The organism is Clostridium sp. DL1XJH146 (genome assembly GCF_054819755.1).
The window spans coordinates 1-49,535 of the sequence record NZ_JBTVVN010000028.1; the positions used below are offsets into that span (position 1 = coordinate 1).

The 49,535-nt window shown below is 30.0% G+C and carries 46 protein-coding genes and 1 pseudogene; 6 read left to right on the top strand and 41 right to left on the bottom strand.

The genetic code is table 11. The features are described from left to right. Positions 1-110: 110 nt before the first annotated feature. From glgB to ACVHXK_RS12990, 4 genes are all read right to left on the bottom strand, one after another. Positions 111-2,048: a 1,4-alpha-glucan branching protein GlgB gene (glgB, locus tag ACVHXK_RS12975; RefSeq protein WP_461206829.1), complete on the bottom strand. Its 1,938-nt coding sequence runs from the start codon at positions 2,046-2,048 to the stop codon at positions 111-113. 102 nt (positions 2,049-2,150) lie between these two features. Continuing rightward, positions 2,151-2,339: a hypothetical protein gene (locus ACVHXK_RS12980; RefSeq protein WP_461206830.1), complete on the bottom strand. Its 189-nt coding sequence runs from the start codon at positions 2,337-2,339 to the stop codon at positions 2,151-2,153. Continuing rightward, on the bottom strand, positions 2,339-2,572 hold the full coding sequence (locus tag ACVHXK_RS12985) for a hypothetical protein (protein WP_461206831.1): 234 nt from the start codon (positions 2,570-2,572) through the stop codon (positions 2,339-2,341). Before ACVHXK_RS12985 ends, ACVHXK_RS12980 begins: the two co-directional genes overlap by 1 nt. 340 nt (positions 2,573-2,912) lie before the next feature. Then, positions 2,913-3,749: a CvfB family protein gene (locus ACVHXK_RS12990; RefSeq protein WP_461206832.1), complete on the bottom strand. Its 837-nt coding sequence runs from the start codon at positions 3,747-3,749 to the stop codon at positions 2,913-2,915. Between the two features lie 170 nt (positions 3,750-3,919). On the opposite strand from ACVHXK_RS12990, the gene ACVHXK_RS12995 reads away from it, so the two are divergent. Continuing rightward, the gene (locus tag ACVHXK_RS12995; protein ID WP_461206833.1) at positions 3,920-4,648 is read left to right on the top strand and encodes a lysophospholipid acyltransferase family protein; all 729 of its coding nucleotides are present in this window, start codon (positions 3,920-3,922) and stop codon (positions 4,646-4,648) included. 45 nt (positions 4,649-4,693) lie between these two features. Here ACVHXK_RS12995 and ACVHXK_RS13000 read toward each other — a convergent pair whose 3' ends face one another. The 14 genes from ACVHXK_RS13000 to ACVHXK_RS13065 all read right to left on the bottom strand — a co-directional run bounded on the left by ACVHXK_RS13000 (position 4,694) and on the right by ACVHXK_RS13065 (position 22,769). Continuing rightward, on the bottom strand, positions 4,694-5,404 hold the full coding sequence (locus tag ACVHXK_RS13000) for a DUF2161 family putative PD-(D/E)XK-type phosphodiesterase (protein WP_461206834.1): 711 nt from the start codon (positions 5,402-5,404) through the stop codon (positions 4,694-4,696). A gap of 29 nt (positions 5,405-5,433) precedes the next feature. After that, complete coding sequence (locus ACVHXK_RS13005) at positions 5,434-7,956, bottom strand: ABC transporter substrate binding protein (RefSeq protein WP_461206835.1); 2,523 nt, start codon at positions 7,954-7,956, stop codon at positions 5,434-5,436. A gap of 290 nt (positions 7,957-8,246) precedes the next feature. Continuing rightward, a complete protein-coding gene (locus ACVHXK_RS13010) occupies positions 8,247-9,407 on the bottom strand; it encodes an iron-containing alcohol dehydrogenase (protein ID WP_461206836.1) in 1,161 nt (386 codons plus the stop codon). Between the two features lie 79 nt (positions 9,408-9,486). Further along, the gene (locus ACVHXK_RS13015) at positions 9,487-10,284 is read right to left on the bottom strand and encodes an HAD-IIA family hydrolase (protein ID WP_461206837.1); all 798 of its coding nucleotides are present in this window, start codon (positions 10,282-10,284) and stop codon (positions 9,487-9,489) included. A 226-nt stretch (positions 10,285-10,510) separates the two neighbouring features. Further along, positions 10,511-12,688, bottom strand: coding sequence for a beta-galactosidase (locus ACVHXK_RS13020; RefSeq protein ID WP_461206838.1), 2,178 nt, complete (start codon positions 12,686-12,688; stop codon positions 10,511-10,513). Between the two features lie 47 nt (positions 12,689-12,735). Beyond that, positions 12,736-14,073, bottom strand: coding sequence for an L-fucose/L-arabinose isomerase family protein (locus ACVHXK_RS13025; RefSeq protein WP_461206839.1), 1,338 nt, complete (start codon positions 14,071-14,073; stop codon positions 12,736-12,738). Positions 14,074-14,299: 226 nt separating this feature from the next. Next, entirely contained in the window at positions 14,300-15,145 is an 846-nt protein-coding gene (locus ACVHXK_RS13030; RefSeq protein WP_461206840.1) for a class II fructose-bisphosphate aldolase, read from the bottom strand. A 102-nt stretch (positions 15,146-15,247) separates the two neighbouring features. Continuing rightward, positions 15,248-16,246, bottom strand: a complete 999-nt coding sequence (locus ACVHXK_RS13035; RefSeq protein WP_461206841.1) for a dihydroxyacetone kinase subunit DhaK — start codon at positions 16,244-16,246, stop codon at positions 15,248-15,250. Between the two features lie 55 nt (positions 16,247-16,301). Further along, positions 16,302-16,931, bottom strand: coding sequence for a dihydroxyacetone kinase subunit DhaL (gene dhaL / locus ACVHXK_RS13040; protein WP_461206842.1), 630 nt, complete (start codon positions 16,929-16,931; stop codon positions 16,302-16,304). Between the two features lies 1 nt (position 16,932). Next, positions 16,933-17,781: a sugar phosphate isomerase/epimerase family protein gene (locus tag ACVHXK_RS13045; RefSeq protein ID WP_461206843.1), complete on the bottom strand. Its 849-nt coding sequence runs from the start codon at positions 17,779-17,781 to the stop codon at positions 16,933-16,935. A gap of 68 nt (positions 17,782-17,849) precedes the next feature. Then, a complete protein-coding gene (locus tag ACVHXK_RS13050) occupies positions 17,850-19,157 on the bottom strand; it encodes a PTS ascorbate transporter subunit IIC (protein ID WP_461206844.1) in 1,308 nt (435 codons plus the stop codon). 160 nt (positions 19,158-19,317) lie between these two features. Beyond that, on the bottom strand, positions 19,318-19,617 hold the full coding sequence (locus tag ACVHXK_RS13055; RefSeq protein WP_461206845.1) for a PTS sugar transporter subunit IIB: 300 nt from the start codon (positions 19,615-19,617) through the stop codon (positions 19,318-19,320). Between the two features lie 37 nt (positions 19,618-19,654). Then, a complete protein-coding gene (locus tag ACVHXK_RS13060) occupies positions 19,655-21,673 on the bottom strand; it encodes a BglG family transcription antiterminator (RefSeq protein ID WP_461206846.1) in 2,019 nt (672 codons plus the stop codon). Between the two features lie 286 nt (positions 21,674-21,959). Then, entirely contained in the window at positions 21,960-22,769 is an 810-nt protein-coding gene (locus tag ACVHXK_RS13065) for a TIGR00266 family protein (RefSeq protein WP_461206847.1), read from the bottom strand. Between the two features lie 308 nt (positions 22,770-23,077). Here ACVHXK_RS13065 and ACVHXK_RS13070 point away from each other — a divergent pair, with 308 nt between their 5' ends. Next, positions 23,078-24,100, top strand: a complete 1,023-nt coding sequence (locus ACVHXK_RS13070; RefSeq protein ID WP_461206848.1) for a DUF2804 domain-containing protein — start codon at positions 23,078-23,080, stop codon at positions 24,098-24,100. A gap of 64 nt (positions 24,101-24,164) precedes the next feature. Here the strand turns inward: ACVHXK_RS13070 and ACVHXK_RS13075 are convergent, their stop codons facing one another. The 5 genes from ACVHXK_RS13075 to ACVHXK_RS13095 all read right to left on the bottom strand — a co-directional run bounded on the left by ACVHXK_RS13075 (position 24,165) and on the right by ACVHXK_RS13095 (position 29,634). Further along, the gene (locus tag ACVHXK_RS13075; RefSeq protein WP_461206849.1) at positions 24,165-24,509 is read right to left on the bottom strand and encodes a DUF4870 domain-containing protein; all 345 of its coding nucleotides are present in this window, start codon (positions 24,507-24,509) and stop codon (positions 24,165-24,167) included. A gap of 118 nt (positions 24,510-24,627) precedes the next feature. Continuing rightward, the gene (locus ACVHXK_RS13080; protein WP_461206850.1) at positions 24,628-26,367 is read right to left on the bottom strand and encodes a sensor histidine kinase; all 1,740 of its coding nucleotides are present in this window, start codon (positions 26,365-26,367) and stop codon (positions 24,628-24,630) included. 13 nt (positions 26,368-26,380) lie between these two features. Beyond that, positions 26,381-27,016, bottom strand: a complete 636-nt coding sequence (locus ACVHXK_RS13085) for a response regulator transcription factor (protein ID WP_461206851.1) — start codon at positions 27,014-27,016, stop codon at positions 26,381-26,383. Next, positions 27,013-28,386, bottom strand: coding sequence for a hypothetical protein (locus ACVHXK_RS13090; protein ID WP_461206852.1), 1,374 nt, complete (start codon positions 28,384-28,386; stop codon positions 27,013-27,015). Before ACVHXK_RS13090 ends, ACVHXK_RS13085 begins: the two co-directional genes overlap by 4 nt. A 354-nt stretch (positions 28,387-28,740) precedes the next feature. Further along, positions 28,741-29,634, bottom strand: a complete 894-nt coding sequence (locus ACVHXK_RS13095) for a patatin-like phospholipase family protein (RefSeq protein ID WP_461206853.1) — start codon at positions 29,632-29,634, stop codon at positions 28,741-28,743. Positions 29,635-29,957: 323 nt separating this feature from the next. On the opposite strand from ACVHXK_RS13095, the gene ACVHXK_RS13100 reads away from it, so the two are divergent. After that, entirely contained in the window at positions 29,958-31,805 is a 1,848-nt protein-coding gene (locus tag ACVHXK_RS13100; protein WP_461206854.1) for an aldehyde ferredoxin oxidoreductase family protein, read from the top strand. A 77-nt stretch (positions 31,806-31,882) separates the two neighbouring features. Here the strand turns inward: ACVHXK_RS13100 and ACVHXK_RS13105 are convergent, their stop codons facing one another. The 8 genes from ACVHXK_RS13105 to ACVHXK_RS13140 form a co-directional block, all read right to left on the bottom strand. Continuing rightward, a complete protein-coding gene (locus tag ACVHXK_RS13105) occupies positions 31,883-32,119 on the bottom strand; it encodes a MoaD/ThiS family protein (protein WP_461206855.1) in 237 nt (78 codons plus the stop codon). Between the two features lie 9 nt (positions 32,120-32,128). After that, positions 32,129-33,301 carry a DNA adenine methylase gene (locus ACVHXK_RS13110; RefSeq protein WP_461206856.1) on the bottom strand — a complete coding sequence of 391 codons (1,173 nt, stop codon included), beginning with the start codon at positions 33,299-33,301 and terminating at the stop codon, positions 32,129-32,131. Positions 33,302-33,377: 76 nt separating this feature from the next. Next, complete coding sequence (locus ACVHXK_RS13115; protein ID WP_461206857.1) at positions 33,378-35,156, bottom strand: AlwI family type II restriction endonuclease; 1,779 nt, start codon at positions 35,154-35,156, stop codon at positions 33,378-33,380. 135 nt (positions 35,157-35,291) lie between these two features. After that, on the bottom strand, positions 35,292-35,498 hold the full coding sequence (locus tag ACVHXK_RS13120) for a heavy-metal-associated domain-containing protein (protein WP_461206873.1): 207 nt from the start codon (positions 35,496-35,498) through the stop codon (positions 35,292-35,294). 45 nt (positions 35,499-35,543) lie between these two features. Then, the gene (locus ACVHXK_RS13125; protein ID WP_461206858.1) at positions 35,544-37,985 is read right to left on the bottom strand and encodes a heavy metal translocating P-type ATPase; all 2,442 of its coding nucleotides are present in this window, start codon (positions 37,983-37,985) and stop codon (positions 35,544-35,546) included. Between the two features lie 12 nt (positions 37,986-37,997). Continuing rightward, positions 37,998-38,261, bottom strand: a complete 264-nt coding sequence (locus ACVHXK_RS13130; protein WP_461206859.1) for a metal-sensing transcriptional repressor — start codon at positions 38,259-38,261, stop codon at positions 37,998-38,000. Between the two features lie 264 nt (positions 38,262-38,525). Continuing rightward, on the bottom strand, positions 38,526-39,731 hold the full coding sequence (gene dpaL / locus ACVHXK_RS13135) for a diaminopropionate ammonia-lyase (RefSeq protein WP_461206860.1): 1,206 nt from the start codon (positions 39,729-39,731) through the stop codon (positions 38,526-38,528). Positions 39,732-39,920: 189 nt separating this feature from the next. Continuing rightward, positions 39,921-41,084 carry a M20 aminoacylase family protein gene (locus ACVHXK_RS13140; RefSeq protein ID WP_461206861.1) on the bottom strand — a complete coding sequence of 388 codons (1,164 nt, stop codon included), beginning with the start codon at positions 41,082-41,084 and terminating at the stop codon, positions 39,921-39,923. 243 nt (positions 41,085-41,327) lie between these two features. On the opposite strand from ACVHXK_RS13140, the gene ACVHXK_RS13145 reads away from it, so the two are divergent. Then, positions 41,328-42,218, top strand: coding sequence for a radical SAM protein (locus tag ACVHXK_RS13145; RefSeq protein ID WP_461206874.1), 891 nt, complete (start codon positions 41,328-41,330; stop codon positions 42,216-42,218). An 85-nt stretch (positions 42,219-42,303) separates the two neighbouring features. Here ACVHXK_RS13145 and ACVHXK_RS13150 read toward each other — a convergent pair whose 3' ends face one another. Next, positions 42,304-42,513 carry a hypothetical protein gene (locus ACVHXK_RS13150; protein WP_461206862.1) on the bottom strand — a complete coding sequence of 70 codons (210 nt, stop codon included), beginning with the start codon at positions 42,511-42,513 and terminating at the stop codon, positions 42,304-42,306. A gap of 121 nt (positions 42,514-42,634) precedes the next feature. On the opposite strand from ACVHXK_RS13150, the gene ACVHXK_RS13155 reads away from it, so the two are divergent. Then, positions 42,635-44,110, top strand: coding sequence for a protein adenylyltransferase SelO (locus tag ACVHXK_RS13155; RefSeq protein WP_461206863.1), 1,476 nt, complete (start codon positions 42,635-42,637; stop codon positions 44,108-44,110). A gap of 27 nt (positions 44,111-44,137) precedes the next feature. Here the strand turns inward: ACVHXK_RS13155 and ACVHXK_RS13160 are convergent, their stop codons facing one another. The 8 genes and pseudogenes from ACVHXK_RS13160 to ACVHXK_RS13195 form a co-directional block, all read right to left on the bottom strand. Continuing rightward, the gene (locus ACVHXK_RS13160; protein ID WP_461206864.1) at positions 44,138-44,326 is read right to left on the bottom strand and encodes a hypothetical protein; all 189 of its coding nucleotides are present in this window, start codon (positions 44,324-44,326) and stop codon (positions 44,138-44,140) included. Next, positions 44,326-45,015, bottom strand: coding sequence for a TcaA NTF2-like domain-containing protein (locus ACVHXK_RS13165; RefSeq protein WP_461206865.1), 690 nt, complete (start codon positions 45,013-45,015; stop codon positions 44,326-44,328). The genes ACVHXK_RS13160 and ACVHXK_RS13165 overlap by 1 nt, the downstream gene beginning before the upstream one ends. Positions 45,016-45,059: 44 nt before the next feature. Further along, positions 45,060-45,338 (bottom strand): hypothetical protein, encoded by a 279-nt coding sequence (locus tag ACVHXK_RS13170; protein ID WP_461206866.1) that lies wholly within the window; start codon positions 45,336-45,338, stop codon positions 45,060-45,062. Further along, positions 45,319-45,486: a hypothetical protein gene (locus ACVHXK_RS13175; protein ID WP_461206867.1), complete on the bottom strand. Its 168-nt coding sequence runs from the start codon at positions 45,484-45,486 to the stop codon at positions 45,319-45,321. Before ACVHXK_RS13175 ends, ACVHXK_RS13170 begins: the two co-directional genes overlap by 20 nt. Beyond that, positions 45,464-45,649, bottom strand: coding sequence for a zinc-ribbon domain-containing protein (locus ACVHXK_RS13180; RefSeq protein WP_461206868.1), 186 nt, complete (start codon positions 45,647-45,649; stop codon positions 45,464-45,466). Before ACVHXK_RS13180 ends, ACVHXK_RS13175 begins: the two co-directional genes overlap by 23 nt. Positions 45,650-46,796: 1,147 nt before the next feature. Next, positions 46,797-47,096: a hypothetical protein gene (locus ACVHXK_RS13185; RefSeq protein WP_461206869.1), complete on the bottom strand. Its 300-nt coding sequence runs from the start codon at positions 47,094-47,096 to the stop codon at positions 46,797-46,799. A gap of 15 nt (positions 47,097-47,111) precedes the next feature. Further along, positions 47,112-47,468 carry a hypothetical protein gene (locus ACVHXK_RS13190; protein WP_461206870.1) on the bottom strand — a complete coding sequence of 119 codons (357 nt, stop codon included), beginning with the start codon at positions 47,466-47,468 and terminating at the stop codon, positions 47,112-47,114. A gap of 114 nt (positions 47,469-47,582) precedes the next feature. After that, positions 47,583-48,092 (bottom strand): annotated as a pseudogene (locus ACVHXK_RS13195) (terminase TerL endonuclease subunit); the annotation flags it as partial. A gap of 413 nt (positions 48,093-48,505) precedes the next feature. Here ACVHXK_RS13195 and ACVHXK_RS13200 point away from each other — a divergent pair. After that, the gene (locus tag ACVHXK_RS13200) at positions 48,506-48,772 is read left to right on the top strand and encodes a DUF3888 domain-containing protein (protein WP_461206871.1); all 267 of its coding nucleotides are present in this window, start codon (positions 48,506-48,508) and stop codon (positions 48,770-48,772) included. Between the two features lie 353 nt (positions 48,773-49,125). Here the strand turns inward: ACVHXK_RS13200 and ACVHXK_RS13205 are convergent, their stop codons facing one another. Then, complete coding sequence (locus ACVHXK_RS13205) at positions 49,126-49,365, bottom strand: hypothetical protein (RefSeq protein ID WP_461206872.1); 240 nt, start codon at positions 49,363-49,365, stop codon at positions 49,126-49,128. Positions 49,366-49,535: the final 170 nt, after the last annotated feature.

Sequence of the window (49,535 nt, forward strand, 5' to 3'; positions counted from 1 at the left end):
TAAATTTTAGTATGTTACGAAAGAAAAATATAATAAAAAAGGGGTATCTCAGAATTTATTCTGAGACAGCCCCTTTTCAAAACTTACTACTTTAAAGAGAATAAATATCATTATATGCTTCCTCTTATTTTTATTTTTTTCGATTGTTTTATAGGTTTATAATACGGTTTTAATACTACACAAGCTAATGGTGGAACCTTTATTTTTATACTATAGGGTTCATTATTACACTTTTCCTTATTTGCATAAAGTGTTTCTCCAATAATTTGATTTGACCCACCATATTTTTCTCTATCAGTATTAAAAATTTCTTTATAACATATTTTTTCAGAAACACCTACAGAATAATCATAATGAACTTCAGGAGTAAAATTGCATATAAAAATCAAATAATTATTTTTATTTTTTCCTATTCTTTTAAAAGAAACAATACTCTGGTCAATATTAGAATGATCAATCCAATTAAATCCTTCGTAGGAATGATCTACTTCCCAGAGTGCAGAATGCTTCCTATATAATATATTAAGTTCCTTTACATAATCTTGCATCTTTTTATGATTAGGATAATTTGTTAAGAACCAATCAAGTTCTTTTTTGAAATCCCATTCGATAAATTGTCCAAATTCACCACCCATAAAAAGGAGTTTTTTACCCGGATGACCCATCATATATGCATAAAAAACTCTAAGATTAGCAAATTTTCTCCAATAATCTCCTGGCATTTTATCTATAAGTGATTTTTTCCCATGCACAACTTCATCATGTGACAACGGCAACAAAAAATTTTCCGACCAAGTATACATTATAGAGAAGGTTATAAGATCATGATACCATTTTCTGTGAACAGGATCTTGACTCATATATTCTAACATATCATTCATCCAACCCATATTCCATTTATAACTAAAACCTACACCACCTACATAAGTTGGTTTTGTTAGCAATGGCCAAGTACTTGAATCTTCTGCTATCACTAGAGGATTTTTAAAATACTCAAATAAAACTTGATTCAACTTTTTTAAAAATTCTACAGCTTCAAGATTTTCAACACCACCAAACTCATTTCTTACTGTGGTATCAAACTTCTTTCCATAATTCAAGTGAAGCATATTTGCAACAGCATCTACTCTTATCCCATCAATATGATATAACTCAAACCAAAATACCGCATTAGAAATTAGAAAAGTACTTATTTCTTTCTTTTTAAAATCAAAGTTCGCAGTTCCCCAATCATAATTTTCTGCAACTAATGGATTATCATTCTCAAAAAGATGAGTATTATCAAATTTATAGAGTCCATGCTCATCTTTACAGAAATGACCTGGTACCCAATCTAAAATTACTCCTATACCATTTTCATGACATTTATTAACTAAATACATAAAATCTTTTGGTTTTCCATAACGAGCTGTAACAGAATAATATCCTGTAATTTGATATCCCCAAGAATCATCCAGAGGGTGTTCCATGATAGGCATTAATTCGATATGCGTATATCCCATTTCAGATACGTATTGTACCAATTCATCCGCTGTTTCTTTGTATGTAAAAAAGCTTCCATCATTATGCTGTTTCCATGATCCTAGATGAACTTCGTAGATATTTATAGGACTATTTATTATGTCAATTTGTTCTTTATTTTTTCTCCATTCTAGGTCCGTCCAAATAAAGCCTTCTATTTTTTTAACAACTGATGCATTTTTAGGTCTTAATTGTGAGGAAAAAGCATAAGGGTCTGCTTTTAATACAGATATATCTTCACTTGAAAAAATTTGATACATATAGGCAGCTCCATCAAGCACTTCTTCAACAAATATTGTCCAAATTTCTTCATTGCACTCCATCTTAAAATTCGTACCATCCCAATTATTAAAATCACCAACTACTCTTACTTCTATTGCATTAGGTGCCCATACCGCAAATTTTACACCTTTAATTCCATCAACGACATCTACATGGCTACCCATAAATTCATAACTTTTAAAATTAGTCCCTTCGTGAAAAGAATGTTTATTAAAAGATGACAATTCTATTTTTTTTTCAATCATTTAAATCACCTACTTTTCTTAATAATGTGCTTTATCATTTTAATCTCTTTTTTTAAGTATGTTTATTTTATCATGTTTTACATATTATTGAAATAAACAAGCCTAATTTTTCTTTTCAACAATCTTTTTGATATCTTTAGAAGGGATATATTCACTTCTACTAAAACCTTTTTTAAAAAACCTTATTTGTTTGTAAATAGTTTTTTCTCTTTCAAAATCTAGTATATCAATTCTATCTCCTATATAGATTAATGGTTCTTTTCTATTTTTAAGATATATTTTTACAATCATTATTTTTCCTCTTCATTCTTTAATTTTTTTTCTATAAAATAAGTTCCAATGAAATACGTTACTAGCAACCCTATACTCAAATACATCAAAGGTCTATTATTATCTACAGGACAAACCCCTTCTGGCAATCCTATTCTATCAAAATAGTAAGTTTTAAGTAAAGCATATGCTGATACTAAGATTGCTACTAAAAAATAAATATTAGTTATAAATTTCACTTTTTTCAAACCCATAAGTTCTCACCTCTATAATATTATTATAAAAATTAGTGCAACTGTAAATTCCCAATCTCTACACATAAAAATCATAATACTACTTACAATTCAAAAGAAAAATAATTTAAGACTTTGCAATTTTCAATTACTATTGACGTAATTATACCATAATGTAAAAAAACTTCATAAACAAATCATCCTTTAAGAACTTAAACTAGCCAAAAAGACAACTCTAAAATGATACGCTCCTTATTGAAATAAACAGTTTTTATTATTCAAACTATCTACCATAAGATGAACATCTCAAAATCTAAAGTTGTCCTTTATATAAGTATAACTATCTGCACAAAATTATCTATTAAATTAACTTTATACCATTTTCAGTAATAGTTATTCTTTTACCTTTTAAAAGTCTGCCAACAGCTCTTTTAAAAGCATTTTTGCTCATATTCATTCTGATCTTTATTTCATCTGGTGAACTTTTATCATTTAAAGATAATTCACCATCATTTTCATTAAGTGCTTTAAGTATAGCCTCAGAATCTATGTCCATTTGAATATAAGCTTTCTCCCTCATACTTAAATCTAATTTCCCATCTTCCTTAACATTTGTTACCCTAGCGTTAATCTTATCTCCTCTTTTTAACTCTCCAAACATTTCTCTTGCTGGAATCATACCATCATACATATTATCAACCGCTACAAATATTCCTATGCCTTCTTTAACACTGTAAATTGTACCTTCTACCCTGTCATCGACTTTATACGGAGAATCATCCGACAATAGACTATGTATCCTCATAGTAGCGCATAATCTATCAGTTTTATCAATATATAAAGATACTAAGTATTCTTCTCTTTCTTTAACTGTTAAAATTTGTTCTTTATATGGTAACAACAAATCTTTTTCTAGTCCCCAATTTAAAAAAGCGCCGATTTCTGTTATTTCTATTACTTTTAATAGAGCAAATTCTCCCAAAGTTATATAAGGTGTTCTTGTAGTAGCAACTAAACGATCCTCAGAATCTCTATATATAAATACCTGAATTTCATCTCCTACTTTTATATCTTCCGGTACTTGTCTCCTAGGTAATAATACAGCTTCCTCACTAGGATTTTCTTCTGTATTAAGATACACTCCAATAGATACTTCTCTAATAACTACTAACTTTTGTACTTTTCCTAATTCAATCATTTTTTTCTCCTTTATTGCACGTTATACTACAATTTTAAACTTAAATCAACATGTGTCAATAGTAAATTCATAAAAGTATTATTTTATTGTTTGTATTCTTGAATTAAAATAATATATAATATAAATATCTACTATAATAAATATTAAAGCTAAACTAAAGGAGAAATTAAATGATTAAAATTTTATGGTATACCTACTTTGCTTTTTTTGTACTATTTCAAACCATTATAATGAAAACTAAAATATTCTTTACAATGAAAAAATCGCCAGAATTAGCTGAAGAGTATATTTTTAATAAAGCTAAAAAAGCTTGTGTTTTTATACTGAAAAAAACAAAAACAAAAACAAATGTCATAGGTTCAGAAAATATTCCGGATGGTCCATGTCTTTTTGTATCTAATCATCAAGCAATTTTTGATGGATTCTTGATTTACGCAAACATCAACAAACCAGCAGGTTTTATTGTAAAAAAAGAAGCTCGCAAAATACCTGTATTAAGAAATTGGTTTGATCATATTCATTCTGTTTTTATAGATAGAAGCAATATAAGAGAAGGTGTTAAAGCTATAAACCAAGGTATAGAGAACTTAAAAAATGGTTACTCTATGATAATTTTCCCAGAAGGCACAAGAAGTTTAAAATCAGAAATGATTGATTTCAAAAAAGGTAGTATGAAACTCGCTCTAAAAGCTAAAGTACCTATTGTTCCAATAACCGTTAATGGAACTTATAACGTTTTAGAAGTTGGTAATAATGTAACAGGAAATTCAACTACGATGGTTGTTCACAAGCCAATTTACACAGATACTCTAAGTACTGATGAAAAAAAGAATTTAAGCACCTACGTTCATAATATAATTGAAGCATCCCTTGAAGAAATAGTTCACAGTTCTAATTAAATATAAAGGCTGCACCAAATGTTGCTTGGTACAGCCTTTATGTTTTTATTTATTCTCTATTCCTTCAATTAACATATTTATTATTTCACTATATTCTTCTATTTCTTTTACACCTGTTTCACTTAATTTATACTTCCCTCTACTTACTCTTTCAAACCATCTATAATAATTACTGTTCAAAATTGATAAAGCTTTTTCCCCAGCTCCAAGCTCTCTAATCTCTTTCACTGTCATTTCACTATGTTTTTTCAAAAGACCTGCTATTAATAAAGCTTTTTCTCTATAAGCAGTTACTAGTTTTCTACCTGTACTGCCCCCAATATTATAATCTCCATGTCTCTCACTAATCTCTTTCATAACAATTCTCTTTTTACTCTTACTTCTAGAGATACTTTTCTTTCTATCAAAAGGCTTAGGCGTAAAAACTATTTGGGCATACGGTTTTTGTATATCCATTGCCACATAAATAAGACCTATTTCTAATCTTCTTAACAGATATTCTTTATCTTTTATAGATTTTAAATTCTTTTTTTGATGCTTTGGTCTTGGTATAGCTACATAGACTTCTGAAGATAGTCTTTGTCCTTTTGCAGCTTGTATCAGAAGTTTTACATTATACATAATTTTCATTTCAATAATAACTAACTCTTCATCTTTTACAGCTGTTATATCCATACTATTAACTTCACTATTGACTTTATATCCCAAACCCTCAAATAGTTCTTTTACTGGCAAATACATATCCGATTCTTTCACTACTTTTTCCTCTTTCAAAATAAATTATACTAAATATATTTTTTACTAAGTAATTCTATAGCTTGATTTTCATAAACTGGCTTACTAAAAATATAACCTTGTACATAGTCACACCTATATTTATTAAGCGTAGCAAGTTGCAAACTTTCTTCAACACCCTCTGCCACTACATTAAGTCCTATATTATGAGCTATTAAAATTATAGCTTCTGTTAAATTATTCTTATCTTGAATTAATATATCATCTATAAAGGATTTATCTATCTTCAATGTATCAATATTTAATTTACTCAAATAATAAAGAGATGAGTACCCTGTACCAAAATCATCAAGCGCAATCCTAAAACCCATTACTTTTAAACTCAAAAGCTTTTCTGCATTATACTCAAAGTTCTCTATTAAACTTGTTTCTGTAATTTCCAATTCTATTAGTTCAGTATTAACATTATATTTATCTAAAGTATTTTGTACAATTGATACAAAATCATCTTGCATCAATTGCTTTGATGATATATTTACTGAAACAACTATATTTTCTTCAACTATATTATTAATCCTATTAGCAAATAAGCACGATTGTTCCAATACCCAGTTCCCAATATCAATTATTAATCCATTCTCTTCAGCAATTGGAATAAATTCATTTGGTGATACAAAGCCCATTTTGGGATTATGCCATCTTATTAATGCCTCATAACCAACTATTCGTCCTATTTTTATATCTATTTGTGGTTGAAATACTAAACTAAATTCATTATTCTCAAGAGCACTATGAAGGCCATTTTGTATTACTAGTTTTCTACTTAAATCTTCATTTATTGATTGTCTATAAAACTGGTTACCATTCTTACCATTAATTTTAGCTTTATACATTGCAGCATCTGCATTTTTCAAAAGGTCAGTAACTGATAAACCATCTTTGGGATATAAAGAAACCCCTGTACTAACGGACACATAAAACTTATTTCCTTTCGATTCAATTGACTTTTTAAATAATTTATGTATCTTATTTACTTCGTCTTTAATTTCAAAAGTGTTATTACAATTTTCTATTAATATAATAAATTCATCCCCAGCTAATCTTGAAACAAATTTGTTTTGAATATTTACTCCTTTTAATCTAGTACCAATTATTTTGATTACTTCATCTCCCACAGAATGGCCAAAGGTATCATTTATAATCTTAAAATTATCTAATCCAATGAATAGTATAGCAAATTTATTATTAAAATCTTCAGCATCTATTAATTTACTAATTTTATCATTTAGGTTAGCTTTATTAGGAAGACCTGTTAATTCATCAAAATAGGCATACTGATACAATCTATCATATTGAGATTTTAATTTTGCTTTAGATTCTTCAATTTCTTTTCGCGAATTAAAAAGTTCAAGATTATTTTGTTTTAATTGTTCTTCACTTTTTTTTCTGTTAATTATAGTAATTATCAAAATTATTATTATCAACGATAAGATAACTAGAATGCTTATCGTAGTAAATACTATCTCTTTGTTTTTTTTATAAAAAGATACTTCTTCATTTATAATTACACTTCCACTTGGAAGGTCTGATTTTCTAATATCATGTTTCTTCATTTCATTATAGTCAAATGTAAAAATATTAGTGCTATGTTCTATTAATTGAATATTTTCAATTTTTTCTCCATTAAAAACAGATTGTACTATTGTAGCTGCTTGCTTTCCAAGTTCATAGTGGCTTATAACATCTCCACCTAAGCACCCTTGTCCTATACCATGCTCCCATAAATGGAAAATAGGCGCCTTACAATTTTCATTTATCAAATCTAAAGATCTATAAAAATCATACACTTCCCCACTTTTATCAACTAAAGCTGATAATAATAACACAATATCATTTTTATTTATAGTAGCAAGTTTATTAGCAAACTCTTCATATGTATAATTTTTTAAATTAATTTCTTCTATATTTATATTTTCAAGTTCAGTTTTAAGTAGGCTAAATTCTTTAAAGTTTCCTTCACTTGTTTTAGTATCATCACGAATTACATATATTGTTTTGGCTTCTTTATTTATAGAAAGAGCTACTTCAATAGTTTCTTTCATTGAAAGTGTTTCGATTCCACCTGTTATGTATTTGTTCTTGCTGGCTTCTTTTGCCAAATCTACGTTATTCACACCTAAAAACACTATAGGTATCTTATTAAACAAATCCTCCTGGTGCTCCACTGTAAACAACAAGGCATTATCATCACATGCAATTATCGCATCATATTTATCAAAGGATTCAATTTTATACTTTAATGATCTGTAAAAATTTTCGCTATTCTTCGTAGTATTCAATCTTTTGCTATCTAAAAACTCTACATCAATAACAGTATCAGTTGAATTTAAAACTGCTTTTATTCCATCTATTTGACTTTGTGTGGTTGGATAGCTCATACTGTATGAGTTTATTACTAAAACTCTCTTTTGATTTTTTGCATAAACAAATTTGGGACTAAAAGTAATAGATATAATTTCTAATGACATAACAAATATTAAGATTAAAATAGTCCGTTTTAATATTTTTTTCATCCAAATAACCACCCTCACTTTTCGTAAAAAGCATACGTATTTATAAATTTAAAAATAAAATTATAGATTTCTCATAAAATACTACTTATTTCGCTATAATATTACAATTAAATTGCCATTATAATTATATCATTAATTTTTATATTTTACAGAATATTTAGTTAAAATTCGTTTAAGATTAAACAAATTTTCTAAATAACAATATTGTCACTATTAAATTCAAACTAAATATACGCAAATAAAAGAGAAGGTTTCCCCTCTCTTTTATTATATAAGTAGTTTTTAAATTCTTATAAAATTACTTTATTATATATTTTTTCGATATCTTCATTTGTCAAAGCCACAGCATTCAATCCAGTACATCCATGAATTGCTGCATCCTTTATCATTTCACCTATCTTTATATCACCTATTAAACTTCCGTCCAATTTAAGCTCTACATTTATATCTTTAAATAACTTCTTAATTAATTCAATTAATTTATCTGCTGCTTCCTCTTTTGAAATATTCAGAGATGGGTCAATATATTTGACTACCTTATAAAATTCTTCTTTTAGAGCTTCTCTATTGTAGTCAATCATTGGAATTTGAAGCACGCCAACAGTCAGTCCATGTGGAAGATGACAATGTCCTGATAGTGGACATCCAAGTCCATGAGGAATTGTTGCACCACAATGGCTCATAGCCGAACCAGCCATTACAGAAGCAAAAGCCATATTTTCCCTTGATTCAATAGTACTCTTTTGTACCGCTTCTGGAAGATTTTCAAATACTAGTTTTATTGCTTCTAATGCCCATACATCAGTAAGTGCGTTATTTATAGATGATGTATATGCCTCAAGCGCATGTCCTAATACATCTAAACCAGTAAAAGCAGTCATTTTAGCTGGTAGTTTCATAGTTATTTCAGGATCTACAATAGCAACTTTAGGGTAAATATTAGCACTTGTTAATGAATCTTTAATTCTAGTTTTCTCATCAGTAATAACCGAATACATAGATACTTCTGAACCTGTTCCTGCTGTAGTTGGAATAGCAATCAAAGGCAATGCCTTATTAATATCCTTCTTTTCACTTCCTCGTCCATCTAAATAGTCATATACACTACCTTCATTAATACCCATAACTGCAATACCTTTTGCTGTATCTAAGCTACTTCCACCACCAAATCCAATAACAAAATCACATAGTTGCTCTTTAAAAAATTCCGCTCCATCATTAATTATTCTAATCTCAGGGTTAGGTTCTACTTTATCATAAATTCTATAAGTTACATTACATTCTTCTAATTGCTGTAATACTGGCTGAACTAATCCGATATTAATTAAATTTTTCTCTGTTACAACTAATACACTTTTATACCCAAATTGTTTAATATAATTACTAAGGTCTTGAATTTTCCCAACACCAAAATCAACATTTGTACTTAAATAAAATCCGAAATTAATCATTAGTTTGCCCCTCTCTTTAGCAGTACACTTTTTTATTCTAATTACTATCTATTTGTTTATTATTTATTTATCTATTTATCTATTTATTCAGTTCTTCATCAATATTTTTTAAGGATTCAAATACAAAATCAGCATTTATTTCAGATTTCTCATAGTCATCTAAACTTGTTTCTCCTGATAATACTAAAATTGATGTAATTCCAGCATTCTCACCTGTTTTAATATCTGTATACAATCTATCTCCAACCATAGCAACTTTTGATTTGTCATAACCATATTTTGCACATAAAGATTCTATTATAGTCTTATTTGGTTTTCCTACTACATAAGGTCTTTTCCCAGTAGATGCGCATATAAGCTCAATCATAGCGCCTGTATCAGGCATAAATTTACCCTCTTCAAGTGGACAATTAAAATCAGGGTGCGTAGCTATATATTCTACTCCATCTCTAATTAGGTCACAAGCTATCCATAATTTCTCATAAGTCAATGTTGTATCAAATCCTAGCACAACAAAATCAGGAGTAACACTTCTATCCTTTACTAATTCAAAACCAGCCTTAGTAAATTCTTCTTCTAACAAAGGAGTTCCTAGCAAAAATATTTTTGCTCCTTCTTTTCTGCTTTTTAAATAAATTGTTGTAGCTTCTCCTGATGAAAAAACTCGCTCAGGCTCAACCACGCAACCCATTTTTGCTAATTTCTTTTGATATGCATATCTGTTTTTTGATGAATTATTTGTAAGGAACATAAATTCTTTATTTTGTTTCTTAAGTGTCTCTAGAAACTCTAAAGAACCATCTATAAGTTTATCTCCCAAATAAAAAGTTCCATCCATATCTAATAAAAAGCATTCTATATCTTTAATGTTTTTCATATAATAAACCTCCTAAAATTAGTGCACAGTGCACAGTGCATAGTTCATAGTTCATAGTTCATAGTTCATAGTTCATAGTGCACAGTTTACGGTTCACAGTTTGCAGCAAAGTTAATAGTGCATAGTTCGCAGTCCATCTATTCTAGTTTATAGTTCTCAGTATATAGATGAAAGAAGATTTTCTACCCTCATAATGAAAATCTTCTACATCTATTAATTACCACAATTAATAACTTAATTTAAGAAGTAATACTTCATTTTTAGTAACAGAGGCATTTATTTTCAACTTTCCATCTTCACTAATTAATTTGTACTCTTCTCCTGTAACTATATCAACTGCATTAGAATATTGCTTCTCTACATTAAGTGCTATTCTAACTGTTTTTTTGCCATTTACAAATAAACCTAAATGCTCTTTTGATTGATAATTTGTTATTAATAAGTAGCCATAATCTGGGCCCTCTAAGTAATGACCATCAATTTCCTTACCTTTTTTATTTGTATAATCAAGCTCTATAGTAAGCACTACCCCTTTGCTTAATAATACTTCATCAATAATATCCCAAAGCAAATATGACTCATCTTCCAAATAAGCTACCTCTGCATGTGTTGCAAAGAATAATCCAAATCCACTACCATAAGAATTCAATGTAACTGCTGGAGAATCATCGTAGAATCTTGCGAGTATTTCTGTACTCTCTCCAGTAATATTCAGAATTTCTTTATGCCAGTAACCTGAATAATTTTTGCTTTCGAAAGTTACATTTGTATTTGATTTAGTATCTGTATCTGCTATCTTAACTCCAAATACATCACTCAATCCAAAGCATGGTACTTGATGATTATACCAGCCATTTTTACCAAGCATTCCGCATCTTGGTCCACCTATAAATATACCACCTTGATGAACGTATTTTTCTAAGCCTTTACTTAAATTTTCATCAATTACAGCCATCATTGGTGCAAAGACAACTTTATAATCATTTGCATACCCGTTAATTATATGTTCTGGAGTAACAAAATCAATTGTATATCCTTTTTCCCAAAAGACAGTATAAGCTCCTCTCATTGCTGATAAAAGGAATTTTTCTTGTCCCATTCCATTCATAACTATAGCATTTTCTTTCGATATTAATATGGCTATATCTCCTTTTGGATTATTAGCCTCTACAATATCTTTTCCATGTTTATTTAATATAGCACCTATTTTGCCTGCCGCATCAGTTCTCTCTGTAGGATTACCATCTAAATCAACTATAGCACCCCAGTGAATAGGTTGGAATTCCCATTCTCTCCAGCCTTGATATAATGTTGCTTTTGCATCATGAGCTATTGCTTCAAATACATTTCTAACTAGATCAAAGCCTTTTACATTTCTGCTAGGACCCATTACCCATCCATTTATAGGACCACTTTCTGTTTCTAAAAGCCAATAATCTTTTCCAAGTGGTTTAGAAGTACTTCTTGCCATATCTAGGAACATAGATGCAAATTCAGGCATTTTATCTAATTTATTTCCACTACCTGGATACAAATCATAGCCTACACAATCTACAACTTTTGCCATTTCAAATTGGTCTAAGGCAATCAAAACTCCTAGTGGATCTTGAGATTTCAAGAAAAATATATTTGTAGTAGTTGTATGCTCTGTGTCCATTTCTTTAATAAGTTTGTTCTGCCAGCTAACAAAATTAACGTAATTTTGCATTGAGAACAGTCTCCAATCAAGCCATCTAGTAACACTTGACCAGCTTGCCGGTTTTGTTCTTGGAGGTTCAATTTCTTCCCAAGTACTATGCCACGTATTGGTTGCTCCCCATCTATATGCAAAGTTCAACTCTTCAAGAGTTTTATATTTTTCCTTAAGCCAAGCTCTAAAATTATTCTGCGTATGATCACAATAGCAATAAATATCTATTTCGCCTTCTTTAAGAGGCATAAAAGGATAACCTATTTCATTATGAATCTGATATGCATGCAAAGCTGGGTGGTCTTTATATCTGTTTACAAGTACGGATATATATCTTTCACTTTCCATCAAATATCCTTTATGGTCAATACATGCCCACGTATAAGATACATTATTAGGATATTGCTCACCGTGATTGTTTAATATATTAACATCTGGATATTCTTTATGAATCCAATATGGTGGAGAAGCTGTACCTGTACCTAATAATATTTTTATCTCATATTCCTTACATAAATCGAAGAACTCGTCCAAAAATTCAAAGTTAAATTTTCCTTTTTCAGGCTCAATACGATCCCATGTATTAAATAACTCAGCTGTACGAACTAAATTTATGCCTGACTTTTTCATTAATTCTAAGTCATGTCTCCAGTCCTTTTTTTCATGCATTAAAGGGTAGTATCCTGCTGCATATAAAAATTTATCTTGTTTCATATTTATCCTCCTGTTATGCTTTAGTTATTGTAAAGTTTCTTACACTATTATGCTTTAATTATTTCTACGTCTAACCACTTGCACACTTCTAGTAATTCTTTTTCAATATCCTTGTACACAATGGCATAATGATGTTCTATTCCATAATTCATAATTGTATCTATAACTTTTTCAGGATCTGAATCAAATCTTATATCTGCTTGATTTGCGACTAAGTCTCTATCTTCTTCAATACCAGTACCTTTTGCCATAAACAATTGATATTTTTCTTTTCCCTCTTTAAGTTTAATCATCATCAATCTTCCTTGCTTAAGTTTAAATTCAGTGGCAAATCCCATACCTTGCTTTATTGTTGGGTGTTCTATATATTTTGTAGTACAATTTTCTTTAGCCAAACACAATGGAGCTGGTCCACAATGCCATACTTTAGCAATTCCTTCTTCATTAATATTTACTAAATCAGCGAAAAAGCTAGGCTCTTTAGATATCAAATATTGTATATACATAGTAGCAAGACCAGTAATATCCCCTTCACAAGAAGTCATAATGCCCTCATTATTTAGTCTTGAAACTACACCACAAACAGAACAATTATAAAGTGACTGGAATTCTGGCCAACACTTAATTGTAAAAGCATCTATTTTATTCTCTTCTTTAAAGTCTTTTATAGCCAAATAGATTTTAGCGGACTTTTTAAGCATTTCATCTCTAGTTGTAATTACATCTACTTCTTTTTTCATTTTAGAAACTTCAGCTTCAACTCGCATATCATCAATTTTTTCAGCATCATTTAGCAAACTAGCAATAGAATAATACTTTATTTCAGGTCCTATCTCAAATCTAAAGCGAAGTTCATCTGCGTTTGAAAGATAAAATCCTGGTACCCTTCCACCGATAATACAGAATTTACTTTTATTTAATTTTGTCTTTATTTCTATAGCTCTTATAGTATTATTAATTTTTTCGTATACTTGCTCTTCATCAATACTTCCATAAACATAACTATATTTTTTATCTGCTTTTTTTAGAAAACTACCATACATATTTAGTCCACATAATGAATTAAGTGGCAACCCTCTAAATCCTTCAACATAAGGTTCTCTAAATCCCCAAAGCAATAAAGGAATCTCTCTAAACAACTCAATTACTTTCGTCATAGCACTTCCAAAAGAATATGTGCCACATTGAATAATAAGAAGGTCAATGTTTTCTGCCCTTAATTCTGTTAAAGCTTTTTCAATTTTATCTTCATCTATTAAAATGTTATTTTTACAAATAAGCTCGTAATTTTCACTTTGTAGTTTTTCAATTGAAGTTTTTAAATATCCCTCTGCTATATCATATCTGAAATTGGGGAACCCAAAAGATAATAATCCTATTTTCACGATATCACTCCTTTTTTTTGCTATATTTAAAAATATTGTTTATACTTATATTATTATTTATAAAATAAAGTGATTGCTTTCATACTAGTGAGAAGTGTGGAATGTGAAATTAATGATAATTTTGCTATGCAAAATGTATTATTTAATTAAAATATTTCAGAAGAATGAGGAAATCATCCATCACTTCACTCTTCACTCTTCACACTTCACACTATTAAAAATAAAACTAATCTTCCACACAGAGTTTTATCTTATTAATAGCTCTCTTCATCATTTGTTGTCTTCCTGCTTCCTGAGCAAACATCATATAAAGTTTCTTATTTTCGTTATATGCACCTACAAAGCCTTTGACAAATTCTCCATCAACCTCTGTAAAGAAATTAACCTTCTTAATACCTAGTTTTATTGCCTTTTTAATATCTTCATTTGGTATGCCTGTTCCGCCATGAAGGACTAGAGGAATATCCACTGCCCTATATATTGATTCAAGCCTTTCAAAATCAAGCTTTGGTTCAAACTTATATTCTCCATGAGCATTTCCTATAGATACTGCAAGACAATCAATACCTGTATTTTCTACAAAATATGAAGCTTTTGAAGGGTCTGTCAATAATGATTTTATAGAATCATCAGACTCTCCTTCAGCACCAGCTACTCTACCAAGCTCTGCTTCTACAGTTACGCCTTTTCCTTTAGCATAAGAAACTACTTCTTTAGAATATTTTATATTTTCTTCTAATGATACCTTTGACCCATCAAACATTACAGAAGTAAATCCTGCATCTATTGCTTCCTTGCATTCTTCTACAGTTTCTGCATGGTCTAAATGAAGTGCAAATTTAGTATCATATCTTTCACTAAGAATTTTTACAATTTGGGTTATCTCATAATAAGTAATATTTTGAATTTTTATTTGAATAGGTGCAACTTGAAGTATCACAGGTGCCTTTGTAATTGCCGCACCTTCTAGCACAGCTTTTACAGTTTCCATATTGCTCACATTAATAGCAGCAACTCCATTATTATTCTTTTCTGCCTCTTGAAGTAATTCTTTCATAGAAACTAAATTCATAGTTATTCACCTTCCTATTTATATCTTTATACATATTTTTATCTTGACTGTATTTTGAATAATTGCTAATTGCAAATCGCTAATTGCTAATTGCTAATTGTTCTAAATTTTAAATCCAGGAGCATCTGTTTCTGCTGCCCACATTTCTTTCATATCTCCATCTAATTTACAGAAAGCAAGGGCTATTCCACCCATTTCTTGAGTAGTTATAAAATTACCAATAGCAGGCTTATAAGATTTCATTCCTTTTTCATTAAGAATCTTCTCAACTTCGTTATAGAAAATTAATAATTCCATATAAGTAGTTTGCCCACATCCATTAACTAATACAGCAATTTCATCGCCCTCTACATATGGTTTATCTTCAATCAACTGTTCACACATAACCTTTGCTATTTCTTTTGCTGTTGCAATTTTCATAGTATGTGCTGCAGCTTCTCCATGCACTCCCATACCTATTTCTATTTCATCATCTTCTATTTCAAACATTTTATATCCAGTTATTGGTGAAGTACCTGGTACAGTAGCAACAGTAAGTGTTCTTGTATTGTCTCTTACCTTAAGTGCCATCTCTACAACTTCATCTAAATCATGTCCAGCATCTGCATAAGAACCTACTATCTTATAACTAAACATAGTTCCCGCTGTTCCTCTTCTCTCTTCTGGCTCATCTTTTGGAGCAGAAGCTATATCATCATACAGAATAACTCCCTTACAAGTAAATCCATCATCTTCTGCCATATCTATTGCCATCTTAGAGTTAATAACGTCTCCTGCGTGATTTGAAATCAACACACACACACCTTTTCCAGTGTCTGTCTCTTCTATTGCAGCATACAAAGTATCTGGTCCTGGTGCAGCAAAAATCCCACCATAAGCATTAGCTGCAAGCATATTTTTACCAACAAAACCGATACAAGCTGGCTCATGTCCTGACCCATTACCTATCACTACAGAAACCTTACCTTTTTCACTATTCTTCCTAACAACCACGTTACTATTTGGTAATTTTACTATTTTATCACTATATGCTTTGCAAAATCCTTCAATTGTTTCTTCAACTATATTATCTGGATCATTAATAAATTTCTTAGATATCACTAAAATCACTCCCCATAAATTTAATAAAAATGTCTCTATTATTTTAAATTTAAAATTATTTTTCTATATATTTTTGAATTTCTTTCATTAAATAATAAAAAGATGTAGCTCCTGCATCTTGATGTCCTATTGATTTATCTTGAAGATATTTAGATCTTCCTCTTTTTGCTTTAAGTGGGATTGTAGCTTTAACACCTTCCTCTGCTGCTAAAACAGCTGAATCCACACCTTCTTTGAAATCAAGATTTTTTTCTACTGCCTTTACAAGTGCTAAAACTGTAGGATGAATTGAATCCACCATTGTTTTATCTTCTAGCTTAGCTCCACCTAAATCACAGATTTTAAACTCTGCATTCTTTATTCCTTCACTTAGTTCCTCTAACCCAAATGTATCTTTTTCTTTGCAGGCTTTAGATAGCTCTAAAAATATTGATCCAAATAATGGACCCATAGCTCCACCTAAAGTTGAAACTAAAGTTCTACCATAAGCTTTAAAATAATCTCTACAAGTTCCATTTTCCATTGTTTCTAATTTAGCTTTTGCTGCTTTAGCACCTCTAGCCATGGTAATACCATGATCACCATCACCAATAACCGCGTCTAATTTTGAAAGTTCTTCTTTTTTTTCTATGTACATTTCAGCAATATTAATCAATAATTCCTTTACTTCCATTGGTTTTAACATTTTATTTTCCCTCCTGGAATAGTTTTCTCATGAATTTAATACCTTCTCTTGCTGCTTTGTCACCATTTTTTTCTATTTCTCTCCATATATATACATCCTTGCCTACACCACACTCAGGCATGACGAAATTTTCTAAAGTAATCCATCTATCATATCCTATTTTATTAAGCCCATCTTTTACTCTGTTCCAATCTATATTTCCTGTACCCGGTATTCCTCTATTATTTTCACAAAAGTGTACGTGATAAATATCCTTTCCACCTTCTGTTATTGCCGAATATAAATTTCTTTCTTCAATATTAGAATGAAATGTATCAAAATGTAATTTCACATTATCGCTGTTAATTTTATTAAGATATTCTTTTCCTTCTTTAACTGTATTGATAAAATATGTTTCATATCTATTAAGAATTTCTAGAGCTAATACTACACCTTTTTCCTTGCCATACTCACCCATTATATTTAGAGCTTCTAGACTTCTTTTAATATCATCTTTTCCTTCACTTCTTGTTTTAAATTGTCCCCAGGGTGCATACAAAACGCCTGCTAAAGCATCACTTTCCAATTCATTACATATGTCAATACAATTTTTAAGATGGTCAATGCCATTTTTTCTAATACTAGCATCTTCTGAAGATATATCTCTTGAAGGATTCATTCCAGTTCCACAGGTACACAATAAACTATTATCATTTAATAACTTTTTAGCCTTTTTAACATCAAAATCTTTTGGCGACATAAGTGGAAATTCAACGCCATCGTAACCATATTTTTTTACTGTAGGTAAATATTTTAAAACATCTTCTGACCATTCTTTTGTAAAAGTTGATAAATGTATACCAAACTTCATTTTCCCACCTCCATATTATTACTAAAAATATGACACACACTGAGTGTGTGTCATATTAAATATTTATTTTAAAAAAGTTTAGCTACGAATGAACTAATTGCACCCCATAGAGAGAAATCATTTCCTCCAAAAGCTTGGTTAAATCCTGCAACAGTATTGAATAAAGCAGGCATAGCAATTGCTACAAGTAATACCATAACAACACCACTTACTGCACTAGCTACTATGGCACCTCTTCTACCACCGTAAGCATTTGCAAATATAGCAGCTGGTGCTACATCGAAGAAACATGCTACAGTTAGAGGAATAATTGCATAAGTCATTGTTCCTGTTGCTGCCATTATAACTATAGTAATTATACTAGTAAGCATACTTACTAAAAATCCAATTGTTAATGCATTTGGTGCATATGGGAATATCATAGGAACATCTAGTGCTGGGATAGCATTTGGTATTAATTTATCTGAGATACCTTTGAATGCTGGAATAATTTCTGCAAGCATTAAACGAACACCTGTAAGTAGAATTGTAAGACCAGCTCCAAATGTTAATCCAGCCATTAAACTGAATGAGAATAAATCATATTGCATACCACCTATAGTTCCAATACTTCCTATAGCTCCTCCAAATACTTCTAATCTAGCTTCTCCTCCAATTATTAAACCTACTATTATATAGGTAATAAATAATATTAATGAAGTAGAAATTGTAGTTTCTTTAATGAAATCTAAGTATTCTGGTACTTTTATATCTTCAGTAGATTTTTCTTTGTTTCCAACTAATTTACCAACTCCAGCTCCTATAAAGCAGAAAATCGCAGTGGTATGTCCAATTGTGAACTGATCGCTTCCTGTAACCTTTTTAACTAAAGGTCTCATAAGTGTAGGAACAACTATTATATATATTGATAAGAAAATTGTTGCAAATATAATAAGTCCTGTACCTGTTAAACCACCTTCAACTCCACCAGCGATGAAAATATATGACATCCAAAAGAAAATGTGTCCTGTTAAGAATATAGTCTTAAATTTAGTGAATCTTGCAACTACTAAGTTAGTTATGAAAGCTAATATCATTACTACACCAATTTGACTACCATAGTCACCTATAAAGTTTACCCATGCAGCAGGATCAAATTGATTTGCTTCTGGCACTGAATATAAAGTTGAAAAAGCTCCAGCTAAAGGCGAAAGTGCTCCTGCAATAATATTAACACCTTTGAATAATGCAATAACTCCAATAATTGTTTTAAAAGTCCCTTTAATTACGTCACTAGCTCCTTTACCTTGAAGCAATAATCCCACCATTGCAATTACACCTAAAAGGATTGGTGGTTGTTTAAAAATGTTGTTAGTTAAATAACTGATAAAAGTCATAATTTTTACCCCCTATATCTTTTGTATTTTTGTCCATAATTATAAAATTATGGCATTTATATTCTAAAGGAGCCCGCTTCTTTATAGTTAAATATATTTTAAAATACTCTACCTATAAAGAAAGGTCCTCTAAAATCATTTTAATTTAATATCTAATTTATTACATATTCTTAGTTAACTCTTCTATTACTGGTATTCCTTTTTCTTCTATTTCAGTATTGTTCATAAAATTATTAATTTGAATTAAAGGTACAGTTACCTTGCTTTCAAGTTGAGCATAAAGCTCAGCTGATGTAAAAATAACATCTGTAGGAACAGAAGAAGCTGTAGTAATATCTGAGTTAGTAACCTCAGCCGCTATCCCGTGTTTTTTTAATACTGTCTCAATATTCATCCTTAAAATCAAACTTGTTCCAACTCCAAATCCACAAACTGCTAATACTCTTAATCTTTTAGCCATTTACATACCCTCCTGAATTTTATATAGTGTAGTTTTATTATTCCCTAATAATTCTTTCATAAATCTCGTCGCAATCTTCTGCATTGGAAAGAGCTTTAAGATTTTCTTCTACTGATAAAAACTGTGCCAAATCTTGCAGTGCCTTCAAATGCTCTTCTCCTGTATTTGCAGCAAAAGCAAATACTAACTGAACTGGATCATTATGTTTACTTCCAAATTCAACTGGTCCTTTAAGTGTTATCATGCTCATACATGTTTCACAAACTGATTCATCAGGTCTCGCATGGGCAAAGGCAACACCAGGCATAATAACAATGTATGGGCCTAAGTCTTTTACTGCTTGAATCATATTATCAACATATGCTTGTTTTACTTGTTCATGCTGCACTAATATTTCGCCGGCTTTACTAACAGCCTCCTCCCAATTATTAGCCTCTACTTTTAATTTAATGGAATCCTTTTTTAAAATGTCTTTAAGCATAAGCATTTTCACTCCTTTCTTCTCATAGTTGTATTTATATATAAGTCTAAATTTATTTAACTGAATCATCAATTGGTTAATCTTATAAATATCCTCATTGTGTATAAATGGGCTTATTTCAATTACATCAATTTCTTTAATATTCAATCTTTTTGTAGAAATTATAAAATTAACATCTTTCTTAAAAGTTTGATAATCGTATACTGAGCATGTTTCAATAAGATTCAAATCCGGAAATTCTTTTTTAATCTTAGTAGAAATAAGACTTAAAAATGATATTCCTTCTGGGCAAATGAGCAAAGCTGTCAATTTAGTAGATTCTTCCTTTACTCTCTCATGTGCTGCACGTATATGAAGTGCAATATATGCAATTTCATCTTCACTTACTTTCCCACCAAACTCATTTCCCATATCCTCAATAACTTCACTTACAACTTGGAAAACAAATGGATAGTTAGTTTTTATTTCATCTAAATAATCATTTTTAATCTGATTTTCATTATTTATCCTTGCCATAGCACTTTTCAAATGAATTACAAGGCCATTAAACAATTGAACATCTTGTTTGATTTTAATATTTATAATTTTCTCAACTTCATCTATCAATTTATTAGTAGAAGAAATAATTTTCTCATCAGCTAGTTCAGTTACATCCATTTTTTTTAATTCTTTTATTGAATTATAAGACTTTGATTCAATAATATATTTTGCAAGTTCATTAATTTCTCCTGGAGTAACAAGAATTCTTTTATAATATGAAATTTTATTAATAAACTCAAGTGCCATTTCATATTCTATTGTTCCAATCATAGAATCAGATTTCTTTTCAATAACATTTCCACTATTAATTCTTCTAATCAAAATTTCAACATATAAAATTAGTTTAACCAAATCAGCATCTATAAAATAATAATTATTAACATCCTCTATCTCAGTTAAATATTCAACAAATTTTTTCATTTCGCTGATTTTTATATAAGAACTATAGTTTACAACTTTTTCATTTATTGAATCTAGAGATTCTTCTTCTCTTAATATTTTAGCTAAATTCTCATAATCAATAATGTCTAAAAATAACTTTAATAATAGTTTGCGAATTCTTTTTTCACTACCTTCAATATAGAATCCACCTTTTGGTGTTTTATCAAAACTTAATTTAGACCCTTTCAGATAAAGTTTGGCTTCCTTAATAATTTTAATAATGGTATTTCTACTTAAGAAAAGTTTATTACTAAACTCTTCAATAGTTAGTGGATTTTCACTAATTAAACATTCTAAAATCAAATATTTAATTCTTTCTTTATCAGATAAAACTCTATTTCCTACAGATAAGAATTTTAATTTTTCTAATAACACATCCCTATCAACTTCAGTTTTAATTAACACACCTTTTCTTGGTATTTTGACTAATGTAGCTTTATTTTCATTTAACCAACCATCTATTAATTCTAAATCATATCTTATTGTTCTAGTACTAACTCCATATTGTTGAGACATATGATCATATTTACTTGGTTCATTCTTATTAATAAGCACTTCAACAATACTTATTTGTCTTGAGTTTAAACAAAACAATGAGTTACCTCCTATTCTTAGCAACTAGTAGCAAACAATCATTTTAATTTTTTGATTAGTTGTTGTTTCCTTATCTATAACTTAACATTATATCTTTAACTATACCAGTGTAAATCATTTCACTGTTTTGTGAAAAGGTTTACTATTTTAATTCTTTCTTAATTCATTTCTACTATTTTAAACAAATTTAAATAAAAATAAACAAAATAAAACCATAGAAGATTTTATCCTTCTATGGTTAATAAATTATGAGTAAAAATGAATACTTATCAAGTCTACTATTTAATTACCTATTACCAAATAAATCAGCCAAACCTGACAAATCATCTAGAGCACTACTTCTTCCTTTAGTTTCCCCTTTATTACTGCCTGCAGCTGAATATATCCTATTGGCCATTCTACTAAATGGAAGGGACTGTAGCCAAATGCTCCCAGGTCCTTGAAGCGTTGCTAAAAATAATCCTTCTCCCCCAAAGATACCACTTTTAATATCTCCAACAAAAGCAAGATCATAATTTACAGATTGAGTCATAGCTACTAAACAACCTGTATCTAATTTAAGTGTTTCCCCTGGCTTAAGTTCCTTTCTAACAACAGTTCCACCGGCATGTAAGAATGCAAGACCATCACCTTCTAATTTCTGCATTATAAATCCTTCACCACCAAAGAAACCTACTCCTATTTTCTTTTGAAGTTCAATCCCTATAGAAACGCCCTTTGCAGCACAAAGAAAAGCATCCTTTTGACAAATCAACTTTCCTCCCACATCATTCAAATCAACAGGAATAATTTTACCCGGATAAGGTGATGCAAAAGCCACATGTGCTTTCCCACTAACTACATTAGAAAATACAGTCATAAACAGACCTTCTCCAGTGACCAATCTTTTTCCCGCACCGAACAATTTACCCATAAATCCTTTTCCTTCGTTTTTCCCACTACCATCGCCGAAAATAGTTTCCATTTTGATTTTTTCATCCATATACATCATTGCTCCAGCCTCTGCTAAAACACTCTCATTTGGATCTAATTCAATTTCAACAAATTGCATTTCTTCTCCTGTAATTTGATAATCAATTTCATGTGCTACGCTCATTTATTATTCCTCCCATTTTCATTTATTTTTAATACATTATTTATTATTATATTAAAAATTATAATCCATAATTTATACTCTCCACAATATACCAGTATTCCCATTGATTATGACTACTAGCTATTTATTATTTAAAATATATCCAGTAGTAATTTCTTAAAAGACACGAAAAACAATATATACTCCATATTTTTCTTATATTAAATTATAAAATTCTTAGTAAGCCACTTATTATTTATAAATGTATTATCTTAAAAATATATGCATATATTTTTAAGATAAGTACTCTTTTAAGGTGTGTTTTGTAAATGAATACTCATTGCGAAATAGAACTATTTAACCCTATTAATTTGTGTAATGATAACAATTTACTTAATGAAAAATCCATAGGCTGGTCACGATTTCCTATTATTAATTGTAATTTGAAACACCATATTCTCAGAAAGAAAAAATGGAACTATTGGTTAGCAATAAGCAATGAATGCTTATTTTCTGCAACTATTTCCAATATAGATTATTTAGGATTAGTATTTATATATATGTATGATTTTAATACTGGTAACTTTATAGAAAAAACAATTATTACCCCCTTAGGAAGAGGTTGCACTATGCCCATCAGGGTGAATGATTCTGTGATCTTTACCAACAATAAAATAAAAGTATCTTTTATAAATAATAATAATAACACTAGAATTCTAGTAGAATGTAGTCATTTTGGAGATAATTATATAAAGGTAGATTTAGTAGCTTACCGACTAGAAAATTTAGAGAGCCTTAATGTAGTAATACCTTGGAGTAAAAAGAGATTTCAATTTACTTCAAAACAAAACTGCCTACCTATTAAAGGTACAATACTGTATAATAACAAAATTTACAATTTTTCTAAAGAAAGAGATTTCGCTTCCCTTGATTTTGGAAGGGGTATATGGAAATATAATACTATGTGGAATTGGGCAACTTGCTCTGGTATCTATTCTAATAAAACTATAGGAATTAATTTGGGTGGTACTTGGACAGACAACACTGGTATAACTGAAAATGCAATCTATGTTGACAATATTTTGTATAAAATATATAAAGAAGTAATATTTATTTATGATCCTCAAAATTTAATGAAACCTTGGACTATTAAAACCAAATATTCAAATGATATAATTTTACAATTTTATCCTATTTTCAAAAGAGTAGCCAAAACTAATGCACTAATTATCAATTCTAAAGTTAATCAAATAATCGGTGAATTTTGCGGCACTATTAATTTAGATAATTCTAACACAATATATTTTGAAAACCTAAAAGGTTGCGCAGAAGAGCATTACGCTAAATGGTAAATAAAACCCCTGACTTAAATTTACTAAAGTCAGGGGTTTATAAATTATAATTTATTTATCATTGCTATTTTATTAATTTAATACGTCCAATCAAAGGCAACTCTTTCATTTTTCCATTAATTGCATTTACAATCCCCATAATACCAAATACCAAGCATAATATACACCCTACTGGAATTATAATAAACCATCCGATGATAGGGATGATAGTCCCTACTACACTTACAGCTATACCTAACAACAATAAATTTAATCCTTGATTAGCATGAAATTTTCCAAACTCTGAATCTTTTGCAATTATCAGTGGCAAAAAAAATAAAAAATACGCCAACACTGAAACCCACTTATTATCCACTGCATCTGTTGTATTCATTACATTTTCATTTACTTGCTCATTTTCCTTTTCCATATTACATACCTCCATATTGTTTTTGAAATATTTATATTTCTTAGTTACTATATTAATAGTTTAATATTTCCAATACAATATGCTAGTAGTCAGTATCATTCACCCATACAGGTAATAATTACTTACAGGCTTGTCTAGTAGTCATTATTTTTTTTACATTTGGTATAATAATATTCGCACAAAAGCCTTCATTAACAATAGAATTAAATTCTACAGACCCACCTACTATTTTTAATCTACTTTCTATTCCTAGTAATCCATTGCCTTTTATTATTTTCAGGCTACCTGCCCCATCATCCATAAAGTATATATTTAATTTATCATTTTTCACAATCAAAGATAATAGTAATTTTGAAGCTTTTGCATGTTTTAATGTGTTAGTTATCAATTCTGTACATACTTTTTTAACCACATCAAATATTTTTTCATCCATCTCATTTATTGTCCCCTTAAAGTAAAACTTCGTACTAAGTCCTGCTACTTCAACCTTATCTAGTATTTTATTTAATTCCCGTTCTAGTAAAATCCCTGTATAATCTCTATTCTTAGCTTTTGCTATATTGATTTCTTTAATTTCAATAAGTCCCGTACTGATTGAATTTTTTGCTTTTTCTATAGTATCTATAGTCATATTCTTATCTTTTTTGTAAAAAAGTTTCACTACTTCTAGTAATTTAATAGTTACAACCAGAGAATGTCCAATAATGTCATGAAGTTCTCTTGCTACAAAATTTCTTGCCCCTATATGGGAAGTCTGTTTAAGTATATTTATTTGCTCTTCTAATTTTTTATTTGATATCAAAAGTTCTTCATTCTTATCCATTAATTTTTTTTCAATTAATATATACGCTGTAATATCATTTAACGTTATTACGTATTGGAGCCCACTAATATTTCTAATAGGCTTTAAATAAATTCTATAAAACGAGTCCCCATATTCTAATGTACATGTTACTTCTACATTATTTTCACTAGCAATAAAAAATTTTCTCTTATCTTTTAACTTTTCTATTATTGTTTTTATACCTTCTAATCCTATATTATTTTTAAGTTGTTCATTCGCAAATATAATATCACTAGCAGAATCAACAATACATATAGGTGTATCTAATTTATAGATGATTTTATGCTTCATAATAGGAGATAGATCAAAAAATTCATTATTAAAAGTTGCATATACAAAAATCAATAGTGACCATGTAAATACAATAGGTGTAATATCAAAAACTACGGGCAATTTTAATAATTTAAAAAAGCTCTCTAAAACTCTACTTACATAAATCAGATTTAACATAATTGGAGCTAAAATCCCAATTGATATTATATACAAAAACGCCTTGTTTTTATCCTTAAAATGCTTGTTAAATTTAATTCCACAAAATATTCCCCCGGTGATAATATATATGTACTCAATAAAATAATTAAGATAAAACAAACTGCCAAAACTATCTCCTCTAAAATTATACTTACTATAAAACATGTAGTGGCACGGATTTGTAGCTACTATACAAAACTGAACTATAGGGAAAACGTAAAGTAGCCGCTTTATCTTTCTACTAATTGGCTTACCTTTATAGTAGGCATATCCAAACTCTAAAAATGCTACCTCTAGAAGACATATTGCTAAATATTGCAATACAATAAAACTCCACCTTATTTCTACCGTTGGCGATACTGTTTTTAATATTTTTGCAATCATCCATAAAATCATTGTAAACTGCACATAAAAAAATGCTTTTAATGATGCTGTTCTTTTACCTTTATAATAAAGACACATAAATGCAGTTAAAGAGATAACAATAGCAACTATATGCCATATTTCAATTGTAGCAATCTCTAGTTTTAATCTTTCATCCATAGTTTTCTCCTATCTACAAAATGCCATTTTCTATAGCAAATATGGCAACCTGCATTCTATCCGTAACTTCTAATTTTCCAAAAACCTTGCTTACATTATTTTTAATCGTTCCTTCAGAGTAATTAAGATAAGTAGCAATTTCTTTATTACTTTTACCCTTAGCAATCAGTTTAATTATTTCAATATCCTTATGCGATAGTTTATCACTATAATTAAACTTATAACTGTGCTGAATCTTAAACTTATCAATCATAATTTTCTTTACACTCTCATCAATGACAGTTAAACCTGCAGCTACACATTTTACTGTAAGAACCAATTCATAATGATTGATATCTTTTACAACATATCCATCAACTCCTGCCATAAAAGATTGCATAATACTATCAGGATTTTCAAAAGTTGTTAACATAATAATTTTAATGTCAGGATGTTGCTCTTTAATTACCTTTGCAGCGCTTGTACCATCAAGCTCTGGCATTTCAATATCCATTAGTATTATATCTGGTGTGTACTTTCTACAAAGCCCAATTATTTCTTTTCCTGTTCCAGCCATAGCAATAACATCAATTTCGTCATCATTATTTAAAATATACCCAATTGATTCTCTAAGTAACACTTGATCATCTGCAATTATGACTCTAATCATTTTAACCCTCCATAGTAATTATTGTATAAAGTTACTGCCTTTCTAATTTTAATTAAGTTATCATCAGCCAACACAATCAATTTATCAATATCTTCTTCAAAGTCTTCATTATCTATTTTTTTTAAAACCAATTCTAATCTATATACAATTTCCAACATACTTTTTTCCTGAACAACAGTGATTTCTTCCAGTAAATCATTTATCATTTTTTCTTTTTCTAGTTTATATACTTTTCCTGAATAGTCGTATAATTGTTTGTTTATCCCTTGTGCTTCTTCTTTTTTCTCATCTAAAGTAATTATTTTATTAATAAGATCTGTTATTTCTGTAATTGTAATAATACTACCTATAACTTTATTTTTATCTTTTACTTTTCTTACTTTATAGCAAAAGTAATATTTTTGGTTTCCTTTTGTTAATTGAACATATGGAGTATTGAGCTTGTCCCAAACTTCTTCTACTTTACCTTTAAACAAAATCTTTACATTAGAATGATCAATCATAGTAATTTTTCTGAAGAAATCAACATCATCAATTTTCGAATTTTTGTATATAATGCTACCACTTTCATCTACTATAAAAACAAAATCAAGTATCATATTTTTTATATTATCAAAAGCAATAGGGGTAACATTATAAGGAATAAATGATAGTGTTAAAAAATTCATAACAATACTAAATGAGAAATATAAAATAAATTCAATAAATTGCAAATACTCACTTTTATTTATTAATGCTAATAAATAAATAGATAGCGGTAATACACTCATTATTATAATTAGAAATGATAAGATTTTATTCTTATATAATGGCAAACCTTCAATTTTATTTTTAGGAACAAGCAGAAAAATTTTCAGAGAAATTGTTACCAAAACAAATAAATTAATCGTTAATAAAACTATATATTCTTTTGTATAAACTATATTTTCAAAGGTATAATTTGCAACTATTATATGTCCTTTAGTGAATATTTCAAATATAACAATTATCAAAATATATATTACTAATACTGAAATAAATATACTATTTTTTAATTTTCTCTTTTCTAAATTTACTTTTTCCGACTTATATACAGGAATAACATAATTCCATAAGTAATATGAAAAAATAGCACAAATAGAAACAACAAATATATTTTGAATATTTCTTAATATCCTAGCTATTGCTTGTGAAACTATGATTTCTTCAATAAATCTTGATAAAACAATTATATTCAATTGTATAAAAATAGAAGTGATATATTTACTTCCTTCATTTTTTACATTTCTATAGTAAATTAACATAGTACTAATTAATATAAAAATAATTAAAGCTAATAAAATTATTATGCTAAAAAACTGATTAAAAGTATAATACCTACCATCTCCCATTTTATCATCTCCGTTGTAATATTATATCTGCAAATAATATCAGTATATAAATCCTTCACAATTTTTATAACTGCATAAACATCATTATGTGTATTATACCATATTTTGTATGTTTTCTACGTAATAACATTAACTAAAACCATTAATATATAAAATCAATGAAAAGTCACTCTAATTATTACAATATTCTTCAATAATTTTCACTTTATCAAATTTAATGGTATCAACTATTATTTATCTTTTCAATATACCAAGAGTCACTATGAACGTTACTACTGTCCAATGATGATTTATGTGATTTTATATAAAAACATAGAAAAGCACACAGACAATTTTTAGTCTATGTGCTAATTTTTATAAAATAGAACAATTTTCGATGTATTCATTTGCTTTCTTATATCCTAATTTATATAGTAACAATCCTTTTTCCTTATTTAATTCAAAATCAGTTACACTAACGCCATTTGTAGGTATTAACACTGTTCTTTCCTTATTCTCTGGTAAAAGATGAATACTATTATTTTCATTTGGTACTGAAGCCGCTATATCGTATAAAAAAGATAATGGGTCAGTCCTACCCGCTCCTGTATTAGAGCTAATTTCCTCTTGTTCATACTTAAAACCTATAGTTTTCACGTCTTCTTCATATCCATCAAATATATCAATAGGATAATTTCTAACTACTGAACCATCGACAACAAAATGATTTATTTCATTTCTATTAATCACAACAGGTTTAAAATAAAAAGGGATAGAGCAACTCATTCTGACAGCTTTTGCAACAGAAAATTTATCTGGATCAATACCATAATAAGGCAAATCATCTGGAAGAACTAACTGTTTTTTTCTAGTTATATCAGATGCTACGATTTTAACTTTATAAACTCCATTTTCTTTTAAATTACTAAAGGTATATACACCCTTAGCTGCAAAAATATCATAAAAATACTCTTCCATATAGTCTCCTGAGAATATACCTTTTTCTCTTATTATTCCAAGAGGCTTTCCCACAAAAGGTATTCGCTGAACAGGATTTCTATCCATAAATTTTAAAAAGTTGGTGTTAATTAATAGCTTGTTTATTTCCTTCCCAGTAAATCCCGAAGCTAAAAGTGTTGCCATAATAGCTCCTGAAGAAGTTCCAGCCAATTTCGCCCATGTAAACCCACTATCTTCAAAACAATTGACAGCTCCAATTATACCAATAGCTCTTATGCCTCCGCCTTCAAATACAGCATTTATTTTCATTCCTTCACCTCATTTAAACTTATACACTTACTAACATTATAATCTCATTAGCTTATATTTGTTAATTTTTTGCATATTCTATTATATCATTTTTTGCTTTTTATTTTAGCTTGTTTACACATATTTAATATATATATATATTGATGATTGTTAACAATTCACAATATATTGTTGCCAAAAAAACATTTTGTCTATATAATAATATTATTAGTAGAATCAAAAGATTAAAAATATTCATTACTTATACTCAATAGCCTATTCATGAATTTTTTTTAATCGTATACATAACATAAGAAAACAATTATATTAAAGGAGGATTTTTTATGCTAGGTGGTTATGCTGGAAAAATTTTAAGGGTAAATTTAACAACTGGTGAATTAAAGAACACTTTCTACGATGAAGATATACTTCGAAAATATTTGGGTGGAAGCGGACTAGGTGCTAGAATTCTATATGATGAAACAGATTCAGACACAGACCCATTAGGACCTGACAATCTTTTAATTTTTTTAACTGGTCCAACTGAAGGCACTAGAATGCCAAATGCAGGACGTTATCAAGTTATTACACGTTCTCCTTTAACTAGATCTTGGGGAGAAGCAAACTCAGGCGGCAAATGGGGAGTTAAATTAAAAAAAGCAGGATATGACGGTGTCATATTTAAAGGCATATCTCCAAAACCTGTTTATTTAAACATTACAGAAGAAAAAGCAGAATTAATAGATGCTTCAGATTTATGGGGCAAGGATGCTTTTGAAACTGATGAACTTTTACGTGAGAAACATGGTAAAAAAGCATGTACATGCGATATCGGTATTGGCGGAGAGCAAATGTCAAACCTAGCATGTATTATGAATGATGGAATAGACGGAAGAACTGCAGGTAGATGTGGTGTAGGTGCCGTTATGGGTTCTAAAAAATTAAAAGCTATCTGTGTTGATGGTAATGTAAAGACTCCCGTTGTCAATGAGCAAAGTTTCAACCAATCCATCAAGCAATGGGCACCAAAAATAATGAAAGATATGGCTGCCCTACGTGAAGGCGGTACTTCTTGTGCAGTTCCTTTTATTGAAGAAATCGGCGATATACCTGTTAAGAACTGGGCTGAAGGAAGCTTTAATGTCGAAAATCTTGCAACGCCTGTATACAATGAGAAGTTTCTTTCAGGAAGATATGGTTGTGCCAATTGTTCGATTCGTTGTGGTAGAGTTGTTGAGATAAAAGATGGACCTTATAAATGTATAGAAACAGCAGGTCCAGAATATGAAACACTTGGTCTATTTGGACCAAACTGTCTAATAGATGATTTAGGCCCTATTTGTAAAGCAAATGAATTATGTAATCGCTACGGAATAGATACCATTGGAGTAGGTAATGCAGTTGCTTTTGCAATGGAAGCATATGAAAGAGGTATTCTTACTGAAGAACAAATGGGATGTAAAGCTCGTTTTGGTAATGCTGAAGATATGCTTACTATAGTGCATAAAATTGGCCGCAGAGAAGATTTTGGTAAACATTTAGCAGATGGTACAAAAGTTGCTGCACAAGTACTTGGTGGCATAGCAGAAGAGTTCTCAGTACAACAAAGAGGTATGGACTTCCCTGCCCATGATCCTCGTTACGCTGATAGTATAGGGCTTCAATATGCAACTAGTCCTCGTGGTGCTTGCCATCTATCTGCTAACTGTCATGGCCAAGAATATGGTGGTTTTTATGGTGGCTTTGGTTTTTATAGATCTATAAAATTAAAAAATCATTCGATTGAAAACAAACCTGAGATGAACACTGAACTTGAACATATTATGTGTTTATGTGACTCTCTTACTATTTGTAAATTCTTACTTGATGCAACAGGAGATTCCACAGCTGATTTATTGGTATCATGGTTAAACGATATTACTGGATGGGACCTTGATAAAGAAGAATTAATTACAATCGGAGAACGTATTTTCAATCTTAAGAGAATGTATCTTGTTCGTGATGGTCAATCACGTAAAGATGATAAACTTCCTCAAAGAATGCGTAAGAGAAGAATGACTGGTGGCTCAGCTAATAACATACCTGATATAGACAGTATGTTAGATCGCTACTATGAAATCCGTGGTTGGGATGAATTTGGTATACCAACAGAAGAAACATTAAAACGTTTGGACCTTTTAGGTACACTATAATACAAAAATAAAACTCAAAGGGATGCCTCAAAATTATGAGGCATCCCTTTTTTTAAAAAATTGTATATTGTTTATTATTAGCCTGCACAAAACAATGGAATAATAGAAACTTCATCCTCATCCTTAAGTACATAGTCCCTTTCCTGCCGCACGTCATTTACAAGTACTGAATAATTCATCTTTGATTCACTTACATTTGTGGTTTCAATTATTTCTTCCACTGTTTTCCCAGCAGCATCAACATTCCAATAGCCATTTTCATCTTCATCTGGCATAAACTTTCCGAGTGGTCCAAGAAACATAAACTTTATCATATATTATACCTACTTTATAGAATAATTTGTAATTAGCAAGTGCTCTGCATTTTTATCATTTCTGTCTTGAAAACTAACTACATATTTTTTTGCGAATTTATTTATATATAATCTGTCTCCATTGGCTGTTAGTTGTCCATCTGGATATAGGCTTAATATATAATCTGTGTTTTTAATTATAAGCATAAAGCTTGCTTCACACTTATTAATTAAATAATTTGCTAACCTTTCTTGATCATTTTGATTAAATTTATTCTGTGCATACGTACTAAATTCAGTATCATATGGAGGGTCTAAAAAAATAAAATCCTTATTAGTCGGTTGATACATAGAAAAAAATTCTTCAAAATCTTTATTAACAATTGTTGTTTTATTTAATTGTTCAATAAGTTTATCATCTGAGAAATACTCAACTTTTTTTGTTAAGGTTTTTTTGTTATAAGAAATTCCACCATATGGAACATTAAATTTTCCAGAACTATTATATCTAAACATTGATGAATAACAGTATTCTCTAATAAAAAAATAAATTGCAGTAGCAAATGGGATTTCTATATTTAGCTCTTCAATATTATTATATATATACCTAAAGTGCATATATAAGGCATTTTTAAATGCTCCTTCAAGATTTAATACCACATCTTCGTATTGTAGATCACCCTTGTCAGTTTCTAACTTAACCATACGAGCAATCTTATTTTTAAAACTTTTATTCAATTCTAATACAAAGTTATCAATTGCAATATTAAAGCTTCTCTTCAACAACCTATTAAACTCTTCTTTATTAGTGCAAAAAAACTCTGAGATTACCTCTGCTAACTGTTCTTTGTTAATATTTTGCTCTTTATAATCATAATAAATTCTGATTAATTCTTGAGTATGTTTTTCAATTATATCACTTATATTTGTCCAACTTTGCTCCAAGTCATTAATTTTTCTCAAAAACTCATCATTCTGCTCAGATACCATTTTATAAAGATTAATAAGTTCTGAAGATTTATCATTTATATAATAATGTTCACTATTTAAAGCAAAATAAACAGCTCCTCCACCTACAAATGGTTCAAAATAATTAATAGCATTGCTCGGAACATTAGGAAGAATATACTTTAATTCTTTATTCTTGCCTCCTGGGTACTTTAACAAAGGAGACAGTTTATTTTCTTTTGCAAATATAGCCATATTACTCCCCTTTCTCACTATCTATGAACTTAAATCATATCAAAAATTTTATTATTAATAAAGTATATATTCAAAATTATGCAACTTTTCTTTGTTTCCATAAACTAATAGTATTATCAATGCTATTTTGCCATTGCATATATGAAGTGAATGTGAGTGTACTCTGAGATAAATACTCTAAAAGACTCTTAAAATCATCAATATTCCAATTCTTCTCGTAAATATATTCAATAACATCCATATACTGTTTTATGGTTAAAGGTACAACCGGAACTGGAGTACCAACCCAACTTTCCCTATTGAGAATAAAAAATTGCCACATTGTTCTTATATTCATTTTTGAAGAAATAAAAAGGCCTAGTACTTGCTTTTCTTCATAGCTTTTTATAAAACTTAATACATGGTCTATTACACTTGAAGCTTCGTGCTCCCATTGTCTTACTCCTGTCATTAATGATACTTCTGGAATTATAATATATCCATTTTTGTAGACTTCCATATCAGGGGTATTACCCACACCAGGTGCAAAGCTCCTTGGAGTCAAATCATCTTCAATTTTAAAATTTCTTTTAACATGTTGCTCTCCATCAATTGCAATTAATGATTTCCACGTGTTTACTTCTAACCATAGTGCACTCATATCATCATTATCTAAAATATCATTATATTTTTCTAAAATATGTTTTCTTTCTTCCTTAGTTTTTGATGATACTTTTATGAAATATTCCTCATTATGACTAACTATAGCATCACTAAGTAAATTTTCATAAATTTTTAAATCATTGATATTTTTATTTAAATTTGAATCTTGTACAATATTATTTATGTCTTTTATAGAAAGTTCAGCTTCCTTTTGATATCCCTCATCAACTTCCTGTAATTTTGTTATTAACAAACTGGCTTTATCTTTAATAATAGTTCTACGTTCTTCTTCATTTTCCCAAGGAAGTTTAACATTTTTCGAACTACCATACCAATCCATGTACTCATCAGTATTATGTATATTTTCTGGAAAATTAAATGAATATTTTTCCTGTAACATTCTAACTTTAGTCTTAGAATGCTCTGCAACTCTTATTTTAGTAGCAATACTTCTACCTGATAATGAGAATAATCCTGTATATACAAGACTTCGCGAAAAGGCTTCAGAATAATCGTAATAGCTATTAACTTTGTTTGGTAAATTGCCATAATATTTTATAAATACATTTTCAAATAATTTTTTTACTTCTACTACATCATTTTTATTGTGAAAAAGTTCATATTTTTCTTTAAATTCTTGGATTGCTTCAATTGCAGAAATAGATTCATTCTGTCTAATGCACCCAAAGAGTAATGCTAACTCACTCCTGTTCAAACTCTCAAATTTATCAAAAGCCCTTAATACTAATTCAAATGGAAATACACCAACATCCTGTGCTTTATCACGTGTCTTCGTAATTAAATTAGGTAAGCGCAATTTAAGTAATTGCTTTAAATAGTCTTCATTGTCAAAATTACCTTGAACAATTTTATTACCAACTTCTGTTACACAAATATTCCCTTCTGAATTTACATATCCAAATCCCAAAAATTCAAAGGTTGTCTTATCATTTCTACCATTGCTTTCTGTTTCTTTAGTATCTTTCTGTCCATATAAGTAATCATTAAAAGAAATGCTAGATAGCCAAGCATCATCATCACTATGAGCATCGTATATATATGTCCTTCTAATAGGATGAATTGGTTGATTATTAAATTTACTTGAATATAAAATCTTTTCTTCCCAACGACGACCCTCTAAAGAAGCAAAATAAGGAAACCATTGCACCGTTTTTATTATACTACGAGGTTTTGTTCTCCATGTCCAACTCATATATTGCCCTCCAAACTATATTATATCAACGGATAAATCCAATCAAATTCAACTCATATTTTATCTGTTTTCTATGTTAATTTTTACAGGCTTATATCACTTTTGATATAAGCCTGCTAGAACATTTATCGTGATTTACTCAATACCAACAATCGTATATCCAAAATCTTCGACTTCTGCTTTCATCTTCTCGTCATTAAGATCTGTTCCTTCAACAACTGCTTTCTTCTCTTCAAGACTTACTTCCACTTTATCTACGCCATCAATATCTATTAAAGCGTTTTTTACGTGATTGACACAATGGTTACATGACATTCCTTCTATTAATAATATCTTTTTCATCTTCATTCTCTCCTTTTATTTGTAGTTTTATTTTACTGAATTTATTTATAATGTAATTTTAAACCCTTTAAGTCTTAAAGCATTCAATAATACAGATACAGAACTAAAACTCATTGCAGCTGCTGCTATCATAGGATTTAATTGAGGTCCACCAAACAAAGTTAATATACCTGCTGCAACGGGTATTCCAATTGTATTGTAACCAAATGCCCAGAAAAGATTTTGTTTAATATTTCTAATAGTTGCTCTACTTAATTGAATTGCACCTAGAACATCTACAATTTCATCCTTCATAAGTACAATATCAGCAGATTCCATTGCTATATCAGTTCCTGAACCAATAGCCATACCCACATCTGCTTGAACTAGAGCAGGAGCATCATTAATTCCGTCTCCAACCATGGCAACCACTTTACCTTCTTGTTGAAGTTTTTTAACATATTCTGATTTATCACTTGGCATTACATCTGCAAATACTTTACTAATACCTACTTGCTTTGCTATAGCCTCTGCTGTTTTTTTATTATCACCAGTTATCATAACTGTTTCAATATTCATCTTTTGTAACTTTTCAATTGCGCTTTTACTATTCTCTTTTAGAGTATCTGCAACTGCAATTAGACCTTTATATTCATCATTTACGGCAACATACATAGGAGTCTTTCCTTCATTTGATAACTTATTTGCCTTTTCTTCGTATGAAGTAATATCCATTTTTAGTTTATTCATAAATCTTTTATTACCTATAAACACCTTATTATTATTGACTTGTGCTTCTATACCCATACCAGTATGACTTAAAAAATTAGTTACTTTTTGAAGAGATACATTCATTTCTTCAGCCTCTTTAACAATGGATTCTCCAAGAGGATGTTCTGAAGCTTTTTCAGCTGATGCAATTAAAGAAATAAACTCTTCTTTTTCCATACTATCTACTAATATATCTGTTACCTTTGGCTCTCCTTTTGTTATAGTCCCTGTTTTATCAAATACTATAGCATCAATTTTATAACTATTTTCAAGGGCTTCACCACTCTTTATTAATATACCATTTTCAGCCCCTTTACCAGAGCCAACCATGATTGCTGTAGGAGTTGCTAACCCTAAAGCACACGGACAAGCAATAACTAATACTGAAATAAAGATTGTTAACGAAAACACTGTATCCTTACCTGATATATACCATATTAATCCTGAAAGAGTAGCAATAGCCATTACAATCGGTACAAAATAACCAGAAATAACATCAGCAAGCCTTGCAATTGGGGCTTTTGATCCTTGTGCACTTTCTACTAATTTTATAATCTGTGCTAGGAATGTATCTTTGCCTACTTTTGTAGCTCTCATTTTTAACATTCCATTTTTATTTAAAGTTGCTCCAAATACTTCATCGTCTTTCTTCTTATCAACGGGTATACTCTCTCCTGTTAGCATAGATTCATCTACTGAAGAATTACCTTCTACAACTATTCCATCCACTGGAATTTTTTCACCAGGTCTAACAAGAATAATATCATCTTCTTTAACTTCCTCAATTAAGATTTTTATTTCTTTATCATCTTTAATTAATGTAGCCCATTTAGGTGTAAGACCAATTAGTTTTTTTATTGCTTCAGAAGTTCTTCCTTTAGTTTTTGCCTCTAAATACTTACCTAGTAAAATTAAAGTTATAATAGTGGCAGCTGATTCAAAATATAAGTTATGAGCATACATTTCATTTCCAATGAAAATTTGATAGATTGCAAATAATCCATATAATACCGCAGCCGATGTACCTAATGCTATAAGTGAATCCATATTAGGATTTCTTCTAACAATATTTTTAAATCCATTTTTATAGAATTTTTTACCCGCAATCATTGTTGGAATTACAAGTACTATTTGTATCAAAGCAAAATTCAAAGGATTATTATTCATATCTATAATCGCTGGCAAAGGCATTCCAAACATATGTCCCATAGATATTATAAGTAATGGAATTGTAAATGCAGCTGAAATCAAAAAGTTTTTCCAAATTATATTTTGTTCTTGAAGTTTCCTATCAACCTCTTCTTCCTGTTCCTCTTCATCAATGACCCCATAGCCGGCTTTTACAACGGCTTCTTTTATCATTGAAAGCCTTACTTTTGAAGTATCGTACTCAATATAAAGCTTCTCTGAGGCAAAATTAACCTCCGATTTTTCAACTCCATCAAGTTTAGTAGTTGCTTTCTCTACCGCTTTTGCACATACTGCGCAAGTCATTCCTGATATGCTTAGTGATAATTTTTTTATATCCTTATCTTCTTTTGCAGTATATCCTGCTTTTTCAATAGCCTTTATTATATCTTCTAAAGAAGCGGCATTTTCATCATAATCCACATAAAGTTTTTCTGATGCAAAATTTAAATTTGCATGAAGTACACCTGGTACTTTATTGCTAGTTTTCTCTACTACTCTTGCACATACGGCGCAAGTCATTCCTCCAACTTTCAAAGTCTTATTCATATGTTTTCTCCTTTATTTCATTAGTTTATCAAGTAATTTCATAACTTCATCAACTTTTTCATCACCTGTATCATTTAAAAAGGCTTCCTTTACACAATGGTTTATATGTTGTTTTATTATCATTGAATTAGATTTTTTTAAAAGAGCTTGTGATGCAATAATCTGATTAGAAATATCTACACAATATCTCTCATCCTCTATCATTTTAATAATTCCATCTATCTGTCCTCTTGCAGTTTTTAAATATCTCATTGCTTTTATTTTTTCTTCGTTCACAAAAGTTTCTCCTCTCCTCCCCTGTGGGGGGTGTTATATTTCTATTGTAATCTTTTCTTCATTATATGTCAATTTATTTAAAATAATAAAAATCAGATTTACAATATTATTATGTTAATCAATTAGTGCTAAATATATACCCTACAGTTATAAAAACTAATCTTCTAGCAAAACCACAGAAGGATGAAAATGAAAAAAATCAAGGTAATCAATAAATTTTAAGTTTAGATTACCTTGCTTTATTCGTTGTAAGAAAGTTTTACTTTAAAAACTTGTGTATAAACCATCCCAAACAATTTTCCTGTAATTTTCCTTATCTGTGTCTCCTTCAGTTGAAATACAAAGGATTTTTGAATTCCTATCTAAATTTAATGTTTCTTTCATATTTATTAAATTTGGATTTAGCATAACCTCTGCAACAAATCCAAGTGTTGCTGCTCCACTTTCTCCGGATATTACTTTACTATCATCTTTAAGTGGATTTGCAAGCACTCTCATGCCCTTTGCCGCAACATAATCTGGCACTGACACGAAATTATCTGCATAGTTCTTAAGTATATTCCAACCAATAGTGCAAGGCTCTCCACAAGCAAGACCAGCCATTATTGTGTCCATATTGCCGGAAACGATATGCAGCTTGTCATCTCTAGCCTCAGCTGTTCTATATATACAATCCGCTTTGTTTGGCTCAACTATCGTAATGATTGGACGCTCTTTCTTACTATAAAAATCAGCAAAAAAACCTGTAATTGCACCGGCCATAGCTCCTACTCCCGCTTGAAGAAAAATATGTGTCAATTTTTCTCCATTTAATTGCTGAGCTATTTCATGGCCCATAGAAGTATATCCTTCCATAATCCATGCTGGGATCGTCTCATACCCATCCCAAGAAGTATCTTGCACTAAAACCCAACCGTATTTTGCTGCATTATTGCTTGCATAACGAACAGTGTCATCGTAATTGAGCTCTGTAATACAAGCCTCTGCCCCGAGAGTTTTAATGTTATTTAAACGTTCAACTGCACTTCCTTTTGGCATATATACTACACTTTTGTAACCCAGTTTAGCCGCAGTCCAAGCAACTCCCCTGCCATGGTTCCCATCTGTGGCAGTGACAAAGGTAATATCTCCAAGCTGCTTTTTAATCTCTGGACTATTGATTTTTTCATAAGACAGATCCTCAATATTCATTCCCAGTCTACCTGCTATATATTTCCCAATGCAATAACTTCCACCGAGTCCCTTAAAAGCATTCAGTCCAAATCTAGCACTCTCATCTTTAACATAAATATTCTTTACATTTAGATAATTAGAAAGTTCTTTTAATTCAGCCAAAGGTGTGACCGAATAATCAGGAAAACTTTTATGAAATGCATTTACTTTTTTAGCTCTTTCTACACCAAATGCTTTTACTGAATATTCATCTTTGTCACTTCTATCATAATGTACAATTTTCATATATTCACTCATAAATTCCCTCTTTTCCACTTAATTTTCTTTTTTTACTAGTAACTACAATAGCTTCATTTCAACAAGTTTTCTTTATACAATTTTAAAACTTGATAAAAAAAACTTGTCTAGCAATCCTATGAAAATAAAGACGTATCTACTTATTCATTTCCACAAAATCAGCAATATCTTGTAAAACTATTATAATAATTATTGCGGCATACGAATTCTAATTAACTCGGCAAAAAATTCAGCACCCGTCTCTAGTATGTCATCATTATAATCAAATTGAGAATTATGAAGTGGCGTATTTTCAGAAGCGACACTATTTTTGCCACTGCCAAGGAAAACTAAACATCCTGGAATATGTCTCAAAAAAGTGCCAAAGTCTTCCGATGCCATCCAAGGCTCACAATTTGTATTTACATTGCCTTCTCCAACAATATTCTTTCCTGCTTCTGCTACATAATTTACGCATTTCTCCCAATTGACTGTTGGTGAAAACTCATGAGTATATTCAAATTCACAATCTGCGCCATTCATTTTACAAATACCTTCACAAATGTCTCTCATTCTCATTTCAATGAGATTCTGCGTTTCAACGGTATAACTTCTGGTATCGCCTAAAATTTCAACATTAGATGGAATGGCATTGTGGACACCATCTGTATAAATCTCTGTACACGAAACCACAACAGGGTGCTGTGGATTTGTATTTCTAGAAGATATTGTTTGCAGACCAAGTATAATCTGTGATGCAATGACAAGTGGGTCAACACCTAAATGAGGACTTGATGCATGAGAGCCTTTTCCTTTTATATGTATTTTAAAGTTATCTTCACTTGCCATAATTCCACCTGAACGTGTGTGAATAGAACCTTCAGGAATAAATGGCGTATTGTGAAATCCAAAGATCTCATCAATAGGATATTTTTCAAGCACCCCATCATCTATCATTGCTTGAGATCCTTTTCCTGGCTCCTCTGCAGGTTGAAAAATAAACCTCACCGTACCATTAAAGTTTCTTCTTTCAGCAAGCAGTTTAGCAGCTCCTAGCATAGTTGTTATATGACCATCATGTCCACATGCATGCATTTTCCCAGTAACCTTTGACGCATAACTGAGCCCACTCTTCTCGGACATATTAATGGCGTCCATATCGGCTCTAAGACCAATAGACTCTTTCCCATCTCCAACTTTAAGACTTGCAACAATACCCGTTTTGCCAATATTTTTATGAACTTCATAGCCCATATTTATAAGAATATCAGCTATATATTTTGACGTATTTTCTTCTTCAAATGCACTTTCAGGATGCATATGAAAGTATTGCCTCCATTGCTTTAACTGATTTATAAACTTAGTATTATTCATAATCGTCCTCCTTTCTATATACAACTTTATTATTATATTTTAACATATTTTAGTTGTATATAATTAGAGTATTCCCTATAATATTCAATACTTCTTTTTTAATAACTATTTTATAGTATATAATGGTAAAATAAAATTAAAAACTACTACAATATGAACTGATCCAATTAATTCGGTAAATTGAAACAATATACATTCTACTTAATGTGAGGTAAAAAAATGAAATCAATAACTTATAAAGAAATGCTTACAAACTGTACTTTATGCCCACGAAATTGTGGCGCTAATAGATTAGAAAATAAATTAGGATTCTGTAATAGTGGCGAGACCATAAAAATTGCCCATGTATCACTTCATATGTGGGAAGAACCTTGCATATCTGGTTCTAGGGGTTCAGGAACTATTTTCTTCTCTAATTGCAATCTTCAATGTGTATTTTGTCAGAATCATAAAATTAGTTCCTCTGGATACGGTAAAGAGGTTTCTATTAATGACCTCTCAGATATTATGATATCTCAACAAGCTAAAGGCGCTCATAATATCAATTTAGTAACTCCAACTCATTATGTACCACAAATAATTGAAGCAATAAAACTAGCTAAGAATAAAGGTTTGTCTATCCCCATTATCTATAATACTAGTAGTTATGAAAATATTGAAACTATAAGAGCCTTGAAAGACTATATAGATATTTATCTTGCAGATTTTAAATATTTTAATAATAAATATGCTGTAGAATATTCAAATGCCAAAAATTATTTTAATGTTGCAAAAAACTCCATATCTGAAATGTACATTAACGTAGGCAACCCTGTTTTTGATGAAAACAACATGATGATTAAAGGAATTATTGTTCGTCACCTTATGCTTCCTGGTTTGTTATTTGATTCTAAAAAAATTATTGATTATATATATGATACCTATGGTCATAATGTATATATTAGCTTAATGAATCAATATACTCCATCCTTTAAAAGTTATGAGTATCCTGAAATAAATAAACCTTTAAATCCTAAACATTATGAAGTATTAATCCAATACTGTATTTCAAAGGGAATAGAAAATGCTTTTATTCAGGATGAAGGAACTGTGTCAAAGAGTTTTGTCCCTAATTTTAATGTGAGCAAAATATGAAGAATACATAAAACTATTAAACAGCTTATGTAATCCAAAGGCCTACAGCATTATATAGATGTAAAAACCATACTGCTAACTCAGTCTAAAGAAGCATAATTGCTAAATCAAAGCGCTTTAAATATTCTTGTAACGTTTTGCAGTCCTCTGGTACTTCCATAAGATATTTAAGTTTTTTCAAATCTTCCGTAGGTAAAGTAATATTTTGTATCTTTGCTACTTCAAGTGATGTATCTACTCTTAATGACCCATCTAAAATTTTATCAATATATATGTCAAAAAAATAACGCCACATCTATGCTATAATCATATCTTTTTTTATGAGCACTTGTGCTCTTAATTAAAAAGTATAAATAATTAACCGATGTATATACTAAAGGATGAAAAAATAAGTTGATAAAATTTAAGGAGATATTATGATAAAGAAGAAAGAAGCCTCTATAACAGGATTTAATTTCAATAATAGTTACGCTAGCCTGCCTAAATCTTTTTTTAGTATCATTAATCTTTTCCCTGTATCATCACCTAAATTGATTATTTTCAATGACACTTTGGCATCGTCACTTTCGTTAAATTCTGAGATATTAAAAAGTTATGATGGAGTAGAAATACTTAGTGGTAATCAGCTTCCAAAAGGAGCTTTGCCTATTGCTCAAGCTTATGGAGGACATCAATTTGGTCATTTTACAATATTAGGAGATGGAAGAGCTCTTCTACTTGGTGAGCATATTACTCCTAAAGGTAAACGATTTGATATTCAACTAAAAGGATCAGGTAGAACACCATATTCACGTATGGGTGATGGTCGAGCAACACTAGGACCAATGCTACGAGAATATATCATTAGTGAAGCTATGTATGGACTAGATATACCTACTACTAGAAGTTTAGCAGTGGTGACAACTGGTGAATCAATATATCGTGAAAGTTTACTCCCTGGTGCAATTTTAACCCGTGTAGCTGAAAGTCACCTACGAGTAGGTACCTTTGAATATGCTTCACACCAAGGAACAATTGACGAGCTTCGAGCCTTAGCTAACTACGCATTACAAAGACACTTTCCTGAAGTTAAAAATGATAAGAATCCATACCTTTCCCTACTTAAGGAAGTCATTAAACGTCAGGCTAATCTTATTGCAAAATGGCAGCTGGTTGGTTTTATTCATGGAGTAATGAATACTGATAATATGACAATTAGTGGAGAAACCATTGATTATGGTCCTTGCGCTTTTATGGATAAATATGACCCACAAACAGTATTCAGTTCTATAGATACTTTTGGTCGCTATGCATATGGTAATCAACCCTCTATTGGTGCATGGAATCTAGCAAGATTTGCTGAAACTCTATTGCCACTACTACATAACGACAAGAAACAGGCAATAAATCTTGCTGAAGATGCCATATCACAATTTACTGAGTTATATAGCTGTAATTATATTAATGGAATGAGAGCTAAATTAGGAATATTTAATGAAGAGCCTCAGGATGAACCTCTTATAGAAGAGCTCCTTAGTATAATGAAAAAATACAATGGTGATTATACAAATACTTTCCGAGCATTAACTTTTGATAACCTTTATAATACGCCTCTATTTGATAGTACAGAATTTCATAATTGGAATAAGCTGCGGCAGGCAAGATTAGATAGACAACAGAATTCAAGAAATTCCTGTCGTGAATTAATGATGAAAAGTAATCCTTCAGTAATTCCACGAAATCATCATGTAGAAGAAGCATTAGAAGCAGCCGTGGGAAAAGGTGACTATAGCGTGATGAAAAAACTTCTCGCTGTCCTTTCTAACCCGTATGCATACACAGAAGAACATGATGAATACACTGCACCAGCTCCACCATCAAGCACTCCTTATAGGACGTTTTGTGGAACATAGAATAATAGATATTGCCTTCGGGTGTTATTAATAACTTATTGATATTATGCAAATATGTATTTGTGACGCCTGAGGGTCTTCTGATTTATTTAATTTCTTTACTATACCATCATCAATAGCTCTTCTTAACCAATCTGTTGCTTGCTTTAATTGCATTAAAGCATATTTTCCAAACTCTTTCATAGTTTCTACAAATTTCTCATTATCTTTAATCATTAAATTAGCCTTGAAGTGAAGTCCAAACCTATATTACATATATCATAGTTAATTTCATTGCTAGTTTCTGCAATATCCATACTATTATCTTTTGTATAATCACTTACTAGCCATTCTTCATCTATATTTGGGCAATGATAAATCCAATTATATTCTTTAATTGTTTCTTTATCATTTTCTATCTTCTTTATTTTCTCATATACCTTAATATAAGCATTATTGTCCTCAATTTCTATATCTTTCACTTCAATATCTAAAAATTCTTCTTTAGTTCCATTCCTATTAAAGTTATTTATATCTTTATCTACTTCACTACCAGGTACTATATAATTATATATATTCTGTGAGCCATCATTTACATATTCAATCCAAGCATTATCAAAATTTATTATCAAATCTTTTAATATATTTTCAGTACTACTAGATAATTCATCATTACTATTTCTATTTATCTCACTGTTTTCCTCATCTACTACTTCCTCTTTTTCCTGTTCTGGATCTTCAATTTCTTCAATATTCAATATTTCCTTTACTTCATTATCATAGCTATTAATTTCAATTATTAAGCTATCAATTTTGCTTAAAAGATTTGTCTTCTCCTCATTATATTCTATTAGTTTATTATCTATTTCTGCTACACTATCCTGTAGTTTATCTATATCTTCATCGCCTAAATAATATACCAACATATTACCCCAACCTTTTGAAGTTATTTTCGTATCCGTAGTATAAATTATAGCATGCTCATCAGATGGCATTTTCCGAAAATATGTTGAATTTCTTCAGATTCTAACGTATATTTCAGAGCATTATTTTCAATATCATCTATTTGCAAATCAATGCTTTCTATCTCTTCCTCATTATTTAATATAGAATCAAACAAAACTCCTAATTTAATAATCTCTTCATTTTTTCCTATATCAAAATCTATAAACTCTTTTGTAAGAATTGCTCCTTCATCTATCTGTTGATTTTGATAAGCCTCAGTGATACTATTTTTGGACTTCATCAATAGCGATTAATACAAGCGATTCTTTATCTTCATTATTTTCATTTTTATCTATAAAACTTACTAATTTTTCGGTATTTTTATGAGAAGAATAATAGTTCAATTTCAATTTAATCCCTGTACTTGAATTAAAAAATATTATAGTTATCATTGTAATTATAAAAATCCCCAAGCCTATAATTACGATTTAATGGTTGTGATTTAACATCATCACTTGAAATTAAATTTTCTTTGAAATCTTCAATTTTACAACCGCAATTTTGACAATACGTACTATTTTCTAATATTTTTGCTCCGCAATTTTTACAATTCATTTATATCACCTCTGCATAGTATTTATGTATTATTAATATATTTACAACAAAACAAGTGCATAATATATATATTTTAATTTGTTAAGATATTCAAATAAATTTGTTGTAATTTGTCCATTAATATAACACTTACCATATAATAATACACTACAACTAAAAAAAGCTCCTAAAAAGCTACCGTTTATTAATCGCTAAAAGTAGAAAAAGGATAAAATTTTCCAGTACAAGCTCTAAAGCTACGAGCTTGCAACGCTTGCACCTGAAGGGATTATCACTTTAGCGGATTTACCGCCAAAAATATCTGGTGGACAAACAAAACATACAATCCCACTATGAAAGTATGCCAAGTTTGTCCACCAGTTGCACCAATGTTCCTCTTATTATTTTAAAAACCGCTATTATATCAGATACATTTATCACTGTAGATTATGATACTAACACTAGAATAACAAAACAACTTTAATTAGAAAATTGTTTTGCTTTATGCATTATTGCAAGTATACCTATTACTACTATTACTACAACTAATGGTGGACTAGCTTTTCAACTAGAAAGTCATGTACAAGCATTAAAAAGTCTTGTCCATACATTTCAACTTCAAAGCTGGTCCACATTTTGCCTACCAAGAAAGTCTCTGAAGACCCTCCAATCGCAATTTCAAGCGCCTACCCACCCTCCATTACCGGCGACTTAGTATACACCGATTACCATACTACATTTATAAACTCAACAAATATTACAATTTATATAGTATTTCTATCTTAAAAAGAAAATAGTATTTCTGTATTTTAAAAAAGAAAATATTTATTTAAAATCTACTATTTCTTTTTCTCTTTAACTAAATAGATTATCTTTACTGTTTAATTCGGTTTTCACTAAATTCCCAGCTGTGGGCAACGGGTGGGGCCAGTTTTAATTATTATTAGTCAAGCATATAAATGCTAAAATAATATTGTAGGAAGTTGCCAATATTTTAATGTACAATAATGATTAAATTATTTATAGTATTAATGGGTGATGAAAATGAATTTTAGCATAAACATTAATACTACCAACAGCGCTATCTGTTACAGCCTTATCTCTCGACCGAAATAGGCATAATAAAAGCACCTACCATTTTCTGATAGATGCTATAGTAATTCCTCATTTAATTTGCTTGATAGTTTCGATAATTCAATCTGAGCAATGCTTGCCTCTGCTCAAATGCACAGCAAAACCAATTATTTAAAATTTTCTTTGCAGTTGGCATGTATATTGTTCCACCGATACACTCTTCCAATTTTGCTTTCCATACTCTGAACTCATCATCATATGAAACTCCAATAGTTGTATCATCATATTTATGAATAGTTTGAAAGTATGAAACTCTTGATGGATACAACTTTGTGATTCCGTGCTGATTTAATTCAACATCATTAATCAATTCGATCATTTCTTTTGCCTTCATGATTGCAATCCTCCTCTATTTCATTTTATAAATAGCTCTTCTTTGATTTTCAGACATCCCGACGAATTCAATTGAGCAATCATTATCTCTTACATAGTTAAAGAATCGCTTTCCAAAAGCGCCTGTATATCGTGGTTCAAGTTCACTCCACTTGTCGCCATAAATATCAGGCAATGAAAATGGTTCGCTTTCAGCTGTGAATTTCTTATTAGCCATTTGTGCCGCTATCTCTGCCACAAAAATTGATGAGGTGTTTTGTGAAAGTAGTTTTAATCTAATTAAATCCTGAATACTTCCAACATTGTTTTTACTAGCTTGATTTTCAAGTTCCGAATACTCTGTGTCAGTTAATGACATTTTAATAATAGGCATATAAATTCCTCCTTTTACACCTTAGGCCATACTGTAATTATACTATACACCTTAGTCCACGGTGTGTCAACAGGAATTTAAATAAATAAAATACCTCTATCATCATATACAGAATCCGCCATATGCTAGTCGTTGTTCAAAGGCCAACTTCATAAGCTCTTTCGTTGGAGAACTCATGGAAGCGAATCTCTGACCGAACGGTACCACTGTAAATCCCATACCCTCTAAATTTTGTACCATCTGAACAGCACCCCATCTATCAAAGGCAATCTCTCAGATATTGAATCACTCACCTAATCTTTCGATGAACTTTTCAATATAGCCATAATGAACAACATTTCCTTCTGTTGTTTGAAGAAAGCCTTGTCTCTCCCAAACATCATACGGAACATAATCACGTCTTACTCTAAGATCCAGCGTTTCTTCTGGAATCCAAAAGTAAGGAAGGATACAATACTTATCATCCTCATCAGTAGGTGAGAATAGCACAACAAAGGCTGTGATATATGTGGTACTTGAAAGGTCAAGCCCACCATAGCAAACGCCTCCTTCAAGCTTCTCTTCTGATACAGCAAAGGAGCATTTATCCCATTTTCCCATTGGCATCCATGATACAGAATACCTTGACAATAAATGCGCATTTTCTTGTCTTTTTTATATTACCATAGTATTTTATACTATCTTTGCCTACTAAACTTATACTCTAAGGTAATTTGAACTTAAATTTAGTTTATTCTCTTATATGTTTTCAAGTTCCTGTTTGCATTGATTTTTATTATTTTTTCTTTTTTAAAATCAATCTTAATTACAAAATAACAAATATAATTCAAATTATAAAAATACAGTAACAACACTTTTTCATCTTACTTTTTTTAAGTTTAATAATTTTTAAGTATTTTAAATTCTTTCTCTTAGCTCGTATATATCTTTAGCGGACCTTTTTATCAAGCTCTTTTTAGAAATCTCATTATATTAGGAATAATTTTTCTATATTGGAGGGACAATTAAACCGAATATTAATATTTGGAGGAGATTAAATGAGAAAAAAATTTTTGATATTACTTGCTTTTGCAATGATTTTTATTTTCACTGGCTATACTTATGAAAATAATATAAGTAAAAAATCCCAGGAAGATTTTATATTATCTTTTGTATCTCAACCCATGCTCTTAGCAATTTCTGATTACTATGGTAAACCAAGAATGTTTGATTTATACGATGCTAAAATACTTGAAATGAAGCCACTTGAAGAAGGGAAACGGTTTACTTCCCAAATAAAAGTTCAAGTAAAAACTTATATATGAGCGCACAATCCTCCTTATGGACTTGAAACCATAACCATGGTTCACGATTTTACAGATATAAAAGTCACTAAATTTGAACATGAAGAATTATAAAAAAAGTAAATTTATAGTCTTAATTTATCGTATCATTAACTATAATTTTTTTTTTCATATGTAAGAATATCAACCTTTTTAATTTCATTGCATTTCTGATAATTTATTATAATATTTCACAGGATCTAGAGTACAGTATTTAAGAGCTTTATCAGTGGTAATTTCTTTATATTATGAGGCTATTTTCTTGTCTACAATTAATCTTAATCTATCACAGAAAGAATCTTTGAACACTTATCAAATATAACTTCTTCACCTTTTTATAACACTGCTACGTCAAATACTTTAACAATAGGTTCACCATCTACAACATCAAACCCATATTCCCTATCAACTATATAACTATTCTCATTAACCCTACATAAGTAAAGAGCCATCAGTAAGTCAGCTGTACTCCCTACTAAATTAAGAAGAAATATTATTGAACCGATACTTTCTGAAATAAATAATGTAGCGACAGATATTACAGTTACAGGTGCTAATAAAACTATAGCAAGCAAGTTCGTCGCCTATGGCTCCTCACAAAAAGCACCGGTGCTAATTAACAAATTGTAAATTTTGTAAATTGTTGTTTGCAATCATCGGTGCTCCTAGCATAGCCATCAACCTAACAGAACCAATTTATGTAAAATAACAAATCTAGATGTTACCTATTAGATTACAATAAAAA

Bases quoted from the DNA above. Each gene is read 5' to 3' on its own strand.
- glgB (WP_461206829.1), bottom strand. From the start codon at position 2,048: ATGATTGAAAAAAAAATAGAATTGTCATCTTTTAATAAACATTCTTTT.
- ACVHXK_RS12980 (WP_461206830.1), bottom strand. From the start codon at position 2,339: ATGATTGTAAAAATATATCTTAAAAATAGAAAAGAACCATTAATCTAT.
- ACVHXK_RS12985 (WP_461206831.1), bottom strand. From the start codon at position 2,572: ATGGGTTTGAAAAAAGTGAAATTTATAACTAATATTTATTTTTTAGTA.
- ACVHXK_RS12990 (WP_461206832.1), bottom strand. From the start codon at position 3,749: ATGATTGAATTAGGAAAAGTACAAAAGTTAGTAGTTATTAGAGAAGTA.
- ACVHXK_RS12995 (WP_461206833.1), top strand. From the start codon at position 3,920: ATGATTAAAATTTTATGGTATACCTACTTTGCTTTTTTTGTACTATTT.
- ACVHXK_RS13005 (WP_461206835.1), bottom strand. From the start codon at position 7,956: ATGAAAAAAATATTAAAACGGACTATTTTAATCTTAATATTTGTTATG.
- ACVHXK_RS13010 (WP_461206836.1), bottom strand. From the start codon at position 9,407: ATGATTAATTTCGGATTTTATTTAAGTACAAATGTTGATTTTGGTGTT.
- ACVHXK_RS13015 (WP_461206837.1), bottom strand. From the start codon at position 10,284: ATGAAAAACATTAAAGATATAGAATGCTTTTTATTAGATATGGATGGA.
- ACVHXK_RS13020 (WP_461206838.1), bottom strand. From the start codon at position 12,688: ATGAAACAAGATAAATTTTTATATGCAGCAGGATACTACCCTTTAATG.
- ACVHXK_RS13030 (WP_461206840.1), bottom strand. From the start codon at position 15,145: ATGAATTTAGTTTCTATGAAAGAATTACTTCAAGAGGCAGAAAAGAAT.
- dhaL (WP_461206842.1), bottom strand. From the start codon at position 16,931: ATGTTAAAACCAATGGAAGTAAAGGAATTATTGATTAATATTGCTGAA.
- ACVHXK_RS13045 (WP_461206843.1), bottom strand. From the start codon at position 17,781: ATGAAGTTTGGTATACATTTATCAACTTTTACAAAAGAATGGTCAGAA.
- ACVHXK_RS13050 (WP_461206844.1), bottom strand. From the start codon at position 19,157: ATGACTTTTATCAGTTATTTAACTAACAACATTTTTAAACAACCACCA.
- ACVHXK_RS13055 (WP_461206845.1), bottom strand. From the start codon at position 19,617: ATGGCTAAAAGATTAAGAGTATTAGCAGTTTGTGGATTTGGAGTTGGA.
- ACVHXK_RS13065 (WP_461206847.1), bottom strand. From the start codon at position 22,769: ATGAGCGTAGCACATGAAATTGATTATCAAATTACAGGAGAAGAAATG.
- ACVHXK_RS13070 (WP_461206848.1), top strand. From the start codon at position 23,078: ATGAATACTCATTGCGAAATAGAACTATTTAACCCTATTAATTTGTGT.
- ACVHXK_RS13075 (WP_461206849.1), bottom strand. From the start codon at position 24,509: ATGGAAAAGGAAAATGAGCAAGTAAATGAAAATGTAATGAATACAACA.
- ACVHXK_RS13080 (WP_461206850.1), bottom strand. From the start codon at position 26,367: ATGGATGAAAGATTAAAACTAGAGATTGCTACAATTGAAATATGGCAT.
- ACVHXK_RS13085 (WP_461206851.1), bottom strand. From the start codon at position 27,016: ATGATTAGAGTCATAATTGCAGATGATCAAGTGTTACTTAGAGAATCA.
- ACVHXK_RS13090 (WP_461206852.1), bottom strand. From the start codon at position 28,386: ATGGGAGATGGTAGGTATTATACTTTTAATCAGTTTTTTAGCATAATA.
- ACVHXK_RS13095 (WP_461206853.1), bottom strand. From the start codon at position 29,634: ATGAAAATAAATGCTGTATTTGAAGGCGGAGGCATAAGAGCTATTGGT.
- ACVHXK_RS13100 (WP_461206854.1), top strand. From the start codon at position 29,958: ATGCTAGGTGGTTATGCTGGAAAAATTTTAAGGGTAAATTTAACAACT.
- ACVHXK_RS13105 (WP_461206855.1), bottom strand. From the start codon at position 32,119: ATGATAAAGTTTATGTTTCTTGGACCACTCGGAAAGTTTATGCCAGAT.
- ACVHXK_RS13110 (WP_461206856.1), bottom strand. From the start codon at position 33,301: ATGGCTATATTTGCAAAAGAAAATAAACTGTCTCCTTTGTTAAAGTAC.
- ACVHXK_RS13115 (WP_461206857.1), bottom strand. From the start codon at position 35,156: ATGAGTTGGACATGGAGAACAAAACCTCGTAGTATAATAAAAACGGTG.
- ACVHXK_RS13120 (WP_461206873.1), bottom strand. From the start codon at position 35,498: ATGAAAAAGATATTATTAATAGAAGGAATGTCATGTAACCATTGTGTC.
- ACVHXK_RS13125 (WP_461206858.1), bottom strand. From the start codon at position 37,985: ATGAATAAGACTTTGAAAGTTGGAGGAATGACTTGCGCCGTATGTGCA.
- dpaL (WP_461206860.1), bottom strand. From the start codon at position 39,731: ATGAGTGAATATATGAAAATTGTACATTATGATAGAAGTGACAAAGAT.
- ACVHXK_RS13140 (WP_461206861.1), bottom strand. From the start codon at position 41,084: ATGAATAATACTAAGTTTATAAATCAGTTAAAGCAATGGAGGCAATAC.
- ACVHXK_RS13145 (WP_461206874.1), top strand. From the start codon at position 41,328: ATGCTTACAAACTGTACTTTATGCCCACGAAATTGTGGCGCTAATAGA.
- ACVHXK_RS13150 (WP_461206862.1), bottom strand. From the start codon at position 42,513: ATGTGGCGTTATTTTTTTGACATATATATTGATAAAATTTTAGATGGG.
- ACVHXK_RS13155 (WP_461206863.1), top strand. From the start codon at position 42,635: ATGATAAAGAAGAAAGAAGCCTCTATAACAGGATTTAATTTCAATAAT.
- ACVHXK_RS13160 (WP_461206864.1), bottom strand. From the start codon at position 44,326: ATGATTAAAGATAATGAGAAATTTGTAGAAACTATGAAAGAGTTTGGA.
- ACVHXK_RS13165 (WP_461206865.1), bottom strand. From the start codon at position 45,015: ATGTTGGTATATTATTTAGGCGATGAAGATATAGATAAACTACAGGAT.
- ACVHXK_RS13175 (WP_461206867.1), bottom strand. From the start codon at position 45,486: ATGATAACTATAATATTTTTTAATTCAAGTACAGGGATTAAATTGAAA.
- ACVHXK_RS13180 (WP_461206868.1), bottom strand. From the start codon at position 45,649: ATGAATTGTAAAAATTGCGGAGCAAAAATATTAGAAAATAGTACGTAT.
- ACVHXK_RS13185 (WP_461206869.1), bottom strand. From the start codon at position 47,096: ATGAAGGCAAAAGAAATGATCGAATTGATTAATGATGTTGAATTAAAT.
- ACVHXK_RS13190 (WP_461206870.1), bottom strand. From the start codon at position 47,468: ATGCCTATTATTAAAATGTCATTAACTGACACAGAGTATTCGGAACTT.
- ACVHXK_RS13200 (WP_461206871.1), top strand. From the start codon at position 48,506: ATGAGAAAAAAATTTTTGATATTACTTGCTTTTGCAATGATTTTTATT.